This window comes from Stenotrophomonas sp. CASM110 (assembly GCF_049384345.1).
Classification (GTDB): domain Bacteria; phylum Pseudomonadota; class Gammaproteobacteria; order Xanthomonadales; family Xanthomonadaceae; genus Stenotrophomonas; species Stenotrophomonas muris.
Genome location: NZ_JBMRGI010000010.1, coordinates 1 through 55565 on the forward strand (window position 1 = coordinate 1; position 55565 = coordinate 55565).

General features: G+C 66.9%; 55 protein-coding genes and 2 pseudogenes (1 of these 57 running past the window's edge). 35 read left to right on the top strand and 22 right to left on the bottom strand.

The window, feature by feature from the left end:
- Positions 1-271: 271 nt before the first annotated feature.
- Positions 272-1792, bottom strand: coding sequence for a thioredoxin family protein (locus VG561_RS10630; RefSeq protein ID WP_423179600.1), 1521 nt, complete (start codon positions 1790-1792; stop codon positions 272-274).
- 97 nt (positions 1793-1889) lie between these two features.
- Positions 1890-2339 (bottom strand): GNAT family N-acetyltransferase, encoded by a 450-nt coding sequence (locus tag VG561_RS10635; RefSeq protein ID WP_049439384.1) that lies wholly within the window; start codon positions 2337-2339, stop codon positions 1890-1892.
- Positions 2340-2405: 66 nt separating this feature from the next.
- On the opposite strand from VG561_RS10635, the gene VG561_RS10640 reads away from it, so the two are divergent.
- The 10 genes from VG561_RS10640 (at position 2406) to VG561_RS10685 (ending at position 14109) form a co-directional block, all read left to right on the top strand.
- Positions 2406-3341 carry a TIGR03571 family LLM class oxidoreductase gene (locus VG561_RS10640; RefSeq protein ID WP_423179565.1) on the top strand — a complete coding sequence of 312 codons (936 nt, stop codon included), beginning with the start codon at positions 2406-2408 and terminating at the stop codon, positions 3339-3341.
- A 125-nt stretch (positions 3342-3466) separates the two neighbouring features.
- Positions 3467-3778, top strand: coding sequence for a DUF3817 domain-containing protein (locus VG561_RS10645; RefSeq protein WP_032129991.1), 312 nt, complete (start codon positions 3467-3469; stop codon positions 3776-3778).
- 153 nt (positions 3779-3931) lie between these two features.
- The gene (locus tag VG561_RS10650) at positions 3932-5128 is read left to right on the top strand and encodes an MFS transporter (RefSeq protein ID WP_423179566.1); all 1197 of its coding nucleotides are present in this window, start codon (positions 3932-3934) and stop codon (positions 5126-5128) included.
- Positions 5125-6318, top strand: coding sequence for an isochorismate synthase (locus VG561_RS10655; RefSeq protein WP_423179567.1), 1194 nt, complete (start codon positions 5125-5127; stop codon positions 6316-6318). The genes VG561_RS10650 and VG561_RS10655 overlap by 4 nt, the downstream gene beginning before the upstream one ends.
- The gene (locus VG561_RS10660) at positions 6315-7967 is read left to right on the top strand and encodes a (2,3-dihydroxybenzoyl)adenylate synthase (RefSeq protein ID WP_423179568.1); all 1653 of its coding nucleotides are present in this window, start codon (positions 6315-6317) and stop codon (positions 7965-7967) included. Before VG561_RS10655 ends, VG561_RS10660 begins: the two co-directional genes overlap by 4 nt.
- Positions 7967-8599 carry an isochorismatase family protein gene (locus VG561_RS10665; protein WP_134808983.1) on the top strand — a complete coding sequence of 211 codons (633 nt, stop codon included), beginning with the start codon at positions 7967-7969 and terminating at the stop codon, positions 8597-8599. The genes VG561_RS10660 and VG561_RS10665 overlap by 1 nt, the downstream gene beginning before the upstream one ends.
- Complete coding sequence (locus tag VG561_RS10670; protein ID WP_423179569.1) at positions 8599-8856, top strand: phosphopantetheine-binding protein; 258 nt, start codon at positions 8599-8601, stop codon at positions 8854-8856. Before VG561_RS10665 ends, VG561_RS10670 begins: the two co-directional genes overlap by 1 nt.
- A complete protein-coding gene (locus tag VG561_RS10675; protein WP_423179570.1) occupies positions 8853-12743 on the top strand; it encodes an enterobactin synthase subunit F in 3891 nt (1296 codons plus the stop codon). Before VG561_RS10670 ends, VG561_RS10675 begins: the two co-directional genes overlap by 4 nt.
- On the top strand, positions 12734-13492 hold the full coding sequence (locus tag VG561_RS10680) for a 2,3-dihydro-2,3-dihydroxybenzoate dehydrogenase (protein WP_414612134.1): 759 nt from the start codon (positions 12734-12736) through the stop codon (positions 13490-13492). The genes VG561_RS10675 and VG561_RS10680 overlap by 10 nt, the downstream gene beginning before the upstream one ends.
- A gap of 170 nt (positions 13493-13662) precedes the next feature.
- Positions 13663-14109, top strand: a complete 447-nt coding sequence (locus VG561_RS10685; RefSeq protein WP_049439400.1) for an REP-associated tyrosine transposase — start codon at positions 13663-13665, stop codon at positions 14107-14109.
- 250 nt (positions 14110-14359) lie between these two features.
- On the opposite strand, the gene VG561_RS10690 is transcribed toward VG561_RS10685, so the two are convergent.
- The 4 genes from VG561_RS10690 to VG561_RS10705 are packed head-to-tail and all read right to left on the bottom strand — an operon-like array spanning position 14360 to position 18296.
- Positions 14360-14815 (bottom strand): DUF2894 domain-containing protein, encoded by a 456-nt coding sequence (locus VG561_RS10690; RefSeq protein ID WP_423179571.1) that lies wholly within the window; start codon positions 14813-14815, stop codon positions 14360-14362.
- Positions 14733-15371 (bottom strand): OmpA family protein, encoded by a 639-nt coding sequence (locus VG561_RS10695; RefSeq protein ID WP_014647413.1) that lies wholly within the window; start codon positions 15369-15371, stop codon positions 14733-14735. Before VG561_RS10695 ends, VG561_RS10690 begins: the two co-directional genes overlap by 83 nt.
- Entirely contained in the window at positions 15368-17632 is a 2265-nt protein-coding gene (locus VG561_RS10700; RefSeq protein WP_423179572.1) for a DUF802 domain-containing protein, read from the bottom strand. The genes VG561_RS10695 and VG561_RS10700 overlap by 4 nt, the downstream gene beginning before the upstream one ends.
- A gap of 10 nt (positions 17633-17642) precedes the next feature.
- Entirely contained in the window at positions 17643-18296 is a 654-nt protein-coding gene (locus VG561_RS10705; protein ID WP_014647411.1) for a DUF3348 family protein, read from the bottom strand.
- A gap of 145 nt (positions 18297-18441) precedes the next feature.
- On the opposite strand from VG561_RS10705, the gene VG561_RS10710 reads away from it, so the two are divergent.
- Positions 18442-19362, top strand: coding sequence for a M14 family metallopeptidase (locus VG561_RS10710; RefSeq protein ID WP_033835608.1), 921 nt, complete (start codon positions 18442-18444; stop codon positions 19360-19362).
- On the opposite strand, the gene VG561_RS10715 is transcribed toward VG561_RS10710, so the two are convergent.
- From VG561_RS10715 to VG561_RS10745, 7 genes are all read right to left on the bottom strand, one after another.
- Complete coding sequence (locus VG561_RS10715; RefSeq protein WP_423179573.1) at positions 19266-21074, bottom strand: phosphoethanolamine transferase; 1809 nt, start codon at positions 21072-21074, stop codon at positions 19266-19268. The two genes, VG561_RS10710 and VG561_RS10715, sit on opposite strands and share 97 nt — an antisense overlap.
- A 73-nt stretch (positions 21075-21147) precedes the next feature.
- Positions 21148-21534, bottom strand: a complete 387-nt coding sequence (locus VG561_RS10720) for a diacylglycerol kinase (protein WP_014647409.1) — start codon at positions 21532-21534, stop codon at positions 21148-21150.
- 47 nt (positions 21535-21581) lie between these two features.
- A complete protein-coding gene (locus VG561_RS10725; RefSeq protein ID WP_049439413.1) occupies positions 21582-22835 on the bottom strand; it encodes a HAMP domain-containing sensor histidine kinase in 1254 nt (417 codons plus the stop codon).
- Entirely contained in the window at positions 22832-23506 is a 675-nt protein-coding gene (locus VG561_RS10730) for a response regulator transcription factor (protein WP_014647407.1), read from the bottom strand. The genes VG561_RS10725 and VG561_RS10730 overlap by 4 nt, the downstream gene beginning before the upstream one ends.
- Before the next feature lie 104 nt (positions 23507-23610).
- Positions 23611-24141 (bottom strand): nuclear transport factor 2 family protein, encoded by a 531-nt coding sequence (locus VG561_RS10735; protein WP_014647406.1) that lies wholly within the window; start codon positions 24139-24141, stop codon positions 23611-23613.
- A 35-nt stretch (positions 24142-24176) separates the two neighbouring features.
- Positions 24177-24629, bottom strand: a complete 453-nt coding sequence (locus VG561_RS10740) for a hypothetical protein (protein WP_262093799.1) — start codon at positions 24627-24629, stop codon at positions 24177-24179.
- A 32-nt stretch (positions 24630-24661) separates the two neighbouring features.
- Entirely contained in the window at positions 24662-25282 is a 621-nt protein-coding gene (locus tag VG561_RS10745) for a hypothetical protein (RefSeq protein WP_423179574.1), read from the bottom strand.
- A gap of 163 nt (positions 25283-25445) precedes the next feature.
- Here VG561_RS10745 and VG561_RS10750 point away from each other — a divergent pair, with 163 nt between their 5' ends.
- The gene (locus VG561_RS10750; protein WP_239510489.1) at positions 25446-25757 is read left to right on the top strand and encodes a hypothetical protein; all 312 of its coding nucleotides are present in this window, start codon (positions 25446-25448) and stop codon (positions 25755-25757) included.
- 17 nt (positions 25758-25774) lie between these two features.
- A complete protein-coding gene (locus VG561_RS10755; protein ID WP_164077156.1) occupies positions 25775-26089 on the top strand; it encodes a hypothetical protein in 315 nt (104 codons plus the stop codon).
- Between the two features lie 50 nt (positions 26090-26139).
- Here the strand turns inward: VG561_RS10755 and VG561_RS10760 are convergent, their stop codons facing one another.
- The 5 genes from VG561_RS10760 to VG561_RS10780 all read right to left on the bottom strand — a co-directional run bounded on the left by VG561_RS10760 (position 26140) and on the right by VG561_RS10780 (position 31116).
- Positions 26140-26487, bottom strand: a complete 348-nt coding sequence (locus VG561_RS10760; protein ID WP_049439424.1) for an RcnB family protein — start codon at positions 26485-26487, stop codon at positions 26140-26142.
- A gap of 134 nt (positions 26488-26621) precedes the next feature.
- Positions 26622-28058: an efflux transporter outer membrane subunit gene (locus VG561_RS10765; RefSeq protein WP_164077155.1), complete on the bottom strand. Its 1437-nt coding sequence runs from the start codon at positions 28056-28058 to the stop codon at positions 26622-26624.
- Positions 28055-28939: a biotin/lipoyl-binding protein gene (locus tag VG561_RS10770; protein ID WP_423179575.1), complete on the bottom strand. Its 885-nt coding sequence runs from the start codon at positions 28937-28939 to the stop codon at positions 28055-28057. The genes VG561_RS10765 and VG561_RS10770 overlap by 4 nt, the downstream gene beginning before the upstream one ends.
- Before the next feature lies 1 nt (position 28940).
- Complete coding sequence (locus VG561_RS10775) at positions 28941-29150, bottom strand: DUF1656 domain-containing protein (RefSeq protein ID WP_014647401.1); 210 nt, start codon at positions 29148-29150, stop codon at positions 28941-28943.
- Between the two features lie 4 nt (positions 29151-29154).
- Entirely contained in the window at positions 29155-31116 is a 1962-nt protein-coding gene (locus tag VG561_RS10780) for an FUSC family protein (RefSeq protein ID WP_227864601.1), read from the bottom strand.
- Between the two features lie 79 nt (positions 31117-31195).
- On the opposite strand from VG561_RS10780, the gene VG561_RS10785 reads away from it, so the two are divergent.
- The gene (locus VG561_RS10785) at positions 31196-31990 is read left to right on the top strand and encodes an AraC family transcriptional regulator (protein WP_262094003.1); all 795 of its coding nucleotides are present in this window, start codon (positions 31196-31198) and stop codon (positions 31988-31990) included.
- Positions 31991-32025: 35 nt separating this feature from the next.
- On the opposite strand, the pseudogene VG561_RS10790 reads toward VG561_RS10785, so the two are convergent.
- Positions 32026-32154: pseudogene (locus VG561_RS10790) on the bottom strand (alpha/beta hydrolase); the annotation flags it as partial.
- A 266-nt stretch (positions 32155-32420) separates the two neighbouring features.
- On the opposite strand from VG561_RS10790, the gene VG561_RS10795 reads away from it, so the two are divergent.
- The 8 genes and pseudogenes from VG561_RS10795 to VG561_RS10830 all read left to right on the top strand — a co-directional run bounded on the left by VG561_RS10795 (position 32421) and on the right by VG561_RS10830 (position 41709).
- Positions 32421-37193 (top strand): RHS repeat-associated core domain-containing protein, encoded by a 4773-nt coding sequence (locus VG561_RS10795; RefSeq protein ID WP_262093801.1) that lies wholly within the window; start codon positions 32421-32423, stop codon positions 37191-37193.
- Between the two features lie 3 nt (positions 37194-37196).
- On the top strand, positions 37197-37532 hold the full coding sequence (locus tag VG561_RS10800) for a DUF6984 family protein (RefSeq protein ID WP_049439430.1): 336 nt from the start codon (positions 37197-37199) through the stop codon (positions 37530-37532).
- An 83-nt stretch (positions 37533-37615) separates the two neighbouring features.
- A pseudogene (locus VG561_RS10805) lies at positions 37616-38482 on the top strand (RHS repeat protein); the annotation flags it as partial.
- Positions 38483-38657: 175 nt separating this feature from the next.
- Positions 38658-39098 carry a hypothetical protein gene (locus VG561_RS10810; RefSeq protein ID WP_262093803.1) on the top strand — a complete coding sequence of 147 codons (441 nt, stop codon included), beginning with the start codon at positions 38658-38660 and terminating at the stop codon, positions 39096-39098.
- 318 nt (positions 39099-39416) lie between these two features.
- Positions 39417-39740 (top strand): hypothetical protein, encoded by a 324-nt coding sequence (locus VG561_RS10815; RefSeq protein ID WP_423179576.1) that lies wholly within the window; start codon positions 39417-39419, stop codon positions 39738-39740.
- A gap of 475 nt (positions 39741-40215) precedes the next feature.
- Positions 40216-40593, top strand: coding sequence for a hypothetical protein (locus VG561_RS10820; protein WP_049439435.1), 378 nt, complete (start codon positions 40216-40218; stop codon positions 40591-40593).
- Between the two features lie 98 nt (positions 40594-40691).
- Complete coding sequence (locus VG561_RS10825) at positions 40692-41078, top strand: hypothetical protein (RefSeq protein WP_197606016.1); 387 nt, start codon at positions 40692-40694, stop codon at positions 41076-41078.
- 277 nt (positions 41079-41355) lie between these two features.
- Complete coding sequence (locus VG561_RS10830; protein ID WP_262093805.1) at positions 41356-41709, top strand: hypothetical protein; 354 nt, start codon at positions 41356-41358, stop codon at positions 41707-41709.
- A 19-nt stretch (positions 41710-41728) separates the two neighbouring features.
- Here VG561_RS10830 and VG561_RS10835 read toward each other — a convergent pair whose 3' ends face one another.
- Positions 41729-42103, bottom strand: a complete 375-nt coding sequence (locus VG561_RS10835; protein ID WP_262093806.1) for a hypothetical protein — start codon at positions 42101-42103, stop codon at positions 41729-41731.
- A gap of 567 nt (positions 42104-42670) precedes the next feature.
- Between VG561_RS10835 and moaA the strand changes: the two genes are divergently transcribed.
- The 11 genes from moaA (at position 42671) to VG561_RS10890 (ending at position 50518) form a co-directional block, all read left to right on the top strand.
- Complete coding sequence (moaA, locus tag VG561_RS10840) at positions 42671-43651, top strand: GTP 3',8-cyclase MoaA (protein WP_262093808.1); 981 nt, start codon at positions 42671-42673, stop codon at positions 43649-43651.
- An 8-nt stretch (positions 43652-43659) separates the two neighbouring features.
- Complete coding sequence (gene moaCB, locus VG561_RS10845; RefSeq protein WP_262093809.1) at positions 43660-44658, top strand: bifunctional molybdenum cofactor biosynthesis protein MoaC/MoaB; 999 nt, start codon at positions 43660-43662, stop codon at positions 44656-44658.
- Complete coding sequence (gene glp, locus VG561_RS10850; RefSeq protein ID WP_262093810.1) at positions 44655-45908, top strand: gephyrin-like molybdotransferase Glp; 1254 nt, start codon at positions 44655-44657, stop codon at positions 45906-45908. Before moaCB ends, glp begins: the two co-directional genes overlap by 4 nt.
- Complete coding sequence (locus tag VG561_RS10855) at positions 45908-46168, top strand: MoaD/ThiS family protein (RefSeq protein WP_005409914.1); 261 nt, start codon at positions 45908-45910, stop codon at positions 46166-46168. The genes glp and VG561_RS10855 overlap by 1 nt, the downstream gene beginning before the upstream one ends.
- Positions 46169-46171: 3 nt before the next feature.
- Positions 46172-46672 (top strand): molybdenum cofactor biosynthesis protein MoaE, encoded by a 501-nt coding sequence (locus VG561_RS10860; RefSeq protein WP_046431002.1) that lies wholly within the window; start codon positions 46172-46174, stop codon positions 46670-46672.
- Complete coding sequence (gene mobA, locus VG561_RS10865; RefSeq protein WP_262093812.1) at positions 46638-47204, top strand: molybdenum cofactor guanylyltransferase; 567 nt, start codon at positions 46638-46640, stop codon at positions 47202-47204. Before VG561_RS10860 ends, mobA begins: the two co-directional genes overlap by 35 nt.
- The gene (locus VG561_RS10870; RefSeq protein ID WP_014647390.1) at positions 47201-47566 is read left to right on the top strand and encodes a hypothetical protein; all 366 of its coding nucleotides are present in this window, start codon (positions 47201-47203) and stop codon (positions 47564-47566) included. The genes mobA and VG561_RS10870 overlap by 4 nt, the downstream gene beginning before the upstream one ends.
- Before the next feature lie 68 nt (positions 47567-47634).
- Complete coding sequence (locus VG561_RS10875) at positions 47635-48411, top strand: helix-turn-helix domain-containing protein (protein WP_046430997.1); 777 nt, start codon at positions 47635-47637, stop codon at positions 48409-48411.
- A gap of 18 nt (positions 48412-48429) precedes the next feature.
- Positions 48430-49173 carry a molybdate ABC transporter substrate-binding protein gene (gene modA / locus VG561_RS10880; protein ID WP_423179577.1) on the top strand — a complete coding sequence of 248 codons (744 nt, stop codon included), beginning with the start codon at positions 48430-48432 and terminating at the stop codon, positions 49171-49173.
- A gap of 3 nt (positions 49174-49176) precedes the next feature.
- Positions 49177-49860 (top strand): molybdate ABC transporter permease subunit, encoded by a 684-nt coding sequence (gene modB / locus VG561_RS10885; protein ID WP_046430995.1) that lies wholly within the window; start codon positions 49177-49179, stop codon positions 49858-49860.
- Positions 49850-50518: a sulfate/molybdate ABC transporter ATP-binding protein gene (locus VG561_RS10890; RefSeq protein WP_423179578.1), complete on the top strand. Its 669-nt coding sequence runs from the start codon at positions 49850-49852 to the stop codon at positions 50516-50518. Before modB ends, VG561_RS10890 begins: the two co-directional genes overlap by 11 nt.
- A gap of 93 nt (positions 50519-50611) precedes the next feature.
- Here the strand turns inward: VG561_RS10890 and VG561_RS10895 are convergent, their stop codons facing one another.
- Both VG561_RS10895 and VG561_RS10900 read right to left on the bottom strand, forming a co-directional pair.
- On the bottom strand, positions 50612-52141 hold the full coding sequence (locus VG561_RS10895; protein WP_423179579.1) for a diflavin oxidoreductase: 1530 nt from the start codon (positions 52139-52141) through the stop codon (positions 50612-50614).
- On the bottom strand, positions 52138-52566 hold the full coding sequence (locus VG561_RS10900; RefSeq protein ID WP_005409905.1) for a PAS domain-containing protein: 429 nt from the start codon (positions 52564-52566) through the stop codon (positions 52138-52140). The genes VG561_RS10895 and VG561_RS10900 overlap by 4 nt, the downstream gene beginning before the upstream one ends.
- A gap of 441 nt (positions 52567-53007) precedes the next feature.
- On the opposite strand from VG561_RS10900, the gene glgA reads away from it, so the two are divergent.
- Positions 53008-54534, top strand: a complete 1527-nt coding sequence (gene glgA / locus VG561_RS10905) for a glycogen synthase GlgA (RefSeq protein ID WP_080354736.1) — start codon at positions 53008-53010, stop codon at positions 54532-54534.
- A protein-coding gene (locus tag VG561_RS10910; RefSeq protein ID WP_423179580.1) for a 1,4-alpha-glucan branching enzyme crosses the window boundary here: on the top strand, positions 54531-55565 show its start. 1200 nt of this gene lie beyond the right edge of the window; 1035 of the gene's 2235 nt are visible here — the first part of the coding sequence; its start codon is at positions 54531-54533; its stop codon lies off the right edge, out of view. Before glgA ends, VG561_RS10910 begins: the two co-directional genes overlap by 4 nt.

The following is a 55565-nucleotide window of genomic DNA, read 5'->3' on the forward strand; positions in this document are numbered from 1 at the left end:
GGCAATCAGCGAAGGTCGGGTTGCCGGCCAGCGGCCGGCACTACCAGAACCCGCTTTTCGAACCTCACCGGCGCGCTGTTGCGCTGCCCGCGCTCGCAGGAAACTGTCAGGAGGGGGCGGGGGCCGCTGGACAGGACCGTTGGCGCCAAGGATGGCGCCATCGAGCACCATGGAGGGGCTTTTGCGTGTCCTGGCCAGCGGCCCCCGCCCCCTCCCACACGGATCAACAAAAGCGCCGGCAGGCGAACCAGCCGCCAGCGCCTTCATCAACTCAACTCAACCAATCCTTGCACGCACCATCAACCTGTTCCCCGCACGCCTGCTGCATCCGCTGCTGCAGCCGCGCCAGTGTTTCGGCGCCCTGGTGCTTGCCGCTCCACGTCTTCAACTGCCCGGCCAGGCGCTCGAAACGCTGGCGGGTACGCTGGTGGTAGCCCGACGGCTGCGCTTCCAGTTCGGCGATCAGCGAGGCGGTGGCCTGCTCGATGCGTGGTGCATCGTCCGGCGCCAGCTTCAACAGGCCCTCCACGTACAGCACGCCCCACTGCACGCGGGTGGCCGGGCCCTGCGCGCCATCGTAGGCGCGCTTCAGCCACTCCAGTGCGCCGGCGGTGTCGCCGCGCTGCTCGGCCAGTTCGGCCAGCTCGGGCATGTAGTAGTACGGCTGCTCGCTGCGCTTCAGCTCGGCCAGCAACAGCGCCTCGGCGCCCGCGTCGTCGCCGACCTGGCGCAGTGCGTAGACCGCGCTGCTGATCGTGGCCTGGCGTGCATGCGCATCGGTGGCGGCGGCATCGGCAGCGGCCACGCGCTGCTTGACCCGCTCAACCAGGGCCGCGGGCAGTGGGCCGTTTGGCTGCTGCTGACGTGCCAGCGACACTTCGGTCAGCGCACGCGACAACGCGTCGTCGGCGCGATCACCGCGCTCGGCATCTGCGCGCTCCAGTGCGACCAGCAGCTGCTGTCCCAGCGTGTTGCTGGTGGCCGGCCCGGCACTGGCCTGCTTGACCAGCGTCGCGCCCGCGTAACCCAGCAGTTCGCGGTTACGACGGACTTCGGCAGGTTGCGCCAGCACTGCCTGCAGCAGCTCACGCACCTCGGTGGGCGAGCTGGCGGGCGTGTCGGCGGTGGCCAGGGCCAGCAGGGCGAAGCGGCGTTGCAGCGCCGCGTCGGGTGCGGCCTTGGACAGCTGGCGCAGCACATCCTGGCTCCTGCGCTCGCCGGCCAGGCGGTTGGCGTCGACTTCCCAGCCGTAGTCGCCCAGCACCTGCCAGTCTTCGGCGGCCAGCCTGTCCGGCGTGGCCAGTGCCGTCGCCAGGGTGGCGGCGATGGCGCTGCGGCGCCCGGCCGCGACGGTCAGCGCACGGGTCAGTTCGGCCGCGTCGTTGCCGCCGGCCACGCGGGTGAGCTCATTGCGTTGTGGGTCCAGCACGATCAGGGTCGGATAGCCGCGCACCCCGAAGCGTTCGCCCCAGGCCTGTGCCCCTTCCTCGTCGCCATCCAGGTAGACCGGCACGAACTTGCCGGTCAACGCGATGAACGCCGGGTCCTTGAACAGGCCGGCCTTGAGCTGGTTGCACGGCGGGCACCAGACCGCGCCCCAGTACAGCAGCACCGGCTTTCCGCTGTCGGCGGCCTCGGCGAAGGCATCGTCCACATCGCCCTGGCGCCAGGCGATGGCGGACGCCGGCGCGGGCGCCTCGGCGGAGCTGGCGGTGGACACCGGGGCCGGGGTGCAGGCGCTCAGCGCCGAAGCCAGCAGCAACACGGAAAGCGCGACGCGCATCGGCGGCATCTCGAAGGGGGGACAGTCCATTGTAGGAATGGCCGGGGAGTGTGCTGATTCAGTTTGCTTATATCGGCCGTGCAGCGGGGCATGACACCCGCTGCCCTCAGGCGGCTGCCCGCACCATCTGCTGGTACACCAGCCCGTTGAACTCGCCGACATCACCGTCCAGCACGAAGCCATAGCGCAGGTAGGTAGGCACTGCGTTGAGCGAGGCGCGCACGGTCAGCACCGGTGTGCGCAGGTGCGGCAGCACGGCTTCGAACAGGGCATGGCCGATGCCCTGGCCCTGGCAGGCGGGATCGACGAACAGCATCGCCAGGTGGCGGCCTTCCTTCAGCTCTACCACGCCGAGGATGCGGCCATCCTGCTCGGCCACCAGGATTTGGTTGTCACCCTGCAGGCGTGCAGCGAACGCATCGGCGGCGGCGACACTGCCGAACGTAGCAATGCCGGCCGCGCTGAGCGAGGGCGCGACGGCCGCAGTGAATGCGGCCAGGCATACCGCGCTCATCGCGGGCATGTCATCGATGTGGGCGGGGCGGATCCTCGGCATGCAGCGATCTTCCTGTGGCGTGTGGCGTGTGATCGTCGCCGGTTGCCTGCACGCTAAGCTGGTCCCATGAGTGAATTCAATCCCGCCTACGCTTCGTTGTTTCCGCAACAGGGACTGAGCCTGGGCCTGATGACGCCCGTTGCGGCGCATGGGCTGGCCGATCCGGGCGCGGCGCGGCGCATTGCGCGGCTGGCCGACGATCTTGGTTTCGCCGCGTTGTGGGCGCGCGATGTACCGCTGATGGTGCCGCAGGGTCCGGACGCGACGGCGAGCGCGCTGGACGACCCCTTCCTGTGGCTGGGCATGCTGGCCGCCGCGACCACGCGCATCGTGGTCGGTACCGCCGCCATCGTGTTGCCGTTGCGCCAGCCGTTGCAGGTGGCGAAGTCGGCCTTGAGCCTGGACCGGATCAGTGCAGGGCGGTTCGTGCTGGGCCTGGGTTCGGGTGACCGCCCGGAAGAATTCGCCGCCTTCGGCGAGGATCTGGAGGGCAGGGCGACGACCTTCCGTGAGCGCTGGACGTTGCTGCGCGCGGCGTTGTCACCGGAGGCCGATGCGCGGACCGCCGTACTGCAGGCCACGGGTGGCTTCGACGTGCTGCCGGCGCCGGCAACCCGCATCCCGATGCTGGTGGTGGGTACCGCGCGGCAGAGCCTGCAGTGGATCGCGCGCGAGGCCGAAGGCTGGGCCACCTATCATCGTGAGGAGGCCGCGCAGGAGGGGCGCATCGGCCTGTGGCAGCAGGCGCTGGTGCAGCGCGGTGGGCCGGGCAAGCCATTCGTGCAGTCGATGCTTCTGGATCTGCAGGCAGATCCGCAGGCGCCAGCCGAGCCGCTGCCGCTGGGCCTGAAGGTCGGCCGCGATGGCCTGCGTGACTATCTGCTGCGCGTGCATGGGCAGGGCGTGGCGCACGTGATGTTCAATCTGGTCGACAACGGGCGGCCGATGGACGCGGTGTTGCGTGAGATCGGGGAGCAGGTTCTGCCACACACGCTCCGGTAGGTGTCCACCTTGGTGGACACGCTCCAACAGTCGAGCACGGCTCGACTCCATACGCGGCTCGCATCTGCGTATCATTCGCATTTGATACCCCGCTGCCGGAGCCCCGCGTGACCCAACCTTCCCCCATGCACCCGACCGGACGCCTGTTCGCCGCGGTCGCTTTCATCGAGGCTGTGACCTGGGCCGGCCTGCTCATCGGCATGTGGATGAAGTACGGCCCCATGGCCAACGTGGCGCTGGTGAAGCTGTTCGGGCCGCTGCACGGCGTGGCCTTCCTGGTCTATGTGGCAGTCACCCTGTTTGCGGCAGTGCGCCTGCGCTGGCCGTGGTGGGCCAGTGCCCTGGCGCTGCTGGCGGCGATCCCGCCGCTGGTGACGCTGCCGCTGGAGTGGTGGTTCAAGCGCCGTGGCCTGCTGGGCCTGCGTGCGATGCGCTGAACCCGCTGTTGCATGCCCATTCAAGAGAATGGGTATCAAATGCAAATACGAGCCGTTATCATTTAAGGGTGGCGTCTGGTCCTGAGCGGGGCCGGTGCCGGGTGGGGCGCGCAGGTGCGCCCGCCCATCCTTTCCTGTTACGGCTGGTGTTCCATGCATGCACGTCCCGTCGTTCCCGGCTTGCCGGCGCTGGTGTTGGCTGCCCTGATCGGCACCATGGCGATGATGTCCTTCGTCGCCGTGATCGGCCCGGTGGTCCGCATGCTCGGCCTGTCCGAGTGGCATGCCGGCCTGTCGGTCACTGCCGCAGGCGTGTTGTGGATGCTGGCCGCGCGCCCCTGGGGCCAGCTCAGCGACCGCATCGGCCGCAAGCGCGTGCTGATGCTGGCGATGAGTGCCTACACCGTGGTCTACATCGCGCTGGCGGTGTTCATCGACATTGCCTTGCAGGCGGTGCCGCCGGTACTGGTGTCAGTGCTGGTGCTGGTCGGCGCGCGTGGCCTGATCGGCCTGTTCTATGCGGCGGTGCCTCCTACCGCAGCCGCGCTCATCGCCGACAAGGCGCCGACCGGCCAACGTGCGAAATTCCTCGCCCGCCTGGGCAGCGCCAACGCGCTGGGCATGGTGCTCGGCCCGGCCGCCGCGGGCTGGCTGGCCTATACGAACCTGTCGTTGGCGCTGTACGTGGCCGCGCTGCTGCCGTTGCTGGCACTGGCGTTGCTGGCCTGGCGGCTGCCGGCCACGCCGCCCGTGGTGGGTGCGTCCTCACAACGCCGCACGCCGATGAGTCGCCTCGACACGCGCCTGCGCCTGCCGCAGCTGGCGGCGTTCATCGCCATGGTCTCGGTGACCATCGCGCAGGTCACGGTCGGCTTCTTCGCGATTGATCGCCTGGGCCTGGATGCGGCTGCGGGCGCGCGCATGGCCGGCATTGCACTCACAGCGGTCGGCGTCGGCCTGATCCTGGCGCAGGCGCTGGTGATGAAGCTGGAGGTGCATCCGCGCCGCTGGATCATCCTCGGCGCGCTGATTTCCGGCATTGGCTTTGCTTCGGTGGCGGGCGTGCAGCAGGGCTGGCAGTTGCCGGCGGCATACGCGCTGGCCGCGTTCGGCATGGGCTTCGTATTCCCCTCGTTCCAGGCGCTGGCCGCCGACGCGGTGGAAGCGCACGAGCAGGGTGCCGCAGCGGGCACGGTCGCTGCCGCGCAGGGGCTGGGCATGGTGGCCGGGCCGATGCTCGGCACGCTGTTGTATCGCGGCGGGCCCAGCCTGCCATACCTGCTGGTCGGCGCGCTGCTGCTGTTGCTGTGCGCGCTGGCTGCAGCGCATCGGATGAAGGAGACCCCATGAACGATTCCCTGATGCAGGGCGCGTGGCCGGAGGCTGCGCCCGCGCCGCTGGAGAGCACTGACGACGCGTCGCTGTTCCTGCTGCAGCATGCAGGCCAGCATGTGCACGCACGCGGTTGCCGCCTCGCGCTGCCGGGTGGCGCGCTGGCAACCTTGGCGGAGCGCGTTGCGGCCTTCTTCGCCCAGCAGCGTGGCGGTCCGGGCCTGCTGGTCGGTGCGGTGCCATTCGAACCGCGTGCCGACGACGCGTTGTACCAGCCCGAGCGCCTGCTGCCGGCCCTGCCGTTGCAACCACGGGCGGCGCCGGCGCTGCAGGGCCCGCTGCAGGCGGAGCCCGCAGCGCAGGACTATGCAGCTGCGGTTGCCGCGGCAGTGAAGGCGCTGCGCGCGCCCGACCAGGACCTGCACAAGGTGGTGCTGGCGCGCAGCCTGCTGGCGCACAGCCGCCATGCGCTGTCTCCAGAGGTGCTGCTGGCGCGGTTGGGCGCGGATCCCTCGGTGGCGACCTATGCGGTGCCGCTTCCGGTTGAACCGGGGCACGCACCGGCCTGGCTGGTCGGCGCAACACCGGAGCTGCTGCTGCGCAAGCGTGGCGCCGAGCTGTTGTCGCACCCGCTGGCCGGGTCCGCGCGCCGCAGTGCCGATGCCGCCGAGGACGAGCGCGCCGCGCAGGCGCTGCTGGCTTCGAACAAGGACCATGACGAGCACCGCCACGTGGTCGAGGCCATCATCGAGGGCCTGGCGCCGTACTGCAGCCACATCGATGCGCAGCCGCGCCCGGTGCTGCATGCCACCGCCAGCATGTGGCATCTCGGCACCCGCATCCACGCCACCCTGAAGGATCCGAAGACATCGGTGGCCGAGCTGCTGGCGCAGTTGCATCCAACGCCGGCGGTCTGCGGTACACCCCGGCTGGCGGCACTGCAGCGTATCCGCGAGCTTGAGCCGGTGCCGCGTGGCTTCTATGCCGGTGCGGTCGGCTGGCTGGATGCGCAAGGGGATGGTGACTGGTATGTGGCGATCCGCTGCGCACGCCTGCAGGGCACGCAGCTGCGCCTGTACGCCGGCGCCGGCATCGTTGCCCAGTCGCAGCCCGAGGCCGAGGTCGCCGAAACCGCGGCGAAGTTTGCTGCCCTGTTGAACGCGTTGGGCGTCACCGACGCCGCGCCCGTCATCGAGCCTGCTGCATGAACACGCCCACTGTTTCTTCCCGCCTGCCACTGCAGCAGGCATGGCCCGATGCGCTGGTGGCGCGCTATCGCGAGGCGGGCTACTGGCGCGGCGAGACCTTCCCGGCGTTCCTGCGTGAGCGTGCGGAACGCTACGCTGATGACATCGCCGTGGTCGCTGGCGATGTGCGCCTGAGCTACGCGCAGCTGTGGCACGAGGCCGGTCGCATCGGTGCCGGACTGCTGGCACTCGGCCTGCAACCCGGTGAGCGGGTGCTGGTACAGCTGGGCAACACCGCCGGGTTCATCGCCACCGTATGCGGGCTGTTCCGCGCCGGCCTGGTGCCGGTGTATGCGCTGCCGGCGCACCGCATCACCGAGCTGGTGCACTTCGCCAACAAGGCCGAAGCCAGTGCCTACATCACTACCGACCTGCATGATGGCTATGATCATCGCGGGCTGGCGCGGGCGCTGCAGGCCGAGGTGCCGGCGCTGCGCCACGTGGTCATCGATGGCGACGCAGCAGAGTTCACCGCGCTCGAGGCGCTGCAGGGAGACCGCAACCAGCTGCCGGCCGACCCGGACCCGCAGTCGGTGGCGTTCCTGCAGATCTCCGGTGGCAGCACCGGGCTGTCCAAGCTGATTCCACGCACCCACGACGACTACATCTACTCGTTCCGTGCCAGCAATGACCTCTGCGGCATCGACCGCGACAGCGTGTATCTGGTCGCGCTGCCGGCCGCGCACAACTTCCCCATGAGCTCGCCCGGTTTCTTCGGCGCGCTGTATGCCGGTGCCCGCGTGGTGCTCAGCCCCGGTCCGGGGCCGGACGCGGCCTTCCCGCTGATCGCGCGCGAGCAAGTGACCTGCTGTGGGCTGGTGCCGCCGCTGGCGCTGTTGTGGGCACAGGCCGCCGCCACCAGCAAGCACGACCTGTCCAGCCTGCAGGTACTGCAGGTAGGCGGGGCCAAACTGGTGCCGGAAGCCGCACGGCGGGTGATTGACGGCCTGGGCTGCACCCTGCAGCAGGTGTTCGGCATGGCCGAAGGCCTGGTGAACTACACACGGCTGGATGATCCGGAAGAACTGATCGTAGCCTGCCAGGGCCGGCCGATCAGCCCGGACGACGAGGTGCGCGTGGTCGATGACCATGACCAGCCGGTGCCGGAAGGCGAGGTAGGGCATCTGCTGACCCGCGGCCCTTACACCATCCGTGGCTACCACAACGATGCGGTGGCCAATGCGCGTTCGTTCACCGACGACGGCTTCTACCGCACCGGCGACCGCGTGCAGCAGCTGCCCGGAGGCTACCTGGTGGTGCAGGGCCGTGCCGGTGACCACATCAACCGGGCGGGCGAGAAAATCTCCGCCGAGGAGATCGAAGATCACCTTCTGGCCCACCCCGGCGTGTTCGACGCCGCCGTGGTCTCCATTCCTGACGAGTATCTCGGTGAGCGCAGCTGCGCGTTCGTGATCCAGCAGGGTGAGCCGATCAAGGCCCCGGCACTGAAGGCCTGGATGCGCGGGCGCGGCCTGGCCGCGTTCAAGGTGCCCGACCAGGTCGTGTTCGTCGACAGTTTCGATACCACCGCGGTCGGCAAGATCAGCCGCCGCGAACTGCGCGCGCAGCTGCGTGCGCGTCATCTGCAACAGACAGGAGGAACGCGCTGATGGCGCTGCCCCGTATCACCGATTACCCCTTGCCGACTGCCGCCGAACTGCCGCAGGCGCGCGGCCCGTGGCGCCCGCAGCGCGATCGTGTCGCGCTGCTGGTGCACGACATGCAGCGCTATTTCCTGGCCGCATTCGAGGCCGGCAACGCACCGCTGCGGCCGGCAGTGGACAACATCGCACGGCTGCTGGCGCATTGCCGCGCGCACGGCATTCCGGTGTTCTACACCGCCCAGCATGGCGACCAGGACCGCCGTGACCGTGGCCTGCAGGCCGACCTGTGGGGACCAGGCATGCGTCGCAGCGCCGACCATGAACCAATCATCGAGGCACTGGCACCGCAGCCTGGCGAGCACGTGCTGGTGAAGCACCGCTACAGCGCGTTCCAGCGCAGCAACCTGGAGACGCTGATGCGGGTGCGTGGACGCGACCAGTTGCTGGTGACCGGCGTATACGCGCACATCGGCTGCACCGCGACCGTGGTCGAAGCGTTCCAGCGTGATATCGAGGCCTTCATCGCCGCCGATGCCGTGGCGGACTTCTCGCGCGCCGATCATGATCAGGCCCTGCACTGGATTGCCCGCACCTGTGGCGTACCGATGACCACCGACCAGTTGCTGGAGGTGCTGTGATGGCCGCCACGGGTGAGGTGCTGGATCTGGAGCGGATGCGTGCCGACGTGGCGCGCGTGCTGGAATGTGCCCCGGCCGATATCGGTGACGACGACAACCTGATCGACCTGGACCTGGACTCGATGCGCATGCTCGGCCTGGTCCTGGCCTGGGGCAACACCGGCCTGCCGCTGGAGTTCTCGCAGTTGGCCGAGCACACCACGCTGCGCCAGTGGTGGGCTGTGGTGCAGCAACTGCAGGCCGCGCAGAACGCATGAACGCCGCTGCGCTGGCCACACCGGTGGCATTGACCGAGGCCCAGGCCGGACTGTGGTTCGCACAGCGGCTGGCACCGGACAATCCGTCATTCAATACCGCGCACGCGGTGTGGATCGACGGCCCGTTGGACGTGGCCGCGTTCATTGCAGCGGCAGACCAGGCTGCAGGCGAGGCCCAGGCCTTCGCATTGCGCTTTGCCGAAGGGGCCGATGGCCAGCCGCTGCAGTGGCATGACCCGGCACACGTGCCGCTGCTTTCGGTGCGCGATGTTTCCACCGCGGCGGATCCCGCCGCTGCGGCACGCAACCTGATGCACACCGACCGTCTGAGCCCGGTCGATCCCACCCGTGACCGGATCAGTCAGCAGGTGTTGTTTGACCTGGGCGGGCAGCGCTGGGTCTGGTACCTGCGCGTGCATCATCTGGCCGCCGATGGCTACGGCATGGCGCTGTTCACCGATCGCGTGTGCGCGTTGCATGCCGGTCGCATGGCTGAACCGCTGCCAGGGCTGGCGGGCGTGCTGGCGGATGACGCCGCCTATCGTGCCGACCCGCGTCGTGCGCAGGCCGGGCGCTGGTGGCGCGAGCAGTTGCAGGGGGCGCCGGCGGGCGTGGGCCTGGCGGGTACCGTGGCGGCCAGCGACGATGCGCTGCGCTGGGTGCAGCCGCTCGATGCGGCCTTCCGTGAGCAGCTGCTGCAGGCCTCGGCACGTTGGCTGCAGCCCTGGCCGGATGTGCTGGCCGCGCTGGCGGCCGAGTACCTGCGGCGGATGAGCGCCGCCGATGAAGTGGTGCTGGGCGTGCCCTACATGGGCCGGCTCGGCAACGCGTCGGCGCGGGTGCCGGCGATGGTGATGAACGTGTTGCCGCTGCGCGTAGCGGCCGGCGAGGGCAGCGTCGAGGCCTTCACCCGCGGCTTGGGCCGGCAGCTCAGCCAGGGTCGCAAGCACGGCCGTTACCGCAGTGAGCAGCTGCGCCGCGACCTGGGGCTGGTCGGCGCGCAGCAGCGCCTGCACGGTCCGCTGGTGAATGTGCAGCCGTTCTACAAGCCGCTGGCGCTGGCCGGCGTGCAGGCGACGCTGGAGGTGCTGTGCACCGGGCCGGTGGATGATCTGACACTGGGCTTCCGTGGCGATGGCCAGCACCTTCTCGATCTGGAGATCGAGGCCAATCCCGCGCTGTACAGTCGCGAGGATGTCGAGGCGCATGCAGCGCGGTTGCTGCATTTCGTGTCGGCAGCATTGCAGGCTGACGATATTGCAGCCGTGCCTTTGGCGACGCTTGAGGAGGCGCAGCAGGTGCTGCACGGTTTCAATGCCACCGCGCATGCGCTTCCCGAGACTACCCTGGTTGAATTGCTGCAGCAGGGCATGGATCGGGATCCGCACGCGCCGGCGCTGGTGTTCGGCGACACTACGCTCGACTATGCAACGCTGGAAGCGCGCAGTTTCGCGCTTGCCGCACAACTGCGCGGGATGGGCGTCGGCCCGGGCAGCGTAGTCGCGGTGGCATTGCCGCGCTCGCTGGAACTGGTGCTCGCGCTGGTCGCGGTGCTGCGCGCAGGCGCGGCCTATCTTCCGCTGGACCTTGCCCATCCTGACGAGCGGTTGGCACGTATTCTTGCGTCGGCGCAGCCGGTGTGCGTACTGGCTGCGCCAGACGTATCGGTGCGCGTGGCCGGTGTGCCGGTGCTCGCGCCGGAGCAGTGGACCGCGCTGAATTTTGCGGCGCCATGGGCGGATCCTGCGCCCAGCGATGCCGCCTATGTGATCTATACCTCCGGTTCGACCGGCGAGCCCAAGGGCGTGGTCGTCGAACACCGCGCGATCGTCAATCGCCTGCTGTGGATGCGCGAGCACTACGGCATCGGCGCCGATGACCGCGTGCTGCAGAAGACCCCGGCCACCTTCGATGTCTCGGTCTGGGAATTCTTCCTGCCGCTGCTGTGCGGGGCAACGCTGGTGGTTGCCAGGCCCGATGCGCATCGCGATCCCACTGAACTGGCGCGCTTGATCCGGGGCCATGGCATCACCACCGCGCATTTCGTGCCGTCGATGCTCGACGCCTTCCTCGCTGCGCCGGCCTCCGAAGGTTTGCAGCTGCGCCGCGTATTCACCAGTGGCGAGGCGCTGGACGCTGCGTTGCGCGACCGCTTCCATGCGCGCGTGCGCGCAGAACTGCACAACCTGTACGGCCCGACCGAGGCCGCAGTAGATGTCAGCTATTGGCCGGCGTCAGCGCAGGATCGCTCGCGGCCGGTGCCGATCGGCTTCCCGGTCTGGAACACCCGCCTGTACGTGCTGGACGCCCGGATGCAGCCGGTGCCGGTCGGTGTGGCCGGTGACCTGTACCTGGGCGGCGTGCAGCTGGCACGCGGCTATCTCGGTCGCGACGATCTGACCGCCGAACGCTTCCTTGCCGATCCTTTCCTGGCGGGCGAGCGCATCTACCGCACCGGCGACGTGGCGCGCTGGCGCCGCGATGGTGCGGTGGAGTACCTGGGCCGCAGCGACCATCAGGTGAAACTGCGCGGCCTGCGCATCGAACTGGGCGAGATCGAGGCGGCTTTGCGCGAACTGCCGGGCATGGAGCGGGTGGAAGTGCTGCTACGCCAGGATGCTCCCGGCGAAGCGCGTCTGGTGGCCTATGTGCCGACCGCGCTTGCCGATGCCGTAATGCTGCGCAGCCACCTCGCCACGCATGTGCCGGACTACATGGTGCCCTCGGCCATCGTTGGTGTGGACCACTGGCCGGTGACCGCCAACGGCAAGCTCGACCGCAATGCGTTGCCGAAGCCACCGCAACGTGAAGTTGCCGGCTTGGCGCCGCGCACGCCGTTGGAACAGGAGCTGGCGTTGCTGTTCGCACAGGCGCTTGGGCGTGAGGCGCCGGTGGCGGTGGATGCGGACTTCTTCAGTCTCGGCGGTGACTCGCTGTCGGCGGTGCACCTGCTGCTGGCGATCGAGCAGCGCTGGCGCTGCGATCTGGGTTTGGGCGCCTTGTTTGCCCAGCCCACCGTGGCCGCGCTGGCGGTTCGTATTGCCGCGCCACCCGCGCTGGCCGATCACGCGCTGGGGCCGGTGATCGCGCTGGCCGCAACCGACGCTGCCGGGCCCACGCCGCTGTTCGTGCTGCACCCGGCCGGTGGCATCGCCTGGAACTACCGCACGCTCGCCCGGGCACTGCAACCAGCCCGCCCGGTGTATGGCCTGCAGTCGCCGGCACTGGACGCGCTGCTGCCACTGCCGAGCAGCATCGAGGCGATGGCCAACGACTACGTACAGCGCGTGGTCGCACTGCAGCCGAAGGGGCCGGTGCATCTGCTGGGCTGGTCGGTGGGCGGCATCCTGGCCCAGGCGATGGCGGTGCGGCTGCATGAGATCGGCCGCGACGTTGGAGAGCTGGTGCTGCTGGACGCCTATCCCAGCGAGTGCTGGCGGGCCGAGCCTGAACCGGACGCCGTCGCCGCACTGCGGGCACTACTGGCGATTGCCGGCCATGACCCGGATGCGCATCCGGAACTGGACAGCCGGGAACGCATACTCGCGTTCCTGCGTCGCGGCGGGAGTGCACTGGGCAGCCTGCCGGATGTGGTGCTTGACGGCGTGGTGCGCGCGGTGACCGGTACCAATCGGCTGATCCGTGAACATATCCACCGGCCGTTCGAGGGCACGCTGGTGCACGTCCGCGCTGGCCGGGATCACCAGGCGCGGCCACAGCTGCAGTCAACGTTGTGGCGGAGCCACGCGCGCAAGGTGCAGGCACTGGAACTGCCGTTCCTGCACGCCGAACTGACCGGCCGCGATGCGGTGGCGCAGCTGGCACCGTGGTTGTCGGCGCGGTTGCGCCACTGGGACGAGCAACAGGAGACCGCAACATGCAATTGACCGGTTTTGAAGGTCGTGTGGCGCTGGTGACCGGTGCCGCCGGGGGCATCGGTGAGGCACTGGTACGGCTGTTGGCCGCGGCCGGTTGCACCGTGGTGGCGACTGATCGCGAAGCACCCATGTTCGCGGATGCACGTGTGCAGGCGTTTGCTCTTGACGTGACCGACAGTGCGGCCGTCGACGCCTTGGTGGATCGGGTCGAGTCCAGCATCGGACCGATCATGCTGGCCGCCAGCGTGGCCGGTGTGCTGCATGTGGGCGGCGTGACCGAGACCGGCGATGACGACTGGCGCCGGGTGTTCGCGGTGAACACCGACGGCGTGTTCCATGTCGGGCGTGCTCTGGCGCGGGTGATGTCGCCGCGCGGACAGGGCGCGATGGTTACCGTCAGCTCGAATGCGGCCGGTGTGCCGCGGCACGGGATGGCCGCCTATGCGGCATCCAAGGCCGCCGCCACCATGTTCACCCGCTGCCTCGGGCTGGAACTGGCGCCGCTGGGAATCCGCTGCAACATCGTCGCCCCGGGATCGACGTTGACCCCGATGCAGACCGGCATGTGGCAGGACGAGCACGGTGCCGAGCGGGTGATCGCCGGCAGCCTGGAGACCTACAAGGCCGGCATTCCACTGCGCAAGCTGGCCACCCCCGAGGACATCGCGCACTCGGTGATGTTCCTGCTCTCGGAACAGGCCGGGCACGTGGCGATGAGCGACCTGTACGTCGACGGCGGCGCCACCCTGCGCGGCTGAGCCCCGACGGCCGCCTGCCGGCTGTGGTCGTGCCGGCCGCTGGCCGGCAACCTACGGCCCCCGGTAGTGCCGGCCGCTGGCCGGCAACCTCATTCACCTTCAGACATCTCCCAACCCCCGTCGAGCCATGGCCCGCCAGCCAACGCGCAATGATCGACCCACCATGGCGCATGAGCAGCCATCGCCTCCGCCTGGGCCGTTACTCGATCATCGGCCAGGTCTACGTTCTGACAACTACCACGCATCAGCGCCGCCGGCTCCTTGAAAGTAAAGCTGCAGCAGCATGTGTGATCGACCAGTTCGATTACATCGAGCAGCGCGGGCTCGTACGGTCACACGCATGGGTCGCCATGCCGGATCACGTCCACTGGATGTTCGAGCTGCGCGCAGCTGACCTTCCAGACATCGCACGCCGGATGAAATCGTCGAGCGCGCTTGCCCTGAATCGCCTGGCGGGCCGTCGAAGTACGGTGTGGCAGCCCGGCTACTTCGATCATGCCGTGAGGGCCGAGGAGTCGATGGCGCGGCAAGCGCTGTACATCCTGGGGAATCCGGTACGCGCCGGTCTTGCTGGGCAGATTGGCGAGTATCCGCATGCGTGGTCGGTCTGGGTGTGATGCCGGCCAGCGGCCGGCACTACCAGTCAATGTTCAGCGCGGCCATTCGCCGTTCAGCGCCGCTTGAGTGCGCTTCGGCCGTGTTCGGTCCGGTCTGATGCCGGCCAGCGGCCGGCAGTACCACGGCAGAACCGAAGCGCAGCGCAGATCGTGTTCCGGCGCACAGAGCACCCGCGATGGTAGTGCCGGCCGCTGGCCGGCAACCCCATGACCCGCGCGGAGACGCGTAGCCGCCGGCCAGCAGCCGGCGCTACTCCTTCGGCGTCTGGCGCGGCTTGCGCGTGCGCTTCGGCTTTGCGCTATCCGCACCACTGGCGGCGCCATCCTGCAGTGCCTGCAGCCAGGACAAGGTGTCCACGTAGTCGATGAAGTGGCGCAGGTAGCCGGGGCTGGTGGCCTGCATCGTGTCCAGCATGCGCTGCACCAGCACCGCCGAGTTCAGCGGGCCGCCGTCAGCCGGGGCCTCGGCGCGCAGGGAGCGGCGCACCTGCAGCTCGCTGCGCAGCTCCGACCACTCGCGCTGCACCTGCTGCAGCATCGGCACCTGCGGGTAATGCGGCAGCGAGCGCGACCCTGCATCAAGGTCGCGCACCAGTGCGCGCAGGCCTTCGAGCGCTGGCGGCTTACTTGGCATCCGGGGCCTTGGGCTTGGGAATCGGCGCGATCTCGACGCGACGGTTGCGTGCGCGGCCTTCCTCATCGGCATTGGAACTGACCGGCTGCTCGCTGCCGAACGCAGCGGCGAACACGGCGTCAGCCGGTACGCCATCGGCGATCAGGGTGCGGGTCACGGTCAGCGAGCGCTGCGCCGACAGCTCCCAGTTGTCGGCGAAACGCCGGTTGCCTTCGCGTACCGGCGCGTCATCGGTGAAGCCGCTGACCATCAGGATCTCTTCGCGGCTGCCCAGGTAGGCGGCCAGCGGTGCGGCCAGGCTGCGCAGCAGCTCCTGGCCTTCCGGCTGCAGCTGGTCGGAGTTCAGCGCGAACAGCACGCTGCCGCTGATGCCGATGCGGCCATCCACCAGCGTCACGCGACCGGCCGCCAGCGGGCCCGCCAGCGCCTGTTCCAGGGTCTGCAGACGCTTGGCTTCGGCCTGGCGCTGCTTCACTTCCTGGTCCAGTCGCTGCGACAGCTCCAGCTGCACGGCGACCACACCGACCAGTATCAGCACGAACGCGCCCAGCAGCACCGACATCAGGTCGCCGAAGGCTGCCCAGATCGGGGCATGCGAACCGCCGTCGACCTCCAGCTCGTCGCTCATGCGCTGCCGGCCTTGCCGCGGCGCGCGGCCAGCTGCTGCAGTTCTTCCATCACCTGCTTCTGCGACAGCAGGCTGAGGTCGACCACCTCGCGCGCCTGGGCTACGTAGTAGGCCAGCTGCTCGTCGCTGCGGGCCAGCGAGGCATCCAGTGCGCCGCCGATCTGTTCCAGGCGGCCGGACAGCTCGGTGGCGGCACTGCCGAACTGCGCGACCGCTTCGCCGAACGTGCCGGCCAGCTGGCCCACTTCGGCAGCGCTGCCGTTGAGCGCTGCGGCAATGCCATCCAGCTTGCCGGTCTCTGCGGCGATATGGTCGGTGAAGCGATTGCCAACCCGCTCCAGCAGCTCGGCCGAGCCACCGACCAGTGCGTCCACAGCGGTGCGCTGCTCGTGCGAAGCGTGATTGATCGCATCCAGCAGGGTCTGCACGGTGGCCAGCAGGCGGCCGCGCTCTTCCAGCATCGCGTTGTCACGCACCAGGCTCTCGGACAGCGTGCTGCGCAGCTCGTTAATGACGTCGGCAGCAGCCTTGGGCGCGGCCGCGGCGGTCTGCAGCAGGGTAGACACTTCAGCCAGCGTGGCGCTGGCCTGCGCGCGACCGTTCTCGCCGATCTGCTGTGCGGTGGCCGCCAGGGTGTCGCAGACCTGCTGCTGCTGCGCAGCCAGGTGTTCGCCGTTGGCCTGCAGGCGCTCGGCCAGGTCGCTGGAAACGTGCTGCAAGGCTTCGCTCCAGCGCTGCAGGCGCTGTTCGTCGCCGGCCTGCAGCTGCGCCTGCAGCGCGGCGTGGGCCTGCTGCAGCTCGGCGCTGATCGCGTCCCAGCGCGCCTGGCGCTGCTGCTCGCGGCTGTCCAGGCCAGCCTGCAGTTCGGCGTGCGCGGCCGCGGCAGCGGCCTGCGCGGCCTGCCACTGCTGCGAACGCTGCAGTTCGTGGTCCTGCAGCAGCGCCTGGCTGGTGCTGTGGTGCTGCTCCAGCGCCTGTAGCAGCGCCTGCGCGCGCGCGTCCAGATGCTCGCTGGAGGCCAGCAACGCCTGCTGCTGGCGTTCGACCAGCGCGCTGTTGAGTGCCTGCTGCTGTTCGGCGGCGGCGCGCCATGCCTCGGCATTGCCGCGGGCATCGGCCTGCAGGCGCTCGCCGATACGCGCGACCAGTGCTTCGGCGTGCGTGCCCTGGCCATCGCTGAAGGCCTGCAGGTGCTGGCGCAGATCACTGACCAGCGCCTGTTGTGCCTGGGTCTGCTCGCTCACCACCTTGGCCCAGCTGGCCTCGGTGGCGACGCGGCTGCGCTCGAAACCCTCGCTCAGGCCGGCCAGCTGCTGCTGCACGGCCTGCTCGACGCGGGCATGCAGTGCTTCGCCGTGATGGGCCAGGCCAGCCAGGGTGGTTTCGGCCATCGGCTGCAGCGCACCACCGATGGCGGCGGCGCTGGCTTCGGCCCCTTCGCGCAGCGACTGCTGCAGCGAGACGGCCAGGCGTTCCTGCAGGGCCTGGCTCTGGGTCAGGAACTCGGCCTGGCCGGCCAGCAGGCGCTCATTGGCGGCCGCACTGTGCTGTTCAAAAGTGCTGGTCATCGCCTGCAGGCGGTCGACCAGCGCCGGCAGCGCCGCAGACTGTGCCTGCAGCAGGCGCAGCGATTCGGCGCGCTGCCAGGCCTGCGAGTACGGATGCAGGTCGCCGGCAATGGCGCGGTCCAGCTGCTGCACGGCCTGCAGGCGGTCACGACGCAGCAATGCCGCCAGCAGGCCGAGCATGGCCGAGCTGGCCACACCGGCGATCGAGGTACCGAATGCCACCGCCAGGCCCTGCACCGGCGAGGCCAGCGAGCCGCGGATCGCGGCCATGTCGGTCGCACTCTGCAGCGCCAGGCCGGTGCCACGCAGCGTGTCCATCATGCCCAGCAGGGTGCCGAGCATGCCCAGCAGCACCAGCAGGCCAACCAGGTATGGGGTCAGCACCGGTGCGGGCAGGGCGGTGCGCTCGCCTTCCACGCGCAGGCGCACGGCGTTGCGCAGGCCCAGCGGCACGCGTTCCAGCCAGGCGGCGAGGCTTTCCTTCGCGCTGGACAGGTCGTTCAGCGCGCTGCGCAGGCCGTTGCTGGCCTGGCGGTAGCGATACAGCTCCACGCCACCGGCGATGTAGCAGGCCGCGATGATCGCCGCCACCGCTGCACCCAGCGGATGCACCGAAACGTAGCCAATGCCGATCCAGCACACGGCCAGCAGGCCGACAAGGAAAACAACGACATGGAAAACAGTTCTGGACATGGTGTTCCGGTCAGTGGGAGCGCAGGGCGTCTTGCAGCCCTTCGATCGGGTGGAAGCGCAGCTGCAGCTCGGCGAGCAGCAGGGTGCGCATGTCATGGCGGAAGGCCGCGCGCCAGCCGGGCTGGCCGTGCACGCGTTCAAAACGGGCGCCGAGCACCGCCGGCGCCGTGGCCAGCAGGCTGTGCTCGCGCGGGGTGAGGGTCTGTTCCATCACCGCATCGACCTCGGCCAGCCGCGCCAGCTCGGGTGAAACCTGCACCAGCTGGTCGCGCAGGCGGCCGCGCAGGCGCCCGGTGGCCGTCTGGATGGCCTGCTGCAGCACCCGATAGCGCTGGCGCAGCGAGGCGAAGTTGGGTACAGCGGCGGCTTCGGCCAGGTCCAGCAGGCGCTCGGCTTCGGCATCCTCACTGATCGAGGCCAGCAGGCTGGCGTGCGCCTGCGCGCAGTCGGCCAGCACATCCTCGAGCGCTTCGGCGGCTTCACCGGGCTCGGGCAGGCGTCCGCCGAGCGCCCCGGACAGGGCCACGGCGCGGCTCCAGTCCACCCACTGGCCGAGGCGATCGGTCAGGGCGGGACTGGTGGCCGGCATCGCGCCGTCGCTGAGACGGGCGAGCAGGCGGAGGAACTCCGGTCCACCCAGGACCGGCTGCGCTGCGTTCGCCATCAAGGGGTGAGGGGCCAAAAACCGTTGATTTTACAACCAGATGACCCGGCCTGGATGAAGGCGGGGCCGGGGGGAGGGGCCCGCAGGCGCGACAAGGCTTAGAATGTCCGGCTGCACCCATCCGTTCGACCCCTGGAGTTCCCCAATGACTGTTGCGCAGTTCTACCCGATCGGCACCCCCGGACAGCCCTGGGGCGACGCGGAACGCGCACAGTGGCGGGCCCGCCAGCAGCGCCAGCGCAGCTACCACGACGATGTGGTGGCCGCGCTTGAACGCCTGGACGACAGCTTCGATGTGATCCAGTACGGTCAGCTGGACTACGCGCCGGACCATTACCCGCTGTTCGCCGTGGTCAACCACGACTGGAACCCGGCGCTGCCGACCGCGCTGATCACCGGCGGCGTGCACGGCTATGAGACCAGTGGCGTGCATGGCGCCCTGCAGTTCCTGGAACAGCAGGCCGAGCGCTACCTGGGCCGGCTGAACCTGATCGTGGCGCCGTGCGTCAGCCCATGGGGCTACGAGCGCATCCAGCGCTGGAACCCGGATGCCGTCGACCCGAACCGCAGCTTCCGTGACGGCGGCCAGATCGAGGAAGCCGCCGCGCTGATGCGCTGGGTGGCCGAGCGCAAGCCGAACCTGCTGGTGCACCTGGACCTGCACGAGACCACCGACAGCGACCTGCACGAGTTCGATCCGGCCCGCTGCGCCCGCGACGGCAAGCCGTTCGAGCGCGACACGATTCCGGACGGCTTCTACGTGATCGGCAACAGCGAGGATCCGCAGGCCGAGTTCCAGAAGGCCCTGATCGCCGCCGTCGCCCCGGTCACCCATATCGCCCCGGCCGACGCCGAGGGCAACCTGGTCGGCCTGCCGTTGCAGTCGCCGGGCGTGGTCTGGGGCGAATCGCGTTCGATTGGTGCCTGCGCCGGCTTCACTGATGCACGCTTTGCCACCACCACCGAGGTCTACCCGGACAGCCCGCGCACCAACCCGCAGGAATGCAACGACGCCCAGGTGGCGGCGGTATGCGCCGGCCTGGATTTCGCCCTTGCCGCACAGTAGCGTGCCACGTTCCGGGCGGTGACCGGCATCAGCCGGTGCCGCTTGGCCGGCGCGGTGGCGAGCGGCGCGCCGGTCGTCGCCCGGCAGCCGGCGAAGACATCCAGATCGCGCTGGTACACGCTGCTGCTGACACCGAACAGGCCCAGCAGGGAATGGAAGACATTGTCGTGGCTGTAGGCGCGGCGCAGCGCATTCCCACGCAGGCAGGCCATGTCCAGGCCCGCGTTGCGGCTGAACTCCGTTGAGAGCCACATCACCATCGGCACCTGGGTCTGTTCGCGCGGGGCGATGAAGTAGGGCGTGCCGTGAAGGTACATGCCGCGTTCGCCGAGCGACTCACCATGGTCGGAGACATAGATCAGCGCAACGTCGCGGTGGTCCGAATAGCCCTGCAGCAGGTCGATGGTCTCCGCCAGCACCTGGTCGGTATGCACCAGGGTGTTGTCATAGGTGTTGACCAGTGCCTCGTTGCTGCAGTGCTGGATCTGGTTGCTGTCGCAGGTCGGGCTGAAGGCCCGCGACGCTGCGGGATACCGTTCAAAGTAGGTCGGCCCATGGCTGCCGAGTTGATGCAGCACGACCAGGGCATCGCCGTGGATGGCGTCGATGCGTGCGCCGAGCTGATGCAGCAGCACGTCGTCGTAGCAGGTGCCGTCGGCGTTGACGCACCGGCCGGCCACCTTGAGTGCGGGCATGTCCTCGGTCGGCACGCGCTCGCACACGCCCTTGCAGCCGCCATTGTTGTTGTTGCGCCAGAGCACGCCGACGCCGGTACGCTGCAGGATGTCGAGCACGTTCTCCTCGGTCGCCGCGCGGACGTCGTCGTATTGCTGGCGGGTCATCTGCGAGAACATGCACGGTACCGAAATCGCCGTTGCGGTTCCGCATGAGGAAACATCACTGAAGCTGATGACGCCATCCTTGCGCGAGAGCCGGGGATTGGTCGCGCGTGGGTAGCCGTTGAGCTGGACGTTCTGTGAACGCGCGGTCTCGCCGACGACCATGACCACCAGCTTCGGGCGCGGGCCCGGAAAGCGCCGCGCGTCCGTGCCGATTGGGCGCAACGGTTGCTGGCGGGTGCTGTAGAGGCTCTTCAGGTAGCCGTGGGTATGGCGCACCACGTTCAACGGCAGTACCTGGTCGCGGATGTAGCGGTTGTTGCGCAGCAGCGAGGAGTAGTCCTTGTAGAACGAAAAGCCGATCACCAGCAGCACCACAAGCGACGCCAGGACGTTGGCCGGCCACACCAGCAGCGAACGTATCGAACCGGCCCCGCTGGTGGTGCGCACCAGGGCGAGCCCGGCAGCAGGCAGCACGCCCAGCGCCAGCAGGGTCAACAGCAGCGGCAGCGACAGATAGGCGTTCAGTTCGGCCTGATTGGTCTCGAACACGTTCTGCACCATGCTGCGATCGATCAGCACGTTGTAGTGCAGCATGAAGTAGCTGCACGCGGCGCTGACGACAACGAGCAGCACCAGCAGCGGCCTGCGCAGGAATGGCAGTGCCAGCAGTGGCGTCAGCAGCAGGTTGAACAGGCAGAACAGCAGCGGCGGCAGGCTGGCCAGGAACAGCATGCTGCGCAGGCTGTTGAGATCGATCAGCCCCCAGAGCGTCTTCCAGAGGGCAATGTTTCCAATCGTGGCGAAGAACAGTGCGGCGGCCCAGACCAGAACGATTGGATGGGACCGCGGGAAACGGAGGCATTGACGCACGAGCAGGTTCCGCGGAACAGGAGTGCGCGCAGTATCGAAACGGCCTTATCAGGAAGTTGTCAGGATTGCCGGGCTAGCCCAGCAGGATCACGCCCCACACCGCACCCACCATCAACAACGCGGTGGTCTGCGCGGCGCTGCCCATGTCCTTGGCGTTCTTGGACAGCGGATGCTTCTCCAGCGAGATGCGATCAACCACGGCTTCAATCGCCGAGTTGAGCAGTTCCACCAGCAGGCTGATGAAGCAGACCGCCAGCACCAGTGCCCGCTCGACCGTGCTGATGTCCAGCACGAACGCAGCCGCCATCAGCAGCGCGTGCAGCAGCAACAACTGGCGGAACGCCGCCTCGCCGCGAAAGGTGGCGATGAAGCCATCGCGCGAATGGATGAGGGTGTGGAAGATGCGGCTCAATCCGGTCTTGCCGTGCGGGTACTTGCCGCTGTCCTTGGGGTGCTGCATGCCGTCTCCAGAGCGGGGGAGCAGCCCGGAGCATGTGCAGCCCGATGTCAGGAATCCGTCAGATGCGGGGGGCGGGGCCAGCGCAGGGTGAACCGGCACCCCTGCCCGGAGGATTGCACGGTCATCGTCCAGCCCAGGTGCTCGACGATGCGCTGCACGATCGACAACCCCAGCCCCTCGCCGCTGTGCGCGCCACCCGGCGCGAAGCGCTGGAACTGCCGTGGGTCGATGCTGGACGGCAGGCCGGGTCCGGTGTCAGCGACGATGAGTGCGGTGTCGTGGAGGGTGATTCGCACCTCGCCGCTTTCGGTGTACTGGCAGGCATTGCGCAGCAGATTCCAGATGATGCTGTGCGCCAGATCCGCGTTGGTGACCAGCACGGCGTCATGCCGGGCATCAAACGCAACGGTCACCGGCTTGCCGGAAAGCCAGGGCTGGCAGCGCTCCATGCAGGATTCGAGCAGCGGACGCAGGGCCACCGCGTTGCGCGGCACGGCGCCGGGGGCACGCGAGAGCAGCAGCAGGCAGGTCAGCTGGCGCTGCATCTCCTGGGTGGTACGCAGGATGCGTGCCGCGCTGGGAACCAGGTGGCTGTCGGCCGGAAGCTGGCAGGCCAGCGTTTCGGCAGCACCGCCGATGATGGCCAAGGGCGTGCGCAGCTCGTGGCTGGCATCGCCGCTGAAGCACTGCTCGCGATGCAGGAACCGTTCGAGCTCGTCACTATGGCGGGCAAAGGCGCGCGCGAGCACGCCGATCTCGTCGCGTGCGTCCTGGTAGGGAAAGGGCTTGTGGCCGTCCTGCACCGCATCGGCCAATCGTGTGATGGGCGCGATGACGTGGGTAGCGACCTTGCGGCCGATGAGGAAGGCGCCGAACACGCAGACCGAAATGACCAGTGCCGCAAAGGCATTGATCAGGTGTTCCAGATAGCCATAGGGTGCGGCGTCCTGCAGCAGGTAGTAGCGTTGGCCACCACTGTCGAACACACGCAGGTGCCACTCGTTGGGCGCCTCTTCGCCGTGGTAGCCCGGGCCGTATTGGCGCAGCACGACAGGCACGTCCTGGGCATCGAACAGCTGGGTCCCTGGTGGCAGGGCGGGGCGTTGGCCACGATCCAGCGCGGCCTGCAGCCTTTGCACTTCGCCGTGCTGGGTCCGTGCGACGACAGCAGTCCGGACCTGGTCGTAGTCGACCTGTTCGGCCAGTACGATGAAGCCCATGGCACCGGCCATCAACAGCACGAACGAGATCGTGATGCGGGTGCGCAGGCTCAGGCGGCGGTAGAGGGAGGCAGGGCTCACGCCTGCATGCGCCAGCCGACGCTGTGCACCGTGGTGATCAGCGCGGTGTCGAAGCTGCGGTCCACCTGCAGGCGCAGCTCATGGATGTGGGTTCGCAGCGCGCCGCTGTCCGGTGGCTCGTCGCCCCAGACCAGGTATTCCATCTCCTGCTTGCGCACCACGGCGGGAGCTGCACGCACCAGGCACATCAGCAGCTTGTGCGACGTGGGCGTCAGCGCAATGCAGCGGCCTTGCCGCCAGGCCTGTGGCGAGCGCGTGTCCACCTGCAGGTCCTTCCACGCCAGCACGCTCTGGACCTGGCGCCCCTGTGCCCTTCGTACGAGGGCCTTGATCCGTGCATCCAGTTCCACCAGCGAAAACGGTTTGACCAGGTAGTCATCCGCGCCCAGGGCCAGGCCCTGCACACGGTCTTCGACCGGATCGCGCGCGGTCAGCATCAGGATCGGCACCGGGTTCTGGAACTCCTGGCGCAGCTTCTGGCACAGCGTCATGCCGTCCAGGCGCGGCAGCATCAGGTCCAGCAGGATGGCGTCGTAGTCGTGCTGCGTGGCCCGGCGCAGGCCACTGGCGCCGTCGCGCGCGTCGTCCAGCACGTAGCCGAGCGGTTCAAAGAAGGCATACAGGTTGGCAACCAGCTCGGGGTTGTCTTCGATGATCAGCAGGCGGGTCATGGCATGCGTCCTTGCGCGTGGCCGAACTCTGCCCGATCGATGGCCGAATGCCAATGCCCTTGCTGAATGGATCGCGGCCTGGGTTCGGCCCGGTCAAGCGACGTTCAATCGCCCGGGCTGCGTGAATCGCGGATCGAGTAGATCACCGAGAAGATCTTCCAGCCCTGCTCCGTGCGGACCAGCTGCCACATTTCCTTGCCCCAGTTGGTCTTCACCCCATCGTCGTGGAAGCTGTAGTCAAACGAGACCGAGGCCACATCGCCGTCCGTCTCGATCTTCGTGTTGGAGAACTTCTCCTCCTTCGGCTTCGGCGAGGCGACCGCCCCGTCGATCAGCGCGATGAAGTTGTTGGCGGGAATCTGCCGTGCCTTGATCGCATCGGGCTTGGCCTTGCGGATGTCCTGCAGGCGCACATCCTCGGAAACGAACTGCCAGCCGATGTCTTCCGGTTTATCAGAGAAGAACAGGCCCATGTAGGTCGGCTTGTCCTTGTTGATCAGCGAGGTGCGGAACGCTTCGACCACCTGTTCGATCGCCTTGACGTCGGCGGGGGCATTCTGCGTGGCGTAGGCCGGCAGCCACGCCGGGAGCAACAGGGCGAGGGCGACGAAGCGTGCACGTGCGTTGGGCATCATGGGGTCCTGGGGAGGAATAGGGTGGCGCGGGCGCATCACCGCGCGTAGGTTCGCCAGAAGAGCACGTGGTCTTCGGTCCTGTTGATGGCGACGAAGACTGATTTTCCGGATTCGGGCGCGCAGCGAAAGACGCGATACGACGACTTGAGCGTCCCGTCGCCCGGCCACCAGTATCGATCGAACGCAACAGGATCGCTGTGACTGAATGTCGTTGCCTGGCAATCCGCAGGCAGCCGCAGTGGTATCGCAGGAGGCTTGGTGAAGGCCAGCGCGCTGGTGTTCGAGTCGAGGTCGTGCACCTCGCGCAGGTCGGTCGCCTCGTGGGGCACCCAGCCGGGAATCCATCCCTTGTTCACCATGTCGGAGTCAAGCGCCTCGCGCAGCGTGTCGAACGAACTGTCCGTAACCAGGCCGCAGGCGCATAGCACCGTGCAGGCCGCCAATGGAAAGGCAGATCGCAACTTGATCCAGGTGGTGGGTGGAAACATGGTTCCTGCTACCCCGGGGAATACTGTCCGACCTATCGGGTCAGTGCGTCGAACAGGCGATTGCGGTCCGCATCGCTCATCGACCAGCTCTGCCCGAGCGGGGCCATGCGCACGGATTCGGTCTGGACACAGGCCCGGTACTGCCAGGTTTCCGAGCCATCGGGCTGGGCGGCCACGTCGATGCCGTCCAGGCGCGCGCACTGCAGCCGAGCCAGCACCATCGGTGCAAAGTGCAGCATGTAGTGCTGCACCCGGTCGGCCGGCATTGCCGTGCCGGAAGGCAGCGGGTGGGCCGGGCCGTACTGGGCGAGCAGGCCAACGCAGGTCGCTGCGGCGGACAAGGTATTGCGACCGAAGGCGCGGGAGGCATCCCGCTCCACACTCTTTCCCAGAGTCCTGCCTTCCTTGCTGCTGGCATAGGCCTCGGCGGCCTGCAGTTGCGCGGCGTCGAGTGTCGACAGCCAGTGCTTGCGGCCCTCCTGCAACTGCAGTTCCAGGCCGGGCAGGCTCTTCTGGCAGCGCGCGGCGATCGCCTGTGTCTGCACGAAATCCTGCCCACGATCGCCCGGCATTGCGGTCGCTGTTGCGGCCGCTGTTGCCGCCGCGGGGGCAACAGCCAGGGCCATGCAGGCGATCACCAGATTCCGTCCCATTCCATTGCGCATCCTGCACCCCATGGAGAGTTTGACGGCGCACGCTAGCACGGATGCCGGGCGCTGCAACAGGCCCGCGTGTCGAGGTTTGACGTTGAAGAAGGTCTGCGCGGATGATGCGCGGGCGCGCGGCGCAGGAGGGGATCTGTCAATGAGGGCACTAATGTGGGGGCTTGCGGGCCTGTTCGTGGCGTACGTGGCCGGTTGCTCGGCGATCTCGGCGTGGCATTCCCACGCGCTTGCCTCGGTCCCGGTCGGGGCGAGCAGGGGCGAGGTACTGCGGGCGCTGGGGCCCCCTGACGTGGTGGAGCACGCCGATGTTCCCTTTACCCGCTATGCCAGCCGTGGATGCAGTGGTCGCTGTGCGCAGCGATGGTGGTATGAGAACCGGCTGGGACTAGATACCGAAGCCTGGTCGGTGGAACTGGATGCTTCCGATCGCGTGATCGCAACGTCGCGCCTGACATCACCGTAGACGACCGCAGCAAGCGCATGCGTATCCATCGACCTTTCATCTTCATCGCAAGCCTGGCCCTGATGGCGTGGTGCACGTTGATGGGCGTACTGGTGCTCATCCATGGCTTCAACGAGCACGGCCTGCGCTGCGGCAGGCTGTGCTCACTGGAGACCTCCATCCGCCTGCTCTTTGGTGATCGGGGATTCGAAATACTGGTGGCGATGGGGCTATTTGCCACAGCGCTGATGTGCGGGTATATCGCGCTGCGGGAGGGCCTGCATGGCGGGCCGCGGAGGCGGGCGGGGCGCCGTGGGCGCAGACACCGCCGACCGGGGCGGCCCCGGTCGTAAGGTGTCTGCACCGATGTAAATCGCTGCGTGTGCTTACGCTGCAGGTCGCTTCAGCGATGCAGGGCGTCGATGATCAGCCCGGTGGCGATCTCCACCAGCAGGTACTCGTTATCGGACTGGCGCACCCAACGCCGGTCGCGGCCCGGTTCGCGCAGGTCATAGCGCGCGTAATCGTCTACCCAGTAGCGGCGGTCCACTTCGGCCCACGGCAGGCGCTCGCCACGTCGCCAGGCCTTCTTCTGCCAGCCCGGCGGCGGCGCATCGCGGTTATGCGGGCCGCCCGCATGCGGCGGCGGGCCGTTGCCGCGGGCGTGGTGCGGCGGATCGGCGAAGGCGGGGGCCGCAGCCAACGCGGTGGTGGTGGTCAAGGCGATGGCAAGCAAGCGTGTGGTCTTCATGGAGATGCCTCCGTCATGGCCGCAGCATGCGGCGCTGTGGCGGGAATATAGGGCAGTCAGTGTGAATGAATACGGGTGTAGGCGGTACATTCCTGAACAGACGGCGCGGCCTGCAGCCGCTGCCAGGCAACGGGTCACTGGACCCCGCCCGGGGCTGAATCTGTTGCAGCCCAGCCTCCACCCAACGACAGGAAAAGATCCATCTGCCGGTCAATGCGCTCCGCGCGCGAGACGGCCAATGCGGACTCCGCATCTGCCAGCGCGGCCTGGGCCGAAAGCAGGTCGAGAAAATCGATCCTGCCGAAACGGTAGAGCTGCTGCGCCTGCCCGGCGGCCCGCGCTGCATCCCCACGCGCCTGCGCCAGGCTGCGCTCGCGTTCAAGCTCCTGCGTGCAGGCAGAAAGCGCGGTCTCGGTCTGCCGCAGTGCCTGCAGCACGACGCCGTCAAAGGACGCGAGCGCGGTATCTGCGTTGGCACCGGCCGCTGCGATGCGGGCCTTGGCCACGCGGCGGTTGGGCCAGTGCCATGACAGCACGGGACCGATGCCCGCACCGAAGCCGTCGGCCGACAGCAGATGCGCCGGTGTGCCGGCCACGCCCGAAGAGGCGCCCAAGGTGATCTGCGGATAGAGACCCGCCGTCTCGACACCGATCATTGCAGTCGCGGCGGCCAGGCTGCGTTCGGCGGCACGTATGTCGGGGCGCCGCTGGAGCAGCTGCCAGCCATCACCGACCGGCAGCGCCTGCTCCAGCTCAGGGGGCTGGGGGCAGGCTTCGGCCTCCCTGGGATAGTCCGCCGGGAGCCTGCCCATCAATGCGGCCAGTTCGAACAGTGCGGCCTGCCGTTCCGCCAGCAGGTGCGGTATCGCCGCCGCGCTGCGATTGACGGCGGCACCGGCACGGCTGACATCGAAGTCCGTTCCGCGCCCGCCTGCAGCCAGGCGTCGGGTTGCGTCCAGGGTGGCGCGCTGCACCGCCAGCACCTGCCGGGTTGCAGCGAGCGTGTGATTGCGGGTGCACACCTGGAGATAGGCACGGGTGACGGCCGCAGCGACGACCACGCGGACCTGGTCGCGTGCCGCAGCAACCGCCTCCGCGTCGGCGTTGGCGGCTTCGATGCCGCGGCGGATGCCGCCTGCAAGATCCAGTGGATAGGAGAGGTGAAGGCCGAGCGCATACGACTGTGGCGCGGCCGATGCCTGGGTGTAGCCACCGGCATGGGTGAGCGTGCCCGATGCATCCACGTCGGCCTGTACGGCACCGCGCGCGCGATACTCCAGCACGGTGGCGCTGGCGCGCCGAAGGTTGGCATCGGCGGCGCGCAGGTCGGTATTGGCCGCCAGTGCTTCGCGTACGTAGGCGTCAAGCTGGGGGTCGCCATACAGGTGCCACCATCGATCCGGTGGCGCGTCGTGGCTGAACGATGCGTCCTGGCCTGAGACGAACGCCCGCGCAGCCTGTTGTGAAGCTGCGATGGCGTTCGCAGGCAGGTGATAGTCGGGGCCGGATACGCAGGCCGTCAGGGGCAGCAACAGGGCAAGCAGCCCACCACGTACTGTCCGCACGCTCACTTGCAGGCTCCCGGTGCCGAGGGCGTGATGGTCACACTCGCAGTGCGACCCACGATCAGGCGCGTATCCGGCGGCGCATCATCGATGCGGATGCGTACCGGGATGCGCTGTGCCAGCCTCACCCAGGTATAGGTCGGCGCCACGGCCGGCAGCAGGTTGTGCGTGCTTGAGCGCTGATCGTCGGCAATGCCGGCGGCGATGCTGTCAACGTGTCCGCGGACATCGCGGGTGTCGCCCATCAGCCGCGCCACGGCGGCATCGCCCTCGGTGATGCAGCCCAGCTTGGTTTCCTCGAAGTAGCCCTCGATGCGCAGGCTGCCGGTGTCGATCAGCGCCAGCGCCTGCGCGCCCGGTTGCAGGTAATCGCCCGCATGCAGGTCCAGGTTGGTGACGATGCCGTCGGTGCTCGCGCGCACCTCGGTGCGTTGCACGTTGAGCTGGGCAACGCGCTGTTCGGCCCGTGCCTGCGCCAGGGCGGCCAGCTCGGTGTCGACCTTGGCCGCATTGCGTTCGCGTGTCTCCGAGGCGACCAGGTTGCCCAGTGCGTTGTCCCGCGTCGATTCGCGGCGGGCCAGCGCCAGCGTCGCGCGTGCGCTGCTGACCGCTGCGTCGGCCTTCTCAAGCGCGGCAGCCAGGCGTGGCTGATCCAGCACCAGCAGCAGTTGTCCGGCGCTGACCCGCTGGTTGTCGTGCACCAGCACCTGGGTGACCAGCCCCCCCATGTCCGACGCAACGCGCACCACATCGGCGCGGCCCCGTCCATCCCGCGTCCACGGGCGTGTTTCGTAACGCTTCCAGATGGACAGCGCGGCGACGACAGCAATCGCGAATACAACCAGCGTAGCGCTCCAGCGCCCGATGACAGCAAGCAGGTGTTTCATTTCATTTCTCGAGCAGGGGCGAGAGCCGGATCATCAGCTCCGCCAGGATCACGAACAGGGACAGGCCCACCAGTGGTCGCGCGGCGAACAAGCGGTACAGACCGAGACTGGCGAGCAGGCGCGAGGTCAGCATCGACAGCGCCAGCGCGGCGGCGGCCACGGCGAGCAGGCCGGGGATCAGCACGCCATCAATGGAGAGATCAGAAAACATGAGGTCAGTGCCGAAGGGTGAGAGCAGGCGCCAGCAGGTCGCGGCGCAATCCGCAGAGCAGGTGCGACAGATGCTCACGATCATCCCCGCTGCTGGCCACTGCTGCCTCGCGCATGCGGTCGAGCAGTTCCAGAAGATGGGCGTCGACGCTGCGTGGCGCGTGGGCACGAACCCTGAAATGTGCGGCGACGCGTTCGATCAGCGCCGCATGAAGCACCCGGACCTGCGGGTTTTCCTGGCACTTGTCCAGTGCGCGGAGTTGGTTGGATGCACGTACCGCACGCACGTCCGCAAACAATGCCCGCAGGTCGTCTGCGGCACTGGAACCGCCCCGCAACCGGGGAGCGAGCAGCCCGATTCGATCCAGCATGCGGCTGAGCCAGGCCCGGGCCACGCCACCTTGTCCGGCGGCGTGTCGTGCGATATCCCGACGGATCGAACGCTCCAGCCGTGCGCGGTTGCGGCCCGCATCGGCGGTCTGGAACAGCTGCATGCTGCACAGTGCCATTGTCGTACCCACGAACAACGCTACGCTGTTGTTGAGTGCGCCGACGATGTTGACCGTATTGGTCGCGCCCAGTCCCGCGATGAGCGGAAACGTCAGCACCACGCCCAGGGCAGCCATGATGAAGGGAGGCCGGGCCAGGAACGATCCGCACAGCAGCAGCGCAGGCGCCAGCGCGGCAATCAGGCCGACGACATCGGACAGCGCGGGGAAGATCAGCAGACCGTAGAGCAGGCCGACGGCAACGCCGATCAATGACCCCACCAGATAGCGCATGACATGCGGCGCAGGCGCTTCGATCGTGCCGAACAGCACGCACGCCGTGCCGATGATGGACACCGCCGTCGCGCCCTCCGACCAGCCGGTAACGATCCACAACACGCAGCTCAGCAGGATGCCGACGAACGCGCCCAGCGCGCTGCGCAGGGCAAGCCGATGATCCCGGTGAAGTACCGCACCCTGCGTATGTCGCGCAAGGCGGGCAGGTACATGCCGGCGCCAATCGGGGCGGGCGGTGTGCAGTTGCGCCTGCAGCACGCGGCAGTCGGCGTGGGCCAGGTCGAGCTCGGCCTGTTGCGCGACCAGGCTGGCCCGCAGCAGATCGCGCCAGCCCCTTGCATCCATTGCGCTGGCCTGTGGTGAACGCAGCCGGGCGATGGAATCTTCCACCGCGCTGGACAGCATCAGGACGTCCAGCATCCGGTCATGCAGGGCACGCAGGATCTGCACCTGGGCCACGCCTTGGGCACTGTCGAAGGGCAGGTGGATCGACAGCACATGCAGTTCGAGCAGGTCAGCTGCCACTTTCGAGCGGTCCGTCGCCAGCACCGTGTCCGATGCACCGGCGCACATGTCGCGCGTCCATCGTTCCGCATCATCCAGCACGGCAGCAACCCGCGCGTGCACGCGCATCGAGACCCGGCGCGGCAGCACCAGCGTATGTACCAGCGTTGCGGCCAGGATGCCGATGGCGATTTCCTGCACCCGCGTGATGGCAATGGTGAACACGTCTCCCGGCACCATCACCGCAGGAAAGCCGATCAGGCTGGTGGTATAGCCGGCCAGCAGGAACGCATAGGCACGTGGCGTGCGGTCGAGCATCGCCAGATACAGGCACAGCGCCATCCAGGTCGCGAGCGCGGCGCTCAGCACCAGGGGTGCATTGGCGAAACGTGGCACCAGCACGACGGTGGCGACGGCTCCGCCCACGGTACCGAGCAGGCGGAACAGGCCGCGGCTGAGTGTTGCCCCGGACAGAGGCTGCGATACCAGATAGACCGTGCCGATCACCCAGAACGGGCGATTCAGGCCGATCCTTAGAGAGACATACAGCCCCAGCGACGCGGCGAGCAGGCATTTGAGCGAGAACAGCACCGCCTCCTGATCGGTCCTGAGGGCAGGGCTTTTCAACCGGGCGAATGCCTGGAACACGTGGGGACGGGCAGGAGTGGGGGAGTGCATGCGGCTCATGCTAGTGATCGGCCGCACCGGCGAATTTCGCTACAATGACAACCAATCGCTAAAACCGGTCAATGTGAGAATGGCTCGCATTTCGCTCCCCGGCTTTGACCTGGACCCTGACGAGACCGATCGCCCGGCGGTTGCCAGCCGCCTGCAGGTGGCCGAGCACGACGCGGAAATTCCGGTGCATGAGCACCGCAAGGGTCAGCTCATTCTTGCGCTGCATGGGGCGGTGACCTGCGAAGTCGCCAATGCGTTGTGGATCGTGCCGCCCCAGTGTGGCGTCTGGATTCCGGGCGGCATGCCGCACAGCAACCGCGCCACCGCCAACGCGCGCCTGTGCTACCTGTTCGTCGAGCCCGGCATCGTCGACCTGCCGGTGCAGTGCGTGACGCTGGCCATCTCGCCGATGCTGCGCGAGATGATCCTGCACCTGGCCGACGCGCCGCTGGACTATCCGCATGGCAGCCACATCGACCGACTGGCGCGGGTGTTGCTGGAGGAGCTGGTACAGATGCCGGCTGAGCATCTGTCGCTGCCGGTCAGCCATCACCCGAAGGTGCGTGCGCTGGCTGCGGCGCTGTCGGCGGATCCGTCAGACCGCAGCACCATCGGCCAGTGGGCCGTGCGCCTGGCCCTGGGCGAGCGTACGTTGACCCGCCTCATCGAACGCGAAACGGGCTTGTCCTTCGGTCGCTGGCGGCAGCAGCTGCACCTGCTCATCGCCATTCGGGAACTTGCCGCGGGCGCACCGGTACAACGCGTTTCCGAGACGCTGGGTTATGAGTCGGTGACGGCTTTCATCACGATGTTCAAGAAGGCGCTTGGCCTTTCCCCGGCGCGGTACTTCGCGGTTCGGCTGCGCGGGCAGTAGCGGGGAACAACCCGGGAAGCCCCTGCCTGGAACAGCTACTTCGAGGTGCCGGAGACCGATTGAATCGCGGCCACCACCGCAGCAGGCTCCTCGCGCTGGAGGGTGTGGCCGGTTGCCAGCTAGCGGTGCGAGCCGCGCGTGAATCCTGTGAGGAGCAGGGCGTGTGCTGGTAGTGTTGTGAGCTATGAACACGGACTCCCTGTAGAAGAAGTCATGGGAGCCCGGCGTAGGCCGCTGAATGGCCACGGATGCTTGAATCTGTGACCGGTTACGCGACTCCACACTTGAATGTGCAAGCGTCCTCGACGATAAAGGCGGCATGTGGCACTGCCGCATTCCGGACCAGGGACGATCCGATGCACGACGCGTGGGCTCAGCTCCGCGTTCTCGTTCCCGCCGGCGCTGTGTTCGTCCAGGAAGGAGAACAGGGATGTTGGAACGACTGAAGACCCTCTCGCGTGCCGCGCTGGCGATTGTTGCCCTCGGCTGCTTCGCCCCTGCTGTGGCGCAGGCGCAGGAAAGCAAGATTACCTGGCGCATTTCGCAGCCCGGCGGCAATTCGACGCAGTACAAGACCCAGCAGCAGGCGGTGCAGGCGATCAAGAGCCTTCCCGCACCCAGTCCATTCCCGCCGGAGTTCCAGTTCGGCTGGCAGTCTGTCGACAAGATCAAGTCGAAAGTTGTGGACTTGAACGGCAATACGTCGATCACCTACTGGATGGGGAAGTCGCAGCCCTCCGACCCGGACTGGTCCTACATAGGGCGTGACATATTTCCGACGGAAGAGGCGATGGTTGCCGATTTTCTTGCGGACGAACAAGCCAGCAATCCCGTGTGCCCCGGTGCAGCGGTAACTCCGTCAGGCGAGTGGTTTGCAGCTTCGCCCGATCAGGAAGGTGTCATCGAGTCGCGCTACTACGATCTGACTTCCATGGCTGGCAACAACACGGCTGAATCACCCTGCACGCCATACACCGGAACGGTGGCGGTCGCGCGTACCCGGCGCTTGAACTGCCCGATTCCCCTCACACAGTGGTCCAACAAGCACAACGCCTGCGTCAGCGAAGAATTCGTTGCGACCATCACCTCGAAGTCGCAGAAATGCGACAAGGACGGCGGCAACGGTAGCTGCCCCATGTCCCGCAACGATACAGCGGCGAACATGAGTCCGATTCCCGACAAGGACCCGGCCTCCAACGGCGGTACCTGCGACGGCAATGTCGGCAACCCATGTGATGTCAAAACGGGCGAGAAGTACGAGATCGCGCCGGACTTCGATCTGGGCTGGATCGCGCTGACGCGCTTCTATCACTCCGGCATCTCCACCTCATCCGGTGGCTTCGGTTATGGCTGGACCCATTCGCTGGGCGCCCACCTGGCACTGGACGGCGTTGACAGTGTGGGCATCATTGAAAGCACCGGTTTCCAGCGTGCATTCAAGAAGATCGGCCAAGCCTATGAGGCGGACGACGACAGTGGTGACCGTCTGGTCCAGAACGGCAACTGGACACTGTACTCGGCGGGCTCCATCTCGACCTTCGGCGCGGACGGACGTCTGACCGCCAAGCGCTTCCCGGATGGCACGTCGCTGACCTACATCTACGACGACAACGACCGCCTTGCGGCGGTCACCCACAGCAGTGGCCGCACACTGGAGTTCGTCTATCAGTCCAATGACTATGAGGCGCTGATCAGTTCGGTGCTGGTCGAAGGCATTGCGCTCGCTACCTATACCTACACGCCGCAGAACCAGGTCGCCACGGTGACCTATGCGGGTGGTGGTGTGCGGACATATCACTACGAGAACCAGGACTTCCCCCAGCACCTGACCGGCATCACCGCCGAGGACGGTCGCCGCTACAGCACCTTTACCTACGATTCCATCGGCCGTGTTATCTCCAGTCAGCACGCTGGCGGTGCCGATGGCGTGACGCTCGCCTACAGCCCCAACGGCGGTGCAGTCGTGACTGACGCGCTTGGGCGGCAGACCGACTACACCCTGACACCCGGCGGCGACACCGCTCCGTCGCGCAAGGTAACCGGCCTGACGGATTCGCAGGGAACCGTCAGCCGGACCTACTACGACCAGAGTGTCGACTTCCGTCGGCGCCTGGATACCTACACTGATCGTCGCGGCATCCAGACCAAGCACACCTATGCGCAGGGTACTGATGCGGTGAGCGGCCGTGCCGTCAGCATCCATACCGTGACCGAAGCGGTCGGCTTGCCCGAGCAGCGTGTGGTGACCACGGCGCGCGACGTTGAAACCAATGCGGTACTGACCACCCGGATCGGCAATCGTGAAACCCGAACGTCCTTCAATGGCCGGCGCCAGCCGACAACCAACACGGTGACCGACATCGCGTCCGGTCAGACGCGCATCACCAGCTATACGTACTGCGAAGCCGCTGATGTGGCAGTGGCAGGCAGCTGCCCGGTGGAGGGGCTGCTGAAGAGTGTGGATGGCCCGCGCACGGATGTGGCCGATGCCGTTACCTATGCTTATTACTCGGCAGATGATGCAGGGTGCGCGACCGGAGGTGCCTGCAGCTATCGCAAGGGCGACCTGCGCAGCGTGACCAATGCGCTGGGCCAGACGGCCGAGACTCTGGCCTACGACGCACTCGGAAGGCCGCTGTCGGTCAAGGACGCCAACGGCGTGGTGACTGATTACACCTACCATCCCCGCGGCTGGCCGACCTCGGTCACCGTGCGTGGCGCGACCACTGCCGAGAATCGGGTCACCCAGATCAGCTACTGGCCGTCCGGCCAGGTGCAACAGATCACCGAGCCCGACGGCAGCAGCGTTTCCTATGTCTACGATGCGGCGCTGCGCTTGACCGATATCGAGGACAACGCGGGCAACACGATTCACTACACGCTGGACAATGCCGGCAATCGCCTCAAGGAAGACACGCTCGATGCAGGCGGTACCCTGCGCCGCACCCTGGCACGGACGTTCAACACGCTCGGCCAGCTGACCGCACTGAAGGACGCGAGCAATCACGCCACCGGCTTTGCCTACGATGCCAACGGCAACCCGCAGACGGTGACCGACGCACTGCAGCGCGTGACCAGCCAGCAGTACGACCCGTTGAACCGCTTGGCGCAGACCCTGCAGGACGTGGGCGGCGTGGCGGCGGAGATCCGCAGCCAGTACAACGCGCTGGATCAGGTCACCCAGGTCACCGACCCGAAGGGTCTGCACACCACTTATGCCTATAACGGTTTCGGTGATCTGACCGGGCAAGTCAGCCCGGACAGCGGTGCCAGCAGCTTCACCGTGGATGCCGCCGGCAATCGCAAGACGGCCGCCGATGCACGCGGCGTCACCGCCACCTATCACTACGATGGGCTCAACCGCCTGATCGGCATCGCCTATCCGGACCCCAATCTGGACGTGGGCTACAGCTATGACGTGGCGCCGGCCGCCTGTGCCGCCGACGAGCGCTTCGCCAAGGGACGGCTTGGGCAGGTGCTGCATGCCAATGGCAGCACCCAGTACTGCCATGACCGCTTCGGCCAGGTCACCCGCAAGGTACAGACCGTCAACGGCGTTGCCAGCACGCTGCGCTACGCCTATAGCAAGTCGGGCCGCCTGACCGCGTTGACCTACCCCGACGGCAGCGTGGCTGACTACGTGCGCGATACCCAGGGCCGCATCAGCCAGATCGGCCTGACCCGCCCCGGCCAGGCGCGCCAGATCGTGGTGAACAACGTGACCTATGCGGCCTTCGGCCCGGCGACCGGCTGGACCTACGGCAACGGCCGCCAGCTGCAGCGTCCGCTGGATCTGGATTACCGCCCGCAGGCGGTGCATGACCCGGCCGCCGGTGGCCTGTCGCTGGGCTATGGCTACGATCCCGTCGGTTCGATCACCGAGCTGAAGAACGGCACAGGCTCGACGGTGCTGGCCAAGTACGCCTATGACGCGCTGGGTCGCCTGACCCAGACCCAGGACGGCACGACCGGCACGCCGATCGAAACCTATGCCTATGACGCCACCGGCAATCGCACCGCGCTGACCACCTCGGCAGGCACGGCCAGCTACACCTATCCCGCAACCAGCCACCGGCTGACCGCCGTGGACGGCGAAGCGCGCGACCATGACGCGGTGGGCAACACCACCCGCATCGGCGGCAAGTCGTTCATCTACAACGATGCCAACCGCATGAACGCGGTGAAGCAGGGCAATGCCGTACTGGAAAGCTACACCTACAATCATCGCGGTGAGCGCGTGCTGCGTACCCCGGCCGGTGGCGCAGCGCAGATCACCTTGTACGACGAAGCAGGGCAGTGGCTGGGCAACTACTCGGCCACAGGCCAGGCGGAGCAGCAGGCCATCTGGCTGGACAACTACCCGGTGGCGTTGATCAACATGCCGGCTACCGGCGTGCCGGAACTTGCCTACGTGCAGCCGGATCACCTGGGCACACCGCGCGTAGTGATCGACCCGGCGCGCGATGTGGCGATCTGGGAGTGGAGCAACAAGAGCGAAGTGTTCGGCAACCAGATTCCGAGTACCGACCCGGATGGTGATGGAGTGGCGTTCGAGCTGGCGCTGCGCTTCCCAGGCCAGCAGGCCACGGATGCGAGTGGGTTGTTCTACAACTATCAGCGGGAATACGACCCGGCGGTGGGGCGGTATTCGCAGAGTGATCCAATTGGATTGGAGGGTGGGATTTCCACCTTCTCATATGTTGGCTCTCGGCCAACCTTCTCGATCGATCCGCAGGGGCTTCAGGTTATCGGAAGCCCAAGGGAGATGGCCAATCCCCTCGATGAGTCCCAGGCAAGAATGTTGCTTCCATGGGTTGCGGACATGACTCCGGGTGTCGGGGACGTCAAAGGCATTTACGAAGCATGTGAGAACCCAACGCCGGGCAATATTGCGATGGCGGCGATCGGTATTGGCCCTCTTAAGCTCCTGAAACTGCCAGTCAAAGCTGGCCGGATACTGCTCACATTTGGCCGAGTGGACAATCAGGTTTATCACGCCTTCCGACACGTCGAAAAGGCTGGGATGGATAGCGTTAGTGTGAAGGCGGCGATTGCCGCCGATATTGAGCGAATCGGGGCGAATCACCCCTCTGGAACATATTCTGGCTCTGTGACGGTCGACGGTGTTAAAATTGAATACAGCTCCCATAAGTTTCCTGATGGAAGCATTAATGTAAGTAGAATTACTCCGCCCAGGAATTGATGCATGTACAGGCATTTATCGGAATCTGAAAAATCATTAGTGAAATTGATGCTTCAAGGTGTGGATTTTCCGGGCATCACTGCTGATTCACTTGCGGCGATTGAAGTTGAGGAGATGGATGATGGCGGGATGGGGAGCCTGCTGTTCAAATCAAGCAAGCTCGACCGTTTGCTTGGAAAGGAGCTGGCCAGCAAAACCTTTGTCGACACAGATGGGGTTGAAGTTATAGTGACACTTTCACTGGACAATTATGGAGATCTTTTTGAGTTGGATGTATGGAAAGTCGACTTCTCGCCAGTTATTAGCCTTCGTCCCAGGAGGGCGTCCGCTGCGGGCTAGTAAGAGCCTAAACGTTTCCGCCCTCGCTCCTTAGCTATCCAAGGAGGCGCCCGGACTGAGGATGTTCCGAGCAATAGGTGATCGGTTGGACCTACGGCAACGGCCGCCAGCTGTAGCGTCCGTTGGATCTGGATTACCGCCCGCAGGCGGTGCATGACCCGGCCGCCGGTGGCCTGTCGCTGGGCTATGGCTACGATCCCGTCGGTTCGATTACCGAGCTGAAGAACGGCACAGGCTCGACGGTGCTGGCCAAGTACGCCTATGACGCGCTGGGTCGCTTGACCCAGACCCAGGACGGTACGACCGGCACGCCGATCGAAACCTATGCCTATGACGCCACCGGCAATCGCACCGCGCTGACCACGTCGGCAGGCACCGCCAGCTACACCTATCCCGCAACCAGCCACCGGCTGACCGCAGTGGATGGCGAGGCGCGCACCCATGACGCGGTGGGCAATACCACCCGCATCGGCAGCAAGACGTTCACCTACAACGACGCCAACCGCATGAACGCGGTGAAGCAGGGCAATGCGGTGCTGGAAAGCTACGGTTACAACCATCGCGGCGAGCGCGTGTTGCGCTCCGCGGCCGCCGGCGCGGCTCAGATCACCTTGTACGACGAGGCGGGGCAGTGGCTGGGCAACTACTCGGCCACGGGGCAGGCGCAGCAGCAGGCCATCTGGCTGGACAACTACCCGGTGGCACTGATCAACACGCCGGCTACCGGCGTGCCGGAACTGGCCTACGTCCAGCCGGATCACCTAGGTACGCCGCGCGTGGTGATCGACCCGGTACGGAACGTCTCGATCTGGGAGTGGAGCAACAAGAGCGAGGTGTTCGGCAACCAGATTCCGAGTGCCGACCCGGATGGCGATGGTGTGGCGTTTGAGCTGGCGCTGCGCTTCCCGGGCCAGCAGGCCACGGATGCGAGCGGGTTGTTTTACAACTATAGTGGTTCGATCAAAACATCAAGGGCGACTCCGCCGCTGACTTCGCTGCGGATCAGCTGGCAAACCGCCTCGGACGATCATCTGGACAAATGAGCCGTACGCGGAGTTGCTCGCAGATGTGCGGGAGCTATCGACCCGGTGGAAACTTCCCTTGCTGATGACTCGGATGCCTCAGATGTACGCTTCCAAGCTGCTCCAAATCGTGACGCTGTCAATCGCACTTTCTGGTTGCATGGAAGTTGCCAGCACCGAGTATGCAGACCGCAATCAAGTCGTCTCAAGGCAAGCAATCGGTGAATCCAAATGGTTGCCTTCATGGTTGCCAGAGGATGCAGTCAATATACGCGAGTCGCACGACATTGACACAAATGAATCTTGGCTGGTTTTCCGCCTGACCAGCGGGGTTCTTACTTTGCCCGAAGAATGTAGGCTGGTGAGCAGGCCGGAGCTGTCCGGCGCGCGAGTCATGCGGAGATTTCCACAGTCTGCTCGCAGCGCGTGGTCACGAGCATCAAGCTATGGCGGCAAGTTCTATCTGTGTCCGGAGGGAAATGCTGGCCGCTGGGTCATGCGCGATGAAGAGCTGGGCCTTGTTTACAGCGGAATAAGGTTATAGGTGGCTGGGCGGTCTCACCTAGTAAGCGAAATGCGTGAGTGGCACGTGGCGATCTCCTTTCCCGGCGCCTGATTCGGCACTTTCCGGCCGAGCGTCGTGTGGGTTCGGGTATGTGTCAAATCGACCTTGCCACTTGTCCGTGTTCACGAATGGGAGGGCCGTGTAAGAAGATCGGATGGTCCGGCAAGCTTCAAGCACCCAGGCGTTCGGCAGGAAGATTGCTGGGCCGCGGTGACGACTGTGCGGGAGGACCTATGGGATATCGGCTCCATGGTCTATTGTGGCTGCAGCGCAGGTGGTGGATGGAGGCGAATGGACATGAAAGAATGCCTGAGAGAAAGAGGCGTGCTGTCGCCAACTGGCTTCTATGACCAATACTATGCGGAGAGTGGTCTGGATCAGGAAACCGTAGTGGAGCTGCTGGAGCATGTTGCAGACGAGCTTCGTTTGCCCTCCGGGAGGCTCCGTCCTGGAGATCGATTTTCGAAGGAACTGCCGCCTGGTGAAGCTCATGGCTGGGACTCGGGGTATGGGGTGTTGATATTCGAGCTTCAATCGCTCGCAAAAAAGCGTGGTATTGCAGTCGATCGGCGGGTGGATTCGCTCGACGACTACATTCGTATCATGGCGGGTATCTATTGATGAGATTGATGCATCCCTGAATGGCTAATCGGCGTAGACGTCGCAGTGCGTACTGAGAATTCGGGGATGCCGAAGGTGAGGTATGCCGCCGCTGTCGTTGCCGGTCTGGTTCTGGCCGGCTGTGCAACATCGGGTGGCGATATGATCGTGCGCGTCTCGGGAAGCGTGCCGCCAGGTCAGGGTGACGTTCGCGCTCTAGATTGTGAGCTGAGTATGCTCGGGGAGGACGAAGGTGTAGTTTCGTCGAAACCGGTTGGAAGCACATTCTCGGTCCCCATGATGGTCGTTGCAGGGCCGGAACCCAGAAGCTACCAATTCGCCGTCGAATGCAGGGATGGTCGAAGGTTCGCATCCAAAGAAGTACAGATCAGTAGTCGGCGGTCATATGCCCGGGATCTCAATCTTGGGGAGCTTCAGGAGCGGTGACCGGCGATCGTCCTCGCGCATCCCAGAGCTCTGATCGGGAATCTAGTCCATGAGATTCATTTACGTGTTGCTCTTCATCCTTCTCACAGGTGCGGCGCTGTTTTCATTTCGCAAACTCCAACGAGGTGAGCTGGGCGAGAAGCCGGTTTATGCCGCTTTGCAAAGCGCCGAGCTGGAGTACAGACGCCAGCCGGTTGGCGACCTGATCTATGAAGAAGGGGGCGGGCATCTGCTCGCCGGGTTCTCTGTAGACGCGCAAGCGAGGGTTTGGGTTGCGTTGGACACAACGAGGGACAATGGGGATCTGTTTGTCGTCCCTATGCACGGGGAACAGAGAATCTCTTGTCAACTCGTCGATCAACTGGTGTCGGCCAATGTTGGATCAGCACAGGCTAGGCACGCGTTGAAGTCGTCTTGCGTGAAGTAGGGCGTTGCGAGGCTGAAGAAATTCCCCGTACACGCCGCAGCAATGATGGCGGCGGTGATTCGGTCGTTCTGTTGTATGGGTTTGGGGAATTCCAGTAGATGAAAGATTTCAACGCGCTCGAATGGTGTGACGCCACGTTGCTGGCTATCAACATCGATAGAAGGAATCCAGGCGTATGCGATGAGGTAAAGGTCCACGTGCGCTGGCCGGACGGTCGGGAGTCAATCGTTTGCTTCCCGGAAGCGTACGGGTGCTCTGCGCTCATGAACTTCGGCGTACTGGGTGACGAGGGAATTGAGTTCGCCAGAGTTGACGATGACGCGCCGGGACTCGCTGATCTTCTTGATCGTTGGAAGGCGGTCGGCTATCCGCTGTCCGGCCTGAAGTGTTTTCGTATCGAGACCACCTCGACCGGTAGCGTCATTCTGATCTACGCCAGGACATGGCGGATCGAGCATCTGCCGATGGCGGGTGCAGTGCCCTGAAAGACATTCCGTGCCCAGATTCCTCACCCCCGACAAGGTCTCCCTCATCCGGCGGAAGGCGCCTGAGAAGACCGAGCGGAGATATCCTTGGGGTCATGATTTTTGGCCCTGCGGCGACGTTGGCCGCCACACTCTGCAAATTGGGACCTTGATGATGGTGAGGATCCTGACAGCACTACTTCTGATTGGAGTCGGACTTGGATTCTCTGGCGGCGCATGGGCTGTAGGAAAGCGGCCCTTCAAGATGCTCCAGTTCTGCGTGCATGACCAAGAGGGCGTGAATCGGTTCAAGCAGACCCTCAGCTCTATCGCCAAGGACGAAGGAATGCAGTTCTTCGATGGCAGCGCTGAATTGGATCGCCAGCTTGCCAGGGCAAAGGTGGACGTGAAACGCCCTGTCGTCTACATCGGAGTGAAGCGGGAAGATGGCTCGGGACTGGAGGCGGGGAACCTCGGATTGGATCGCTTCGAGATAGCTATTGGCTTCTCTGAAGGGAAGATGCCCGCCGAGGCATGGTCATTCTCTTTCCGCGTCGAACGCGCTTTGGCAGATCGCTGGAATGTACACGCGGTTCCCCCGAACAAGGGGGCTGCGCCGACGGCGTGTCGGGCGGGAGGCGATCCTCGCTGAAGTCCGTTGCACATGGCATTCACCCTTCGGGCTGCAACCGCCCTACCGCCTGGGCGCACAACGACTGGCAGGCCATGACCAACCCCTCCATCACGCGGTCGCCCACGTACTGCCCGGGTTCGCCGTTCTGCCGGGTGCGTTCGGCTGCCAGCAGCATTTCCAGCACCACCCGCAACCCAGTCAACGCGCAATCGGCGTCGGCCAGGGCCAGGCAGCGGCCGGGCAGCTGGTGACGCTCCGGCCAAGGTTGTCCGTCGGCCGCCGCACCGGAGCCGATGCGGTGGAGATTGGCAATGAAGGTGTTCCTGTCCACTGTTGGCGCAGCCGGAGGCGAACCGTCGTCGCCGGCGGTGCTGCGGTGGGCGTGCAGATGCGGGAGGTCCGATTCGTTCATGGCAAGGCTCCGTGCAGGGCAATCGGTAGCCGCCACCCATAAAAGTGGCGGACGGTACGTGGTTCGAACACCGGGTTGATGTCAGTCCGGTGGGCCCGAAGGCCCCCACGCACCGCCCGCCATAGCCGGCAGACGGATTGCCAGCCGGCGCCACGCTAGGGTGGCGCCGGCTGGCAAGCGCATACATCAACATCAACTCGGGTGTTCGAAGCCCGGCCACCCTTTTCCGGTGGCACGCCATCTGAGCCCCTGGCGCTGTGCAATGCCAATCAGAAGAGTTGTAAACATCACTCGATTGGAGACGCTTTTGACATTGTCCTACGCTGTTAAGCCCCGCCAGTGCTGGCTGGCGTAGTGATCCGCCCGCAACGTGCAATCTGCGACATGTGTCGAGGTTGTCACGGCGAACGGGACGGGCGGGGAGGGCCTATCACGACAGGCGGCGCCAATTCAGGCTGCGGGCTGTCCCGGGTTGACGCTTTCAACGCCCCAGCGCACTCTGCGGGTTGGGGTCGACAACCCGTTCAGGGGCAGGGCTGCAGGGTGGTACCAGGAGGCGGAACAGCCATGAGCCAACTCACCGACAGCTTCGGACGCAGCTTTCCGTACCTGCGCTTGTCGCTCACCGAAGCCTGCAACTTCCGGTGCAGCTACTGCCTGCCCGACGGGTACCAGGCCGACGGCCGCCCGCGTTTCCTGCAGGTGGATGAGATCGGCCGCCTGGTGCGGGCCTTCGCGGCGCTGGGCATGAGCAAGATCCGCCTGACCGGTGGCGAGCCCAGCCTGCGCAAGGATCTGGACGAGATCATCGCCACCGTGGCGGCGGTGCCGGGCATCCGCAAGGTGGCCATCACCACCAATGGCACGCTGCTGCCGCGGCGCCTGCCGGGCTGGCACCGGGCCGGCCTGACCGCGCTGAACGTGAGCATGGACAGCCTGCAACGCGAGCGTTTCCACACCATCACCGGGCACGACCGCCTGCCGGAGATCCAGCAGGGCCTGGCGCTGGCGCAGGCGTTGGGCCTGCCGGCGATCAAGCTCAACGCGGTGCTGCTGCGTGGCCTGAACGACGACGAGCTGCCGCAGTGGATGGACTACCTGCGTGACCGCCCCTTCAGCGTGCGCTTCATCGAACTGATGCGCACCGGCGACAACAAAGCCTATTTCCAGCGCCACCACCTGCGCGCCGACGTGGTGATCGAGCAGTTGCTCGCCGCGGGCTGGCACGAGCGACCGCGCGCGGCCGATGCTGGCCCGGCGCGCGAGTTCGGCCACCCCGACCATCGCGGCAGCATCGGCATCATCGCCCCGTATTCGCGTGACTTCTGCAAGGGCTGCAACCGCCTGCGGGTGACCGCCAAGGGCGACCTGCGGCTGTGCCTGTTTGGCGAGTTCGGCGTACCGCTGCGCCCGCTGCTGCAGCGCGATGAGGACCACGACGCGCTGCTGGCACGCATCACCACCCAGCTTGGCCTGAAAGCGGCCGGGCATGGACTGCACCAGGGCCAGACCGGGCTGACCCCGCACCTGGCCTCCATCGGAGGATGAGCAACACGATGAGTGGGGAATTGAACGCGGCCTTCCACATGGCCGATGTCCGCAACAAGCGCATCAGCCGCCGCCGTGCGGTGGCGGTGGGCGAGCTGCATGCCGGTCCAGTGGCCTATCCGCTGATCGTCGAGCGCCGCCTGCCAAAGGGCGATGCGCTGGTGATGGCCGAGATTGCCGGTCTGCAGGGCGCCAAGATGGCGTCGATGCTGATGCCGCTGTGCCATCCGCTGCCGCTGGAACTGGTGCAGGTGTTCTGCGCGCCGGTGCCGGAACGGCAGGCGATCCGCGTGTGGTGCGAGTGCGCCAGCGAGGCGCGCACCGGCGTGGAGATGGAGGCACTGGCCGGCGTCAACGCGGCGCTGCTGACCCTGTACGACCTGAGCAAGCCGGTGGAGCCGGCGTTGCGCATCGAAGGCATCCGCCTGCTGTTCAAGGAGGGCGGCAAGCGCGGTGTCTGGCTGCACCCGGACGGCATGGACGAGGCCGAGCGTGAGCGGTTCAAGCCGCGTGCGCCGAAGGGCCTGGAGGGCGCGGCCTGCGCGGTGATCACGCTGAGCGATCGCGCCAGCGAAGGCACCTATGAAGATATCTCTGGCCCGACCCTGGTGACCGGCCTGAAAAAGCTGGGTGGCGAGGTGGTGGCCGCCGAGGTGCTGCCCGATGGCATCGAGCCGTTGGCCAGCCGCCTGCAGTCCTTGGCCGCCGAGGGCGTGCGCCTGTGCCTGTGTACCGGTGGTACCGGGCTGGGCCCGCGTGACCTGACCCCGGAGGCGCTGCGTTCGTTGAATGCGCGGCCGGTGCATGGCCTGGCGCAGATGGTGCGGGCACTGAGCGCACAGCACACGCCGATGGCCTGGCTGAGCCGCGCCGAGGTGGTGCAGCTGGGCAACATGCTGGTGTTTGCATTGCCGGGCAGCCCGAAGGCGGCGGCGCAGTGCCTGGACATCCTGGCGCCGGTACTGGGCCACGCCCTGGCGATGGTCGAGGGGGATGGCCACGCATGATCCCCTACAGCGATGCCCTGCAGCACCTGCTGGACGCGGCCAAGCCGCTGCCGGCCGAACGCCTGCCGCTGCACGAGGCCGCGGGCCGCACGCTGGCCCGTGACATCCACAGCGCACAGTCGCTGCCGCCGTTCGACAATTCGGCGATGGACGGCTTCGCGCTGCGCGCCAACGGCGCGACGTTCGAGGCCGGTACCGAATTCGGGGTGCAGGGCTGGCAGGCGGCCGGCGATGCCGGTGCCGAAGGCGGCGAGGGGGCCTGGGAAATCATGACCGGTGCGCGCATGCCGGTTGGGCTGGATACGGTGGTGCCGGTCGAGAATGTGGAGATCCTCGCCAGCGAGGACGGCCGCCCGACCCGCATCGCCCTGAAGGCATCGGTGAAGCCGGGCCAGAACGTGCGCCTGCGTGGCGAGGATGTGAGCGACGGCGAGCGCGTGCTGCAGTCCGGGCAGGTGCTGGACATCAACGCGCGCACCTTGCTGCATGCCATCGGCGTGGCTCAGGTGGCGGTGGTGGCACGGCCGAAGGCGGCGGTGATTGCCACCGGCAAGGAGCTGGTGACCGAGGCGGCGCAGACGCTGGAATCCGGGCAGATCCGTGACAGCAACCGGCCGTACCTGGTCGGCCGCCTGCAGGCCGCCGGTGCCGAGGTGGTCTGGCAGGGCACGGTGGGCGATGAGGTGGCCGCCTTCAATGCCGTACTGGATCAAGCACTGGACGCGGGTGCGCAGCTGTTGATCAGCACCGGCGCGGTGTCGGCCGGCCGCTACGATTTCATTCCCGACGCGCTGCGCGGCCGGGGTGCGCGCATCGTGTTCCACAAGGTGGCGATCCGCCCCGGCAAGCCGTTGCTGTTCGCGGTGCTGCCCAATGGCGCGCTGTATTTCGGCCTGCCGGGCAACCCGGTCTCCGCTGCGGTGGGCCAGCGCTTCTTTGTCGAGCCGGTGCTGCGCCGCCTGCTGGGGCTGGCACCGGAGCAGGTGCTGATGTTGCCGCTGCAGGCCGACGTGCGCACGCCGCCGGGCCTGCGCTTCCATGCGCGGGCCCGGGTGGAAGTGGACGCGCAGGGCCGCCTGAGTGCGCGCGTGCTGGCTGGGCAGGAGTCGTTCCGTTTGATGTCCATGCTGCAGGCCAACGCCTGGGTGGTGCTGGACGGCGAGGGCGGTCTCGCCCCTGCCGGCACGCCAGTGCGCGTGCAGGGCTGGGGTCATCAGGACCCTGTGCAGCTGGCGAGCCAGGAGCCGTGATGAGACAGGTGAATCTGCAATTGTTCGGTGCGTTTTCCGATCTGGATGCCAGCCGCGAGATCGCCGTGGATGTAGCCGGTGGCACCGTGGCCGATCTGCGCCAGGCGCTGCGCGAGCTGCTGCCGCTGCGTTGGCCGGGTTTCCGCGCGGGCCTGCTGGACTACTCGGCATTCGCCGACCAGCAACGCGTGCTGCGTGACCACGAGGCGCTGCCCGACGATGGCCGGGTGGCGATCCTGCCGCCGGTGAGCGGGGGCTGAGCGATGAGCGAGACGATCATCGCCAAGGTCGTGGACCGCGCGCAGGCGGCAATCGATCCGGCCGAGGGCATCGCGGCGGTTTCCGATACGGGCTTCGGCGGCATCGATGTGTTCATCGGCAAGGTGCGCGACGTCAACGTGGGCCGGCGGGTGACCGGGATCACCTACGATCTGTTCGAACCGCTGGTGCTGAACGAATTCAAGCGCCTGGCCGCCGAGGTCGAAGCCACGTTCGGTCCGAAGCTGAAACTGTATGTAGCGCATGCCAAGGGCCGGCTTGGCATCGGCGATGTGGCGGTGGTGGTGGCCGCCGGCAGCCCGCACCGTGACGAGGCGTTCCGCGCCTGCCGGCAGTTGATTGAAGTGGTCAAGCACCAGTGCCCGATCTGGAAGCAGGAGCATTACGAGGACGGCGACAGCGCGTGGAGCGAGGGTTGCAGCCTGTGCCATGCGGACGGCGAACCCGGCCATGACCATGCGCACGATCACGAACATCCCCATTGATGGCATCGTGCTGGCCGGCGGCCTGTCCAGTCGGATGGGCCGCGACAAGGCGCTGCTGCCCTGGCACGGCCGCACGCTGCTGGAACACATGCGCGGCCTGCTGCTGCAGGCCGGCGCCGGGAGGGTATGGGTGAGCGGCGACTACCCAGCTTTTGGTGGCATCCCGGACCGGGTCGCACGCTGCGGCCCGCTGGGCGGCCTCTACAGTGTGGCGATGCAGATGCCAGACGGCCCCGCCTGGGTGGTGCCGGTCGATACGCCGCGGGTGACACCCGCGCTGTTGCAGCGGCTGCAGGCCGATCAAGGGCGTGCCTGCACGGTATTCGACGATGAACCGTTGCCGATGCGGTTGCAGATCGATGATCATTGCCGCCGCGTGCTGCAGGCCTTGATCGAGGACCCGACGGCGCGCCGTTCACTGCGCGCCCTGCAGGAACGCCTGGGCGTGACACGGATGCCACTGGCGCCGGAGGATCAGGCGTTGCTGCTCAACTGCAACACCCCGTCGGAATGGGAGTCCATCACAGCATGAAGGTCCAGCTGCAACAGCAATCGATGCGCCTGCGCGTGGATGAAGAAGAACTGGCAGGATTGCTGGCCGGCGAATCAGTGGAGAACCTGACGCGCTTTGGTGGCAGTGGTGGCTGGGGCGTGGCGCTGTCGCTGCATGCCGGCGATCAGGCGGTGCTGCTCGATGGCGGGACATTCTGCCGGTTGGTACTGCCTCGCCAGGCCGTTGAGTCGCTGGCGGGCAGGCTGCCCTGCCGGGATGGGCTGGGCTTCGGTATCGCGTTGGATGACGACAGCATGCTGCAGCTGCAGTTCGACGTGGACGTGCGCGACAGCATGCGGCAGCGTGGCCCGCAGCGGCGTTCCGAACCCGCGCCAGAGTAGGTGCACGTTGCGCAGGGCCGGGCGGTGCGCTGTCGTATGATGAGGGCCTTCGTTCCTGCCTCGCTGCAATGCCTCTGAACCCCTCCGCTCCCTCTGCGTCCCGGCCGGCCACGCCCAATCCGGCAGCAGCCGATGACGGAGACGCGCTGCACTTCTGCAGCACCTGTGCGTTCTCCGACGCCTGCATGTCGCAGGGCTACGACAAGACCGCGCTGGGCGAATTGCATGTGCTGGTCGACCACGTCGGCCCGTTCCAGGCCGGCGACTACCTGTTCCGTGCCGGCGATCCATTCGACTCGATCGCCGCGGTGCGTGCCGGCATGGTCAAGACGTTCGTCGATGACAGCCAGGGCAACGAGCAGGTGCTGGGTTTCAGCCTGCCGGGCGAGGTGATCGGGCTCAATGCCATCCACGGCGCGCGCTTCCCTTGCAACGCCGTGGCCCTGGACACCGTCTACCTGTGCCGGATCTCGTTTCCGCGATTGAGCCTGCTGGCCACGCGCATGCCGGGGTTGCAGGCGCGGCTGTTCAGCCTGCTCAGCGCCGAGATCGGCAAGGTCGCCACGCTGGCCGCCAACCATCGCACCGAGGAGCGCATGGCGGCGTTCCTGCTGGATCTTTCCGAGCGGTATGCCCGGCGCGGATTCTCCGCCACCCGTTTCAACCTGAGCATGGCCCGCACCGAGATCGCCAACTACCTGCGGATGGCGCCGGAGACGGTGAGCCGGGTACTGCGCCGCTTGAGCGACGACGGTGTGATTGCGGTGAACCAACGTGAGATGCTGTTGCTGGACCCGGACCGGCTGGCGGAACTGGCCGTAGCCCGGGACGCCGGACTGGACTGATCAGGCAGGGGGCTGGGCATGAGGCGAGCGGCATTGTTGTGGCTGGGCCTGCTGGCCACGGTACCGGCCTGGGCGGCCGACCTGACGGTGTCGGCGGCGTCGAGCCTGACCGATAGCTTCCGCGAACTGGGTGCGGCCTATGAGAAGGCACACCCGGGAACCAAGGTCGATTTCAACTTCGCCGCCTCTGGCGTACTGCTGCAGCAGATCAGCCGCGGCGCGCCGGTGGATGTGTTCGCGTCGGCCGATGAAGCCACCATGGACCAGGCCCAGCAGCAGGACCTGCTGGCGGCCGGCAGCCGCGCGGTGTTCGCGGTGAACGCGCTGTGGGTGGTAGCGCCGCCGCAGGCCAGGGCCGCGCCGCGCAGCTTGAAGGACCTGGCCGGTGCCGGCGTGCAACGCATCGCACTGGGCAACCCGGACAGCGTGCCGGTCGGCCGCTATGCCAAGGGCGCGCTGGAAGCGGCCGGCCTGTGGCCGTCGGTGCAGGGCCGGATCATCACCACGCAGAACGTGCGCCAGTCGCTGGATTACGTGGCGCGCGGTGAAGTGGATGCCGGCTTCGTCTATGCCACTGACGCGCAGGCGATGCCGGACCGGGTACGCCGTGCCTTCGCGGTACCGGTGTCCGGGCGCATCGCCTATCCGCTGGCGGTGACCAGGGCAAGCGCGCAGCCGGCAGAGGCCAAGCGGTTTGTCGCCTTTGTGCGTTCGGCGCAGGGCCAGGCGATCCTGGCCCGGCACGGATTCGGCAAGCCCTGACGCATGGATCTGGACTGGAGTGCATTGGGGTTGTCGCTGAAGGTGGCCGGCTGGGCCACCGCGGCCAACCTGGTGCTGGGCGTGGCGCTGGGCGCGCTGCTGGCGCGTCGGCGCTTTCCCGGCCGTGAGCTGCTGGATTCGCTGTTGACCCTGCCGATGGTGCTGCCACCAACGGTGCTGGGGTATTACCTGCTGGTGCTGATCGGTCGCAACGGCCCGATCGGCGCGTGGCTGCAGTCGTGGTTCGGCATCAACCTGGTGTTCACCTGGCAGGCTGCGGTGATTGCGGCGGCGGTGGCTTCGCTGCCGCTGGTGTTCAAGCCGGCACGCGCGGCGTTCGAGGAAGTGGACGGACAGCTGGAGCAGGCCGCGCGGACGCTGGGTGTGTCCGAAGCGGCGGTGTTCCTCCGCGTCACGCTGCCGCTGGCCTGGCGCGGCATTCTTGCCGGCCTGTTGCTGGCGTTTGCACGCGCGATGGGCGAATTCGGCGCGACGTTGATGGTGGCCGGCAGCATTCCGGGCCGGACGCAGACGTTGTCGATCGCCATCTACGAGGCGGTGCAGGCCGGTCAGGACGGCAAGGCCAATGCGCTGGTGATCCTGACCTCGGTGGTCTGCATCGTGATCCTGTTGCTGGCTGCGCGGTTGGTGGGCGGACGTCGCCGGGAGCTGCGTGATGTGGCTTGACCTGCAGGTGCAGCGTCGCCTGCAGGCGGCCGGCCAGGATTTCGTGTTGGACGTATCGCTGCAGTGCACGCAGCGGCAGGTGGTGCTGTTCGGACCCTCCGGCGCCGGCAAGAGCCTGACCCTGAAGGCGGTGGCCGGGCTGCTGCGGCCAGGCCAGGGCCATGTGCGCCTGCAGGGGCAGACCCTGTTCGACGCGGCCACCGGCGTGGACCTGCCACCGCAGCGCCGTCGGCTGGGCTACGTGTTCCAGGATTACGCGTTGTTCCCGCACCTGAGCGTGCGCCAGAACGTGGCGTTCGGGCTGCAGAAGGGGTGGTTGAATCCGCGGATCGGCCAGCGCTTCGACGCGGTGGAACAGTGGTTGCACGCCTTCCGCATCGACACGGTGTGCGATCTGCTGCCATCACAGATTTCCGGCGGACAGCGCCAGCGTACCGCGCTGGCGCGCGCGCTGGTGACACAGCCGCAGGCGCTGCTGCTGGATGAACCGTTTTCCGCGCTGGACCACGACCTGCGCCAGCACCTGCGCCAGGAGCTGGAGACCGTGCTGGACAGGACCGGCATTCCGCTGCTGTTGATCAGCCATGACCCGCAGGATGTGGCCATGTTCGGCCAGCAGGTGGCGCGCGTGGTGGACGGCCGCATTGTCGACGGTTGACCTGCACCTGTAGAGCCGAGCCCATGCTCGGCTGCTCTGCGCGACAACGCCAACAGCAGCCGAGCGTGGGCTCGGCTCTACAGGATCAACGGATCAGTACAATTCACAGTGCGTGCGGCCCTCATTGCGCAGCGTGTCCCAGTGGCCTTCGCCGCCGATGGCATCGATGGCCTCGCGCACCGCGCTTTCCAGGTGGCGCTTGTTGCCGCACAGGTACAGATGCCCACCGCGGGCCAGCACATCGCGCACTTCATCGCCGCGCTGCTGCAGCACATGCTGCACATAGATCTTCTCGGCGCCATCGCGCGAGAACGCGGTATGCAGGCCGGCCAGCAGGCCACGCGTGCGCCAGTCCAGCAGCTGGTCACGGTACAGGTAGTCGTGCTGGCGGTGCTTCTCGCCGAACACCAGGTGCACTTCGCGTTCGCAGGCCTTGGCCTGCAGTTCCTGCAGCAGGCCCATCAAGGGTGCGATGCCGGTGCCGGTGCCGACCAGCAGCAGCGGTGCCTCGCCGGTATCGGGCAGGTGGAAGCCGGGGTTGGAGCGGCAGTACACACGGGCATGGTCGCCTCCATGCAGCAGGCTGCCGGTGGCAGTGCCGAAGCGTTCGCGGCCGCGCAGGGTGTAGCGCACTTCGCGCACGCACAGGCTCAGCTGGTCGTCGCACGGGTGCGAGGCGATCGAATAGGCACGCGGCAGCCGCGGTGACAGCAGTTCGCGCAGCCGGGCAAGCGGCACGCTGTCCGGCGTGGCGTGGTCCTGCAGCACGTCCAGCAGGTCCAGGCCGTGCAGGTAGGCGTCCAGCTCGCGCTTCTGGCTGACCTTCAGCAGGCCCTTCAGTGCCTCACTACCGCCCAGCCGGGCCAGTTCGCGCAGCACGCCCTTGCTCAGCAGGCGCAGCTCGCGGTCTTGCAGGGCGGCCACGGCGGTGGTGTCGCCGTACCAGGTGGCCAATGCCTGCAGCAGGGCAGGGTCGTTCCCGGGTACTACGTGCAGGGTGTCGCCCGCGCGATAGGCCATGCCACTGCCGGCAATGTCCAGTTGCAGGTGCCACGCGGCCGGGTCGCTGCTGTTCAAGCGGCGGCGTTCGAGGATGCGCGCGGCAAAGGCATTGTCTTCGCCATAGGCGGTGACCTGCAGGTGCAGGTGCTGGCCAGCGCTGAGGTCACCCTCCAGCACCTGGCCCAGCACCGGCTGCCATTGCTGGAAGAACTGCTCGTAGCCCAGATCGGCGTCCACCCGATGCAGCAGCGGCTGGGCCTGGCGCTCGCTCAATGCAGCATCCAGCGCCTTGGTGAAGCCGCAGAAGCTGGGGTAGCCGGTGTCACCAAGGCCGAACACCGCATAGCGCAGGCCGCGCAGCGTCGGGGTCTGGCGCAGTGTTTCGAAGAACTGCTCGCCATTGGCCGGCGGTTCGCCATCGCCGAACGAGCTGGAGATTGCCAGCAGCACATCGCCTTGGCCGAGACTGGCCACGTCGATGTCGTTGAACGGGAGTACCTGCGGCCCGTGCAGCTGCAGGCCCGCGCCCAGGCGCTGGGCCAGGACGCGGGCGTTGCCCGACTCGGACGCAAAACCCACCAGCAGGCGGCTGAAGGGCGTACTGGTCGGGACAGCGTTCACGCGGCCTCGTAGAAGTCGTCGAACTTTTCCTTGCTGAACTCGACCAGGTCGTAGTTCTGCATCAGGTCGTTCACCACGCGGCGGATGCTGATGTACGAGGTGATGTTGCCGTCGGCGTCGAACAGCGGCTGCACGGTGGTGTCGACCACGTAGAGCACGCCGCCTTTGCCAAGGTTGGGCACGATGCCGGTCCAGGTCTTGCCGGCCTTGATGGTGTCCCACATGTCCTTGTAGACGGCCTTGGGCACGTCCGGGTGGCGCACGATGCTGTGCGGCTGGCCGATCAGTTCCTCGCGGGCGAAGCCGGTGAGCGTGCAGAACAGGTCATTGGCGTAGGTGATGTTGCCCTGCAGGTCGGTGGTGGAGATCACCATGACGTTCTGCATGGCGTTCAGCAGCTGGGCGTTGTCGGGGGTGTAGCTCATCGCAGGGTCCTTGTGGATGCCGGCAGTGCCGGCGTGTTCGGGTCCTGCATAGAAATACGCCCGCGCGGCGGCGGGCGGTTTGACATTGGTCAAGCGCGTCGCTCGATGGCCTGCGACCGGGTGTCGCAGGAAGAATCCCTGTAGAGCCGAGCCCATGCTCGGCTCACGGGGCAAACGGGATTGCCGGCAGCCGGGCGCGGGCTCGGCTCTACATGAGAGACACGGGCAGGAGGCGGGCGCCTGTCATGTGTACTGAGCTCATGACGCCTTGTCACAAAGAAATCGCCATGGCTTCACGGTTGATTGATCGCATGGAGGGCTATTGTCGTCCTGAGCCTCTCGCTGACGTCCCCCACGTCCTGCGTCGACTTCCTTCCCAGCACAAGCGCCCGTCCGGGCGCCGCTGGCGTCTGTCTGCCTGAAGCATCCGAGATCATCCCCATGGCCCGCGCCGCCCAGTCCGCTTCACCCGTTGCGATCTCTCCGCTCACGCCCGTGCCGATCGGCACTCGCCGCGGCCACTCGCAACCGTTGGATCTCCCAGAACTGGTGCAGCGCGTGCTGTTCGTCGCCACCGAGATGGCCGACTTCATCAAGGCCGGCGGACTGGGCGATGTGGCCGCGGCGTTGCCGCGTGCGGTGCGCGGTGCATGTGATTCGCGCGTGCTGCTGCCCGGCTACCCGGAGGTTCTGCAGCGCCTGCCACAGCTGCGACCGGTGGGGCGGGTCAGCGCCCGAGCCGGGTTGCCCGCGTGCACGATCGGCATGGCGGTGCAGGCCGACGGCCTTCCTATCTACGTGCTGCTGTCGCCTGGGCTGTACGAGCGCGAGGGCTCGCCCTACGTGGATGGGCAGGGACAGGAGTGGAAAGACAACGCGGTCCGCTTCGCCACGCTTTCGCATGCGGCTGCGGAGATTGCGGCCGGGCGCGCCGGGCTGGACTGGGCGCCGCAGCTGCTGCACCTGAATGACTGGCCGGTGGCCATGGCTGCCGCCTACGTACGCTGGGACCGGACAGCCGTGCCGACCCTGCTGACCATCCACAACCTGGCCTATCAGGGGCTGTTTCCCTACGCGCTTGCGCCGGTGCTGGGCGTGCCAGCCGAACACCTGGATGAACTGCACTTCCACGGGCAGATGTCGTTCCTGCAGGGCGGCATCACCAATGCCACGCGGCTGAACACGGTCAGCCTGCGCTACGCGCAGCAGATCACCGCCCCGGATGACGGCTGCGGGCTGCATGACCTGTTGGCGCGCCGGGCGGCCGGCGGACACCTGAGTGGCATCGTCAACGGCATCGACGCCAGCTGGGATCCACGCCGCGACATCCACCTCAAGGCCCATTTCGGCATCGGCGAATGGACCGGGCGCGCCACCAACGCGCATGCGGTGCGCAAGGCGTTCGGGCTGGCGCCGTCGACCGGCCCGCTGTTCGCGGTGGTCTCCCGCCTGGTGCACCAGAAAGGCCTGGACATCACCTGCGACGTGGCACCGCAGATCGTGGCGGCCGGCGGCCAGCTGGTCATCATCGGCGGCGGCGAGCCGCAGGTGGAAGCGCAGGTGCAGGCGCTGGCCCGGCGCTACCCCGGACGGGTGGGCGCATTCATCGGCTTCGAAGAGGCGCTGGCCCGCCAGATGTTTGCCGGCGCCGACTTCCTGCTGATGCCTTCACGCTTCGAACCCTGCGGGCTGAGCCAGATGTACGCGCAGCGCTTCGGCTGCCTGCCCATCGCACACGCGACCGGCGGGCTGGTGGATACCGTCGAGGATGGCGTGACCGGATTCCTGTTCCACGGCGCCAATGCCGATGGCCTGCGCCGCTGCGTGGAACGGGCGATGCGCACCTTCCGCCTGCCCGGCCTGCTGCAGGCCATGCGCCGCGCCGCCATGCTGCGGCCGGGTGGCTGGGATGCGGCCGGTCGCGCGTACCTGGCCCTGTACCAGCAGACCTGCCAGGTGGCCGCATGAGCCACGACAGCCTGCATCTGGCCGCCCTGGAGGATGAAGCGATCACGGAGACGGGATTGGATCAGCGTATCGCCCCGGCGCTGCAGGACCTCGTCAACGCGCGCCCGGCCGATGCATTCGCCTGGCTGGGCCCGCATCGCCAGCCAGAAGGCGGACGCCAGCTGCGCGTGCTGGTGCCGCATGCGCAGCGCGTCGAGGTGATTGCAGACGATGGGCGGCGCTGGAACCTGTCCCCTGGCCCGTTGCCCGGCCTGTTCGAGGGCGCGGCCGGTGACGCGGCGATACCGCTGCTTGCCCTGCATTTCGAACAGGGCGTGGAGCAGGTGCACGATGCCTATGCGTTCGGTCCACTGTTGGACGAAGCCCTGCTGCAGCGCTTCCATGCCGGTGATGCCGATGCGGCGCGGCAGCTGGGTGCGGTGCCGATGCAGGTGCAGGGCATTGCGGGCGTGCGCTTCGCGGTGTGGGCGCCCAATGCCCAGCGGGTCGCCGTGGTTGGCGATTTCAACGGGTGGGACGGCCGACGCCATCCGATGCGGCTGCGTCACACCGCCGGCGTGTGGGAGCTGTTCCTGCCGGGCGTGCAGGCCGGCGCCCGCTACAAATTCCGCATCGTCGGCGCCGACGGCCGGGTGATGCCCGACAAGTTCGATCCGATGGCGCGCTGGGCCGAGCTGCCACCGGCGACCGCATCGCGGGTGCCTTCGGCTGGGCAAATGGAGTGGCACGATGATGCTTGGTTGGCGGCCCGCCGCCTGGCCGGAACCTGCGCGCCGCTGTCGATCTACGAAGTGCATGCGGGTTCCTGGCAGCGCAGCGACGATGGTGCGCCGCTGGACTGGGATGCCCTGGCCGACCGTTTGATTCCGTACGTGGCCGGTCTTGGCTTCACCCATATCGAGCTGTTGCCGGTGAGCGAGCATCCCTTCGGCGGTTCCTGGGGCTATCAGCCGCTGGGGATCTACGCGCCGACGGCACGCCATGGCACGCCACAGGCCTTCGCACGCTTCGTGGACCGCTGTCACCAGGCC

What these genes read in the sequence shown, in the direction of transcription:
- moaCB (WP_262093809.1), top strand. Translation starts at nt 43,660, where the DNA reads ATGAGTGGGGAATTGAACGCGGCCTTCCACATGGCCGATGTCCGCAAC.
- VG561_RS10825 (WP_197606016.1), top strand. Translation starts at nt 40,692, where the DNA reads ATGAAAGATTTCAACGCGCTCGAATGGTGTGACGCCACGTTGCTGGCT.
- VG561_RS10655 (WP_423179567.1), top strand. Translation starts at nt 5,125, where the DNA reads ATGAACGATTCCCTGATGCAGGGCGCGTGGCCGGAGGCTGCGCCCGCG.
- VG561_RS10760 (WP_049439424.1), bottom strand. Translation starts at nt 26,487, where the DNA reads ATGAAGACCACACGCTTGCTTGCCATCGCCTTGACCACCACCACCGCG.
- moaA (WP_262093808.1), top strand. Translation starts at nt 42,671, where the DNA reads ATGAGCCAACTCACCGACAGCTTCGGACGCAGCTTTCCGTACCTGCGC.
- VG561_RS10785 (WP_262094003.1), top strand. Translation starts at nt 31,196, where the DNA reads ATGGCTCGCATTTCGCTCCCCGGCTTTGACCTGGACCCTGACGAGACC.
- VG561_RS10690 (WP_423179571.1), bottom strand. Translation starts at nt 14,815, where the DNA reads ATGCCGATGAGGAAGGCCGCGCACGCAACCGTCGCGTCGAGATCGCGC.
- VG561_RS10745 (WP_423179574.1), bottom strand. Translation starts at nt 25,282, where the DNA reads ATGGGACGGAATCTGGTGATCGCCTGCATGGCCCTGGCTGTTGCCCCC.
- VG561_RS10815 (WP_423179576.1), top strand. Translation starts at nt 39,417, where the DNA reads ATGAAAGAATGCCTGAGAGAAAGAGGCGTGCTGTCGCCAACTGGCTTC.
- VG561_RS10710 (WP_033835608.1), top strand. Translation starts at nt 18,442, where the DNA reads ATGACTGTTGCGCAGTTCTACCCGATCGGCACCCCCGGACAGCCCTGG.
- VG561_RS10680 (WP_414612134.1), top strand. Translation starts at nt 12,734, where the DNA reads ATGCAATTGACCGGTTTTGAAGGTCGTGTGGCGCTGGTGACCGGTGCC.
- mobA (WP_262093812.1), top strand. Translation starts at nt 46,638, where the DNA reads ATGACCATGCGCACGATCACGAACATCCCCATTGATGGCATCGTGCTG.
- VG561_RS10645 (WP_032129991.1), top strand. Translation starts at nt 3,467, where the DNA reads ATGCACCCGACCGGACGCCTGTTCGCCGCGGTCGCTTTCATCGAGGCT.
- modB (WP_046430995.1), top strand. Translation starts at nt 49,177, where the DNA reads ATGGATCTGGACTGGAGTGCATTGGGGTTGTCGCTGAAGGTGGCCGGC.
- VG561_RS10665 (WP_134808983.1), top strand. Translation starts at nt 7,967, where the DNA reads ATGGCGCTGCCCCGTATCACCGATTACCCCTTGCCGACTGCCGCCGAA.
- VG561_RS10860 (WP_046431002.1), top strand. Translation starts at nt 46,172, where the DNA reads ATGAGCGAGACGATCATCGCCAAGGTCGTGGACCGCGCGCAGGCGGCA.
- VG561_RS10835 (WP_262093806.1), bottom strand. Translation starts at nt 42,103, where the DNA reads ATGAACGAATCGGACCTCCCGCATCTGCACGCCCACCGCAGCACCGCC.
- VG561_RS10720 (WP_014647409.1), bottom strand. Translation starts at nt 21,534, where the DNA reads ATGCAGCACCCCAAGGACAGCGGCAAGTACCCGCACGGCAAGACCGGA.
- VG561_RS10770 (WP_423179575.1), bottom strand. Translation starts at nt 28,939, where the DNA reads ATGAAACACCTGCTTGCTGTCATCGGGCGCTGGAGCGCTACGCTGGTT.
- VG561_RS10780 (WP_227864601.1), bottom strand. Translation starts at nt 31,116, where the DNA reads ATGCACTCCCCCACTCCTGCCCGTCCCCACGTGTTCCAGGCATTCGCC.
- VG561_RS10750 (WP_239510489.1), top strand. Translation starts at nt 25,446, where the DNA reads ATGTGGGGGCTTGCGGGCCTGTTCGTGGCGTACGTGGCCGGTTGCTCG.
- VG561_RS10900 (WP_005409905.1), bottom strand. Translation starts at nt 52,566, where the DNA reads ATGAGCTACACCCCCGACAACGCCCAGCTGCTGAACGCCATGCAGAAC.
- VG561_RS10740 (WP_262093799.1), bottom strand. Translation starts at nt 24,629, where the DNA reads ATGTTTCCACCCACCACCTGGATCAAGTTGCGATCTGCCTTTCCATTG.
- VG561_RS10675 (WP_423179570.1), top strand. Translation starts at nt 8,853, where the DNA reads ATGAACGCCGCTGCGCTGGCCACACCGGTGGCATTGACCGAGGCCCAG.
- VG561_RS10700 (WP_423179572.1), bottom strand. Translation starts at nt 17,632, where the DNA reads ATGTCCAGAACTGTTTTCCATGTCGTTGTTTTCCTTGTCGGCCTGCTG.
- glp (WP_262093810.1), top strand. Translation starts at nt 44,655, where the DNA reads ATGATCCCCTACAGCGATGCCCTGCAGCACCTGCTGGACGCGGCCAAG.
- VG561_RS10735 (WP_014647406.1), bottom strand. Translation starts at nt 24,141, where the DNA reads ATGATGCCCAACGCACGTGCACGCTTCGTCGCCCTCGCCCTGTTGCTC.
- VG561_RS10870 (WP_014647390.1), top strand. Translation starts at nt 47,201, where the DNA reads ATGAAGGTCCAGCTGCAACAGCAATCGATGCGCCTGCGCGTGGATGAA.
- glgA (WP_080354736.1), top strand. Translation starts at nt 53,008, where the DNA reads ATGGCCCGCGCCGCCCAGTCCGCTTCACCCGTTGCGATCTCTCCGCTC.
- VG561_RS10630 (WP_423179600.1), bottom strand. Translation starts at nt 1,792, where the DNA reads ATGCCGCCGATGCGCGTCGCGCTTTCCGTGTTGCTGCTGGCTTCGGCG.
- VG561_RS10640 (WP_423179565.1), top strand. Translation starts at nt 2,406, where the DNA reads ATGAGTGAATTCAATCCCGCCTACGCTTCGTTGTTTCCGCAACAGGGA.
- VG561_RS10820 (WP_049439435.1), top strand. Translation starts at nt 40,216, where the DNA reads ATGAGATTCATTTACGTGTTGCTCTTCATCCTTCTCACAGGTGCGGCG.
- VG561_RS10755 (WP_164077156.1), top strand. Translation starts at nt 25,775, where the DNA reads ATGCGTATCCATCGACCTTTCATCTTCATCGCAAGCCTGGCCCTGATG.
- VG561_RS10795 (WP_262093801.1), top strand. Translation starts at nt 32,421, where the DNA reads ATGTTGGAACGACTGAAGACCCTCTCGCGTGCCGCGCTGGCGATTGTT.
- VG561_RS10800 (WP_049439430.1), top strand. Translation starts at nt 37,197, where the DNA reads ATGTACAGGCATTTATCGGAATCTGAAAAATCATTAGTGAAATTGATG.
- VG561_RS10660 (WP_423179568.1), top strand. Translation starts at nt 6,315, where the DNA reads ATGAACACGCCCACTGTTTCTTCCCGCCTGCCACTGCAGCAGGCATGG.
- VG561_RS10695 (WP_014647413.1), bottom strand. Translation starts at nt 15,371, where the DNA reads ATGAGCGACGAGCTGGAGGTCGACGGCGGTTCGCATGCCCCGATCTGG.
- VG561_RS10810 (WP_262093803.1), top strand. Translation starts at nt 38,658, where the DNA reads ATGTACGCTTCCAAGCTGCTCCAAATCGTGACGCTGTCAATCGCACTT.
- VG561_RS10705 (WP_014647411.1), bottom strand. Translation starts at nt 18,296, where the DNA reads ATGGCGAACGCAGCGCAGCCGGTCCTGGGTGGACCGGAGTTCCTCCGC.
- VG561_RS10650 (WP_423179566.1), top strand. Translation starts at nt 3,932, where the DNA reads ATGCATGCACGTCCCGTCGTTCCCGGCTTGCCGGCGCTGGTGTTGGCT.
- modA (WP_423179577.1), top strand. Translation starts at nt 48,430, where the DNA reads ATGAGGCGAGCGGCATTGTTGTGGCTGGGCCTGCTGGCCACGGTACCG.
- VG561_RS10775 (WP_014647401.1), bottom strand. Translation starts at nt 29,150, where the DNA reads ATGTTTTCTGATCTCTCCATTGATGGCGTGCTGATCCCCGGCCTGCTC.
- VG561_RS10635 (WP_049439384.1), bottom strand. Translation starts at nt 2,339, where the DNA reads ATGCCGAGGATCCGCCCCGCCCACATCGATGACATGCCCGCGATGAGC.
- VG561_RS10670 (WP_423179569.1), top strand. Translation starts at nt 8,599, where the DNA reads ATGGCCGCCACGGGTGAGGTGCTGGATCTGGAGCGGATGCGTGCCGAC.
- VG561_RS10890 (WP_423179578.1), top strand. Translation starts at nt 49,850, where the DNA reads ATGTGGCTTGACCTGCAGGTGCAGCGTCGCCTGCAGGCGGCCGGCCAG.
- VG561_RS10685 (WP_049439400.1), top strand. Translation starts at nt 13,663, where the DNA reads ATGAGCAGCCATCGCCTCCGCCTGGGCCGTTACTCGATCATCGGCCAG.
- VG561_RS10875 (WP_046430997.1), top strand. Translation starts at nt 47,635, where the DNA reads ATGCCTCTGAACCCCTCCGCTCCCTCTGCGTCCCGGCCGGCCACGCCC.
- VG561_RS10855 (WP_005409914.1), top strand. Translation starts at nt 45,908, where the DNA reads ATGAGACAGGTGAATCTGCAATTGTTCGGTGCGTTTTCCGATCTGGAT.
- VG561_RS10730 (WP_014647407.1), bottom strand. Translation starts at nt 23,506, where the DNA reads ATGACCCGCCTGCTGATCATCGAAGACAACCCCGAGCTGGTTGCCAAC.